We start from the raw sequence: 55760 nt of genomic DNA on the forward strand, positions 1-55760 counted from the left end.
TGGCCAAAGGCCGCGCGGGCGGCATAGACCATGCCGTTGAGGTTCACATCGACGATCGCCTGCCAGTCGGTCAGCGCCACCTCGTCGATCAGACCGGCCTTCGGGAAGATGCCCGCATTGTTGAACAACACGTCGATGCGGCCGAAGTGCCGGGCGGTCTCTTCAAAGGCCGCCTCGACCGCTGACGCGTCGGCGACGTCGCAGGCAAGGGCCAACGCGCTCGCCCGACCGGCCGCCACTTCGTCGAGCACGGCGCGGCGGCGCGCGAGAAGTGCCACGTTCCAGCCCGCGTCGAGAAAGCGTTCGGCGACTGCCCGGCCGATCCCGGCGGAGGCGCCGGTGACGACAAGCGTGCCGGGCGCGGCCATTCAGAAGGCCTTGAAGGTCATGGTGGTCAGCGTCCGGCTGATACCCTCGATGCCGAAGAGCCTTTCGTTCAGCCAATGGCCGACATCGGCATCATCGGGGATATAGACCTTGGCGATCAGGTCATATTCGCCGGAGGTCGAATAAAGTTCCGACACGACCTCGCGGTCGTAGATCGCATCGGCGACCTCATAGGTCTTGCCGGGATGGCAGCGGAACTGGACGAAAACGCAGCGCATGGGCGAACTCCCTCGTTTGGGGCGAGACTAGAAGGTTTGGCGGCGGACCGGAAGCCCGGGACGACAGGCCAGAAGGCGCCTCAGACCTCCGGCTCCGTTGCGTCCAGGCTGAGGGGCGCTGCGCTGCGCGGCAGGTCGTCGGTGGTCAAGGGCAGGGCCGGGCGGGCCAGACGGTTCCTGACCACCCAGTGCAGACGTTTTTCCGTCCGGGTGATCGCTACGTAGGCAAGGCGTTTCCACAAGGGAATGCCCGCCTCGCTCCGCCCGGTGCGGGCGGCGACGAAAAGATCAGGGGCGAAGACCTGAACTTCCTCCCATTGCGAGCCCTGCGCCTTGTGGATCGTCACCGCCGCGCCATGCAGGAAGGCCGCGCCCATGCGGGCGGCGTAGGGGATGAAGGGTTCCTCCTCATCCGGCAGTTCGATCTTGATGATCGAGGCGGCAGAGACGCGCGGGTCCTCGGCCCCCATCACGTGCAGTCGCGAAAAGCCGGGCTTGTTGCCGGGGCCGAGGTAGATGACCTGCGCCCCCTTGATGAGGCCGCGCGCCTCAAGGTCGATGCGTTTCTTGCGGTGTTTCAGCGGCAGTTCGATTCCGTCGCAGATCAGGGGCTCGCCCGGCAGAAGCGCATCCGCCGGCGCGCCATAGGCGGCGCGAAAGGCCTGGATCAGCCGCACCCGGGTCTGGTTGCGCCAGACGAGCGCGGGCGAGCGCGCCATCAGCCCGGCATCCACCCGTTCCGACCAGACCACCCGGTCGTCGCGCCGGGCGGCGTCGGCCACCATCCGCTCGAAGGTTTCGAACTCCAGCGCCTCGTCGCCCAAGGCATGCGCCAGATCGAGGATCGGATTGTCCTCGGCCTGCCGGTGCACGCGGTGCAGGTGCAGGCGGCGGCTGGCCGGCAGCTTGTCGAACACCATCTCGCCCGACTGGCCGACGGGGGCAAGCTGTGCGGGATCGCCGAAAAGGACGAGCGTCGGGAAGATTTCGCGCAAATCTTCAAACTGACGTTCATCAAGCATCGAGGCTTCGTCAACGAACCCCACATCCAGCGGATCCTCGCGCCGTTTCCAGCCGAGGATGAAATCCGACCCCCTGAGGCCCGCCGCCGCCAGGGCGCCGGGGATGGATTTTACCTGATCATAGAAGGCCTTGGCCCGGTCGAGCGCCTGATCGGTCAGCCCTTCGACTGTCGGGCGGTCGCCCGTGCCGGCCAGCCATTCGGCGATCTTTTCATATTCGGGGTCGTAGACCGGCGTGTAGAGGATGCGGTGGATCGTGGTCGCGGGCACGCCGCGCGAGCGAAGCACGGAAGCAGCCTTGTTGGTGGGCGCCAGAACCGCCAGCGTTCGGCGATCCTTGCGGCGCTTGCCTTCGTAATCGCCCGATACGATGTCGACGCCTGCCTCGGTCAGCGCCCGGGTAAGGCCCGCAAGCAGCATGGTCTTGCCCGACCCCGCCTTGCCAGTCAGCGCCAGGACCGATGCCTTGCCCGGCGCGTCGGGCGTCAGCCCGCCCTCATCGATATCGATCCCGGCACCGAGAAGCATCTCGGCCACGCGGTCCCAGGCCTCTGCCTGATCTTCGGAAAACTGATGGCTGGCAACGGCAGGGGACGACATGGCCGGACCCTATCCGCCCCGCCCGGCTTATGCCAGACCTCAGCCGCCGTTCCCCGACCGGCGCGCCACCGGCACCGCCCCGCAGGACGACGCGGGAAAGGCCACCGATGCCCCGCCTTTCGCGCGCGTCACCTCGGCGGCGGCAACCTCGATTGTCCTATCTACCTGAGCGGCCAGTTCCGGCAGGCCGTTCAGGGTAGAAAAGGTCTTCAGGTCTCCTAGTACGTCGAAAATCCACTGATAGGTCATGTCTGCCTCGCGACTGAGCCCCCCTTTCAACCTATACGGGAAGAACCCTTGCGCGATGGCAAATTTGCGAAAAGCCTGTTGCCCGATGCGGGCCGGTCGGCAGCGGACGGCCCGCGCCCTCCCCGAGCGCGGGCCTGACCGGGCGGACCCGGCGGAGCCTGCCCGGCCTTTGTTCAGCCGTTGCGGCCCGCTTCGAGCGCATCCTCGAAAGTGCGGAGCCCGGTGCGCGGTGCCTGCACGAGAACCGCCATGTTGCCGGGCTTGTGCTGGTTCTTGCGCATGAGCGTATGGGCGCGCGGGATCTCGGCCCAGGGAAAGACCTCGGACATGCAGGGATCAAGGCGGCGCTCGACCATCAGCTTGTTCGCCGCCGCTGCCTGCTTCAGATGGGCGAAATGGCTACCCTGCAGGCGCTTCTGGTGCATCCACATGTAACGGACGTCGAAGGTGCAGTTGAAGCCGGAGGTGCCGGCGCAGATCACCACCATGCCGCCCTTCTTGCAGACCAGCGACGAGACCGGGAAAGTTGCCTCGCCCGGATGTTCGAAGACCATATCGACATTCACGCCCTTGCCGGTGATGTCCCAGATCGCCTTGCCGAACTTGCGCGCCTCTTTCAGCCAGACGTTATATTCCTCGCTGTTGACCTTCGGCAGTTGCCCCCAGCATTTGAAATCGTTGCGGTTGATCACGCCCTTGGCGCCGAGGCCCATGACGAAGTCGCGCTTGGATTCATCCGAAATGACGCCGATCGCATTGGCGCCGGCCGTGTTGATGAGCTGGATCGCATAGGAGCCCAAGCCCCCCGAGGCGCCCCAGACCAGAACGTTCTGGCCGGGCTTCAGGTCGTGCGGATGATGGCCGAAGAGCATCCGGTAGGCGGTGGCGAGCGTCAGCGTGTAGCAGGCGCTTTCCTCCCATGTCAGGTGCTTGGGGCGCGGCATCAGCTGCTGCGACTGCACGCGGGTGAACTGGCTGAAGGACCCGTCCGGCGTCTCGTAACCCCAGATGCGCTGGGTGGGCGAGAACATCGGGTCGCCGCCGTTGCATTCCTCGTCATCGCCGTCGTCCTGGTTGCAGTGGATGACGACCTCGTCACCCACTTTCCAGCGCTTGACCTTGTCGCCGACCGCCCAGACGATGCCCGAGGCGTCGGAACCGGCGACATGATAGGGCTGCTTGTGGCCGTCGAACGGGCTGACCGGCACACCAAGCGCCGCCCAGACGCCGTTGTAGTTCACGCCTGCAGCCATCACGAGGACGAGCACCTCGTTTGAATCGAGCTTCCAGGTGTCGACGACCTCGATCTGCATGGCGCTTTCGGGTTCGCCGTGCCGATCCTGTCGGATCGCCCAAGCATACATCTTGGCGGGCACATGGCCGAGGGGCGGCATCTCGCCGATCTCATAAAGGTCTTTCGCGGGGGCCTCGTAGGGCGCGATCCCGGGTTTGGTATCGAGGGCCATGTCCATCTCCTGCCATGCCGCAGCGCAGAATCATTGCGGGTTTCAGACAGGAAATACAAATGGCCACGCAACAATGCAATAGCGCGGGTCGCTACTTTGTAATTTTATGTCCCTTACGTTTCGACTTTTCCGGCTTTTCCACCGGATCTGCGCCGATGGTTTCTGCAGCTGCATCGAAAAGCTGCAGGATCGAGGCGGCGTAGAAATCGAGAATCGGTCGGCTCGCCGGGTTCAGCACCAGTCGCTCGCCCTGCCGCTCCATCATATGGCGCATGAGGAAGATGCTGATCGTCCGGTCGACGGCAGCCGTCACACCGCCCGCGGGCAGCACCAGTTCGGCGCCCGCCGCCGCAAGCCGGTCGGCCAGTGCGGCGGACCGGGTGATCAGGCCGACGCGGTCGGTTTCCTCCGCCGCGCCCCAGGCGGCGGAGACCAGCGGCACCGCCAGCACCGGGATATTGCGGGTGATCTCGGCCATCAATGCCTGGGCCAGTGCCTCGGTCGGATCGCCCTTTTCCTGCCGCTCGAATGTCGAAAGCGATATCGGCGTGCCATAGCGCACCACAGCATCGCCAAACCCCCGGAAGCGGCCCAGAAGCGCGCGCCAGAGATGGCGGGCGATGAAGGCGAGGATGCCGGTGATCCGGGCGCGGAAGCGCCGCGTGCCCTCGGCATGGGCGGCGATCAGCACGCGGTCCTCGACGATCCGGTCATAGTTCAGCGCGACCGGCACGAAGATCACATCGCGGCCCGGGGCACGCGGTGCGCCGGTGATATAGCTGAGGATACCGAGTTTCGGCGCCATGGTCCGCCCGGTCAAGGACAGGCCGCCCTCGGGAAAGATCGCCTGGGTCACGCCTTCCGCCGTTGCCATCTGCACATAGCGCGACAGGACGCGACGGTAGAGTTGCCGGTCCGACCGGCGGCGGATGAAATAGGCGCCCATTGTCTTGATGAGCCAGGAAAGCGGCCAGATCCGCGCCCATTCGCCCACGGCGTATGACAGGGCAGAACGCTCTGCCGCGAGATAGGTCACCAGCACGTAATCCATGTTCGAGCGGTGGTTCATCACGAAGACCACGGTCGCGCCGGGGTCGATCTGGCCAAGTTTCCGGTCGTCGAGATGGACCGTGTAGATCAGCCGCGCGAACCAACGTGCCAGCCGGATGCCGTAGGTGAAATAGAAGCGCGCCGAGAAGGAGGGCACGATCTCGCGCGCGTAGCGCCGGGCGCGTTCCATCACCACGGTTTCGGGCTCGCCGGTCGCGCGTGCCTCTTCGCTGATCGCCTCGTAGACCTTCGGATCATGGGCGAGGCGGATGATCATGTCCTGCCGTTCCATCAGCTTGAAGGGCTGGATCGGCCGGTCGAGGCGAGCGTTCAGCCGCGCCACCAGCCCCTCCATCCGGCGGCGGAAGAACCAGCGGACCGAAGGGAAAAGGAAATGCGAGGAAAAGGCCACCGTCGCGAAGGCGATGATCAGAAGGAAGAGCCAGAGCGGCAGTTCGACGGTGCGGAACATCTGGGGTTAAAGGAAGGTCAGGACGGCGGAAAGCACGATCAGCAGGAAGAGCCCGATCCCCGCAAGGCCGAGGAGCGGCGCGCGCGCCGCTGCCGCAACATCGCCCGCCCGGGCCTTCGCGCCGTTCTTCACCGAAAAGATCACAAGGCCGGTGAAGAGGGCGACGAGTACCATCTTGACCCAGAACCAACCCCTCAGCCCGTCAAGCCCGTAATGCCCCCAGACCAGCAAAAGCCCCGTTGCGATCAGGATGCCCAGCGCCGTGCGGCCCATGAGGGAAAGCTTGATGCCAACGAGCGCCAGATGCGGCCGCGCCTCAGGGGGCGCCAGGCTCGCCACCGCGCCGACGACGGGAATGCCGAAGGTGGCCGAACCGCCGAGCCCGATCGCCGCCAGATGCAGCCAGAGCGCTATCGTCAGGAGATGATCCATGTGCCTGCCTCCGTTGCGGCACAGTTCCAGATTCCCCGACACTTGAAAAGCCACCCCCGATGCCGCAATGCAGCGAATTGACAGGGTCATGATCTGTCGTCTATCTCTGCACCTGCGAAATTTTGTTGCCCGAAGGACCAATTCCGATGCGCGCGGTTCAGAAAGACAAGCCCTGGCTCTTCCGCACCTACGCGGGCCATTCGACGGCGGAAAAGTCGAATGCGCTCTACCGCGCGAACCTTGCCAAGGGCCAGACCGGCCTTTCCGTCGCCTTCGACCTGCCCACCCAGACCGGCTATGACAGCGACCATGAACTGGCACGCGGCGAGGTTGGCAAGGTCGGCGTGCCCGTCTGCCATCTTGGTGACATGCGCGCCCTCTTCCACGATATTCCGCTGGAAGAGATGAACACGTCTATGACGATCAATGCGACCGCGCCCTGGCTGCTGGCGCTCTATATCGCCGTGGCCGAGGAACAGGGGGCCGATGTTCGAAATCTGCAAGGAACTGTGCAGAATGACATCATCAAAGAGTACTTAAGTCGCGGAACCTATATTTGTCCGCCGAAGCCAAGTCTCAGGATGATCACCGATGTGGCCGCCTTCACGGCGGATAACCTTCCGAAATGGAACCCGATGAATGTCTGTTCCTACCACCTGCAGGAGGCGGGCGCGACGCCGGAACAGGAACTGGCCTTCGCGCTCGCGACCGGCATCGCGGTTTTGGACGATCTGAAAGGGAAGGTGGCGGCCAAGGACTTTCCGGCGATGGTCGGACGAATTTCCTTCTTCGTGAACGCAGGCATCCGCTTCGTGACCGAGCTTTGCAAGATGCGGGCCTTCACCGAACTGTGGGACGATATCTGCCGTGACCGCTACGGGATCACGGAGGAAAAATACCGCCGCTTCCGCTACGGAGTGCAGGTGAACAGCCTTGGCCTGACCGAACAGCAGCCGGAAAACAACGTCTACCGAATCCTTCTGGAAATGCTGGCGGTGACCTTGTCGAAGACTGCCCGCGCCCGCGCGGTGCAGCTGCCCGCCTGGAACGAGGCGCTGGGCCTGCCGCGCCCCTGGGACCAGCAATGGTCGCTCCGCATGCAGCAGATCCTCGCCTATGAGACCGACCTCCTGGAATATGGCGATCTTTTCGACGGCAGCCCGGTGATCGCGGCAAAGGTGGAAGAGCTGAAAGACGGCGCGCGCGAGGAGTTGAAAACGCTGGACGCGATGGGCGGCGCGATTGCCGCCATCGAATACATGAAGGGCCGGCTGGTCGAAAGCAACGCCGCACGTATCGGCCGCATAGAAACGAACGAAACGACCGTGGTCGGCGTCAACCGCTGGCAACAGGGCGAGGCCTCGCCCTTGACGGCAGGCGACGGGTCGATCCTGACCGTCGATCCGGCGGTCGAGCAAGACCAGATCAAACGCCTGATCGACTGGCGCAGCGGGCGCGACGCCCAGGCTGTCGCCGCCGCGCTGGCTGCTTTGCGAGAGGCCGCGACATCGGGCGCGAATATCATGCCTGCCTCGGTCGCCGCCGCCAAAGCGGGCGTTACGACCGGCGAATGGGCGGGCGTCATGCGCCAGGTCCATGGTGAATATCGCGGCCCGACGGGCGTGTCGAAAAATCCCTCGAACCGGACCGAGGGCCTTGATGACTTGCGCGAGGCCGTCAATGTCGCCTCGGGCCGTCTGGGTCGGCGGCTGTCGTTCCTGGTCGGCAAACCCGGCCTCGACGGCCATTCGAACGGCGCCGAACAGATCGCGGCGCGGGCGCGGGATTGCGGCATGGCGATCCGCTATGAGGGCATCCGCCTGACGCCCGCCGAGATCGTCAGCGCGGCGGCGGAAGAACAGGCGCATGTCGTCGGCCTCTCGATTCTGTCAGGCAGCCATCTGCCGCTGATCGAAGAGGTGATGGCGCGGATGCGCGCGGCAGGGCTTACCCATGTACCGGTCGTGGTCGGCGGCATCATCCCCGACGAGGATGCCGAGCAGCTGCGCGCCATGGGCGTCGCCCGGGTCTATACGCCCAAGGATTTCGAGCTGAACCGGATCATGATGGACATCGTCACCCTCGCTGCGCCAGAAACTCTGGCCGCAGAATGAGGTCCCAGTGCGAGTCGAACCCCGCATCTTTCCCGACTATGCCGCCAGCCTGAAGGTCGCCTTCGAGGAGGAGATCAGCGGCGAAACCTTCTTTGCCGCGATGGCGGAGGCTTTCGACGGAATCCCCGCGGACGCGCTGAACCTCATGGCGCAGATGGAGGCCGAAACCGTCCGGCTGCTCGAACCGGTGGTCGAGCATGCCGGGATCAGCATAGCCGATCGCACCGCCCTGCGTGCCGAAGGCCGCTCCGAAGGGCTGGAAACCGCCGGGCAGGGCTGGCCCGAGATCGTCCGGGCCATGGACGAGGAGTATGGCGCCTATGTCGAAGAGTTCGAATGGATGTTCGGCCAGGCCCCAGAAAAGGGCCGTACGCGCCTGCAATTCCTTGTTGATCACGAGGTCGCCATCCTCGGCTTCGCCCGTGCCTGGCGGGCGGGCGATCCCGACTGCCTCGCGCCGCTCCACCGCTATCTCGCGCGCGCCGCGGCAGTCTGACCCCGCGCGTGGTCCGGAAATCCTGACCTTTCCCTGCGCCGCACTTGGGCTATTGCTCGAACCGGGAAGCCTCGGAAACCCCGGGGCGTGCCCCGTGCGCCGGAGGCCCTTCGGCGAAACCCAACCCGAAGGACATAGTCATGATCCGCATCCTTCCCGCCCTTGCCCTGACGTTCGCCGCCGGGGCTGCCGCCGCCATCGACATTCCCGCCGCGACTGCGGCGCTGATCGAGCACAACCGCACGCAATGCGCTTCGAATGGCGGCCAGCTCTCGGTCGGGCCGGACGCGGTACTGCAAGCGGACATGAACGGCGACGGTGTCGAGGATACGATCTTCGACGGCTCACAGGTCAGCTGCACGAAGGATCCACAACCCACCTGTTCGGAGCTCGGTTGCGATCTCAATGTGATCGTGGGAACAGATCAGCATAATTTCATCGTTCTCGGTTGGTCGGTCGAGCGCGCGGGCGACCGCGTCGTCCTGCGCACGAAACAGTCGGGCTTCCTTCTGAACAAGTCAGAAGACCCGATCTACGACCTTTATTTCGACAATCAGAGCCAGAGCTGGCAGGTCGTCAAATAACCGCCGCCCCTTGTATCCAACCGCCGCTTTCGGCAGTCTGTCCTGATCTTTTCAGACAGGTGAGACATGACCTTCCATATCGGTGCCAAGGCGGGTGAAATCGCCGAAACCGTCCTCATGCCGGGCGACCCCTACCGCGCGAAATGGGCGGCGGAGAAATTCCTCGACGGTGCGGTCTGCATCAATCAGGTGCGCGGCATGCTGGGGTTCACCGGCACCTGGAAGGGCAACCGGGTCACGATCCAGGGCTCGGGCATGGGCATGCCGTCGCTATCGATCTACGCAAACGAGCTGATCCGCGACTATGGCGCAAAGACCCTGATCCGGATCGGATCGGCGGGTGCAATGCAGCATCATGTCAAGGTGCGCGACGTGGTGATCGCGATGACTTGCTCAGCGATTTCAACACCTTCTCGTGGGTTCTTCAAAGAAATGCAGTTCGCGCCGTCAGCCGATTACGGCCTTCTGGAACAGGCCGTCGCGGTGGCCCGCGCGAAGGGCACGCCCACCCATGTCGGCGGCATCTATTCCTCGGACGTCTTCTATGACGAGCGCCCCGACCTGACCGAGATGCTGGGTCGCCACGGCACGCTCTGCGTCGAGATGGAGGCGGCAGAGCTTTACACCGTCGCCGCCCGCCATGGTGCGCGGGCGCTGGCGATTCTCACGATCTCCGACCACCTGCTGACGCACGAGGCGCTGCCAGCCGAGGATCGCGAAAGGTCGTTCGGCGATATGGTGGAAATCGCGCTCGGCGCGGCTTTCGCCTGACGGTCGGGTTTGAAGGATTTTCGCGAAAATCCTTCAAATACCGCGCGGCGCCTCCGGGGAAAAATCTTGCGAAGATTTTTCCCCGGCCCCACCCGTTTCGACGATCCAGCGGGCGACCCGCCCCGCCGCACTTCCTGGCAGCGGGCGCCTGAGCGACCAGAGCGTCAAAGGCCGGTCAAGCGGCGCGCGCCCTGCGAAGGGCGCGACCAGCGTCCCCCTTTCCAGATGGCGCGCGACGAGGGGCCCGTGCCCGATCAGCACGCCCGCCCCGTTCACCGCCTCTTCCACCGCAAGCGCATAAAGCGAAAAGACCGGTCCGCGCGGCGTCAGGCCGGGCAACCCGGCCGCTTCCAGCCAGAGCGGCCAGTCGCCCGCCCAGGCGCTGTCGGTCAGGCAAGGCACATCCGCCAGGTCCGACGGCGCGTGCAGGCGCGCCGCGAGCGCGGGCGCGCAGACCGGGAAAATCTCGTCTTCGGCCACCACCTGCCCCTCCCCACTCGGCCGGAAGAACAGCGCCAGATCGAAGGGCGCACGCTTCAGGTCGGGCGGTGCCTCAAGCGCGGTGATCGATACCGTGATCTCTGGCGCCGTAGCGCGCAGCGCGGGCAGGCGGGGAGAGAGCCAGAGCTGTGCGATGGCAGGCAGGGCGGCGATATGAACGGTTCGGGGCGCGGCTTCGGCCCTAAGCCGCTGCACCGCCAGCCCCAGCCGGTCGAAGGCTTCGATGAAGTCCGGTAGCAGCCGCTGACCGAGCGGCGTCAGACGCACGCCCTTGGCGTGGCGTTCGAAGAGCGCGGCACCCAGCGCTTCTTCCAGTTGCTTGACATGGGCGGCGACCGCGCCCGGGGTCACGCCAAGCTCCACACCCGCCGCAGCAAAGCCGCCCAGCCGCGCGGCGGCCTCGAAAGCCCGCAAGGCGTTCAGCGGCAGACCCTTCAGGGGTGGTGGGGAAACCGGCATCCGAGACTCAATTTTTCTACGCCTAAAATTCTACAAATCTGCTTTGCGGACGCAACCCCCAACGCTGCATGATCTGGGCAAGCCAAGGAGGATCACATGCTCGCTACCGCCCCCCATCTCGTCCGCCGCCCCTGGGTGCCCGAGGCCTGCGAGGCGCTGATCCAGCGCCAGGCCGCCGCGACAGCCGCCGCTTCGACCGAGGTTGCCGCGCGGCTCGACCGGCTCGCCGCACGGAACGTCGAGATCCATGACCGCGACTGTTTCAACCTCAACCCTGCGACCAATGTGATGAACCCCGCCGCCGAAGCCTTGCTCGCGCGCGGTCTCGGGTCGCGCCCCTCGCTCGGCTATCCCGGTGACAAGTATGAAATGGGGCTGGAAGCGATCGAGGAAATCGAGGTGATTGCCGCGGAACTGGCCGCCGAGGTCTTTGGCGCCACCTATGCCGAGGTGCGGGTCTTTTCCGGCGCGATGGCCAATCTTTACGGTTTCATGGCGCTGACCAGGCCCGGCGACGCGATCATCGCGCCGCCCGCGACCATCGGCGGTCATGTCACCCATCATGGCGCGGGCTGCGCGGGGCTCTACGGCCTCATTACCCATGCCGCACCTGTCAATGCTGATGCCTACACCGTCGACCTTGATGGGTTGCGTGATCTGGCACAGAGGGTCCGGCCGAAACTGATCACGCTCGGCGGCTCGTTGAACCTCTTCCCCCATCCGGTGCGTGAGGTGCGGGCGATTGCCGACGAGGTCGGCGCGAAGGTCTTGTTCGACGCCGCTCATCAATGCGGGATCATTGCGGGCGGCCAGTGGGCAAACCCTCTGTCCGAAGGCGCGCATCTGATGACCATGTCGACCTACAAGAGCCTCGGCGGCCCCGCGGGCGGGCTGATCGTGACGAACGAGGCCGAGATTGCCGAACGGCTCGACCACATCGCCTTCCCCGGCATGACCGCGAACTTCGACGCAGGGCGGGTGGCAGCGCTGGCCATGTCGTTGCTGGACTGGCGCGATCATGGGAACGCCTATGGGGCCGAAATGATTGCGCTTTCGCGTGCTTTGGCGCGGGCACTGGCTGACGAGGGCCTACCGGTCTTTGCCGCCGCGCAGGGCTATACCAATTCCCATCAGTTCGCGATCGAGGCGGCGGCCTTCGGCGGCGGGCAGACGGCGTCGAAGACGCTGCGCAAGGCGGGTTTTCTGGCCTGCGGCATCGGTCTGCCTATCGCCGATGTGGCGGGGGATATGAACGGGCTGCGCATCGGAACGCCGGAACTGGTGCGGCGCGGCGTGAAAGTCTCGGACGCTCCGCGCATGGCGGCGCTGATTGCCGAGGCACTGCGCAGCAACGATCCGGCAGCACTTGCGCCCCGGGTGGCGGACTGGCGCCGGAACTTTTCGGGCCTGCACTACATTCGGGCTTGAACGATCCGATTCGCGGGGGTTTGATGGCGTCCCCTCCGCAAAAGGTCCTGACATGCGCACCCTCTCCCTCGGCCGCACCGGCCCCGACATATCGGCCCTTGGTTTCGGCGCCATGTCCTTCGGCGGCATCTTCGGCCCGACGACCGAGGCCGAAAGCCTCGCCTGCCTCGATGCAATGTATGAGGCGGGCATCACCTTCATCGACACGGCCAATATCTACGGAATGGGCATCAGCGAAACTGTGGTCGGCACATGGCTTGCCAGCCGCAAGCCGAAGGTCGTTCTGGCCACGAAAGCCAGCTTCGTTGCCGGCCCGCCGCGCCGGGTCGACAATTCGGCGGAACATCTGCGGAGCGAACTGGAAGCATCGCTAAAGCGGCTGGGGCGCGAACAGGTTGACCTCTTCTACATTCACCGGCGCGAACATGCTCGCCCACTTGAGGAGGTCATCGGCACGCTTCACGATCTTGAACGCGAAGGCAAGATCGGCGGATATGGCATGTCCGAAATCGCGCCCGAGACCCTGCGCGAGGCACATGCGATCCATCCCTGCCGGGCGGTCCAGAACGAATATTCGCTCTGGTCCCGCCAGCCCGAACTGGGCCTCATTCAGGAATGCGGGCGGCTTGGGGTGACGTTCGTTGCCTTCTCGCCGCTTGCACGCGGGATGCTCGGCCAAAGGCCCCTGCCCTTTGCCAGTGTAAGCGACGGTTTCCGCAGCCAGAATCCGCGTTTCACTCAGCCCTATTTCGATCGGAATCAGGCGCGGATCGAACCGTTCCGCGCCTTTTGCGCGGCGCGAGGCTGGTCGGTTCCCGCCACCGCGCTTGCCTGGGTCATGGCGGCTGGTCCCCATGTCGTGCCGATCCCCGGCACGCGCTCGGCCGAGCGGTTGAAGGAGTGGTTGCCGCTGCCGGACCTGACAGAAGAGGATCGCGCCGAGATCGAGCGTATCCTGCCCGCCGGTTTCGCTGCGGGCGACCGCTATGGCGACGGCCAGCTTCTGTCGATCGAGCGCTACTGCTGAGGATCAGAGCCCATGGCTGCGGTCATAGCCGTTCAGCGGCGGCGGTTGCCAGCCCGCAAGCGCCGCCGGATCTGGCCGCAGTATTTCGACCAGCAACGGGTGGCAGGCGGCTGTGTCCGAGGAATGCTCGGCCGAACAGTCGCCGCCCGGGCAGGCAGACAGGCCGCCGAGGAGGTCGATCTCGGCAAAGAATTCCAGATAATCGCCGGGCCGGACGGGGGAGGCCTTCATGAAATACTGCCCGCTGTCGCGGGTGAAGCCGGTGCACATGAAGACGTTCAGCACGTCATGCACATGCTGTTCCGCCTCGTGCGGCGACAGGCCGGTCTCGGCGGCAAGGGCGCGTGTCAGGTTTGAATGGCAGCAATGGTGGTACTGGCCGCCATGGCTGAGGAGGTTGTGGGTATAGGGGTCGCAGCGCGTGCCGATCACGTCATGCACCGAGCCGCCGAACCCGTCGAACCCGTACCAGTCGAGCGTGTCATGGGTGATGGTCGCCATCGGGCGCAAGGCCGGGAAGGATGACCACATCCGGTCGCCGGTCGACAGATGCGTGCCATGCAGCGCCCGCGTCTTGCCCGAATAGAACCGCTCGCCCAGATCGGCTGCATTCCACAGGTTCAGATCGCCGACCTGCGGCCCTTCGACCGAGTGGATGCGGAAGAAATGGCCCGCGGGCACCCGGAAACAGCGCGCCTCGCGCGGTGGCACCAGAACCTCGCCAACCCGCTCAAGCGACCGGCGCGCAGCTTGATAAAGGGGCAGTGGCGCGGGCGGCAGCCCCTCGACCGGATAGCAGATCACGGGCGCCACCGACTTGCGCGCCGAATGGTCGGCGGGGGCCTTGGTCTCGGGCGTCTGAAGCTTCATGTCGGTCCTCCGCTCGCCGGGCCATCCTTGCCGGGGCGGGCCGATGCGGTCAACCGCGTAGCGCCGGATTGAGACAGTCGCTTGGCTCGCCCTGACAGGTCGCTCCGCACGCCGCGCAACGATAACGATCCGGTCCGACGGCAAGATCAAGGCGCCAGCGGCAGGCGCGCGTCAGGGTTTTGCCCCGGCGCGACAGCCAGAGATAGAGCAGGACCGAGACCAGAAGGAGCAACAGGAGGAGCGGCATGGCTGATCCCTACCGCTGCCGTCAGCAGCGTCAAGGTCCACGCCGCCAGCCGCGCCGCCGCCAGGCACGCACATCAAGCCAGACGACACCGACCCCGAGTGGGATCATCCAGAAGCCGAGGACGGGCAGGAAACCAAAGATTCCGCCAATGATGAGGAGAAGGCCGAGGATCGCCCGCGCGCCCGGCGGGACGCGGCGGTTGATCCGCACCAGCAACCGCCGGACGCGGCCACGGATTGCCTGAAGAGTTTCGGGGCTGACGAACGGCATGATCGCTGACAGATGGAGGCTCGGGCTGGTCGCTGCAAGTCCCTAACCCCTTTCCAGCACCTCGACCGCAAGGATCGTCGGCAGATGCCGCGCCACTTCCCGCCAGCTGTCGCCCTCGTCGAGGCTGGCGAAGACCGAGCCGGAGTTGGTGCCGAAATAGATGCCGGCCGGGTCGTGCGTATCGCCCGCCATCGCCTGCCTGAGGACGGTGAAGAAGCAATTCTGCTGCGGCAGCCCCCTGCGCATCGCCTGCCAGCTTTGGCCCGCGTCGCGCGACCGCCAGACGGCGGCCGAGGCGCCGGGCGGGAAGCGGCCCTGGCTGTCGCCGTTCAGGGGCAGTGTCCAGATCGTACCGGGATCGCGCGGATGGACGCGGATTGGGAAGCCGAAGGTCGAGGGCAGACCCTCGGTGATATCCTCCCAGCTGCGCCCGCCATCGGGGCTGCGCCAGACGCCATGGTGGTTCTGCTGATATATCACGTCGCCCCCGCCCGGTGCCTGCATCATGTTGTGGACGCAGTGCCCGACCTCGCCATCGCGCGGTGCGGCCGGGTGATGGTGGTGGCCGCAGGCCTCGGCATTCGACAGGCGGTTGCGGCGCTCCCATGTCTTGCCGCCATCTTCGCTCGCAAAGACCCCGGCGGCGGAAATGCCGACCCAGAGCTTCTTCGGATCAGAAGGATGGGAAAGGATCGTATGCAGCACCAACCCCGCCGCCCCGCCGTTCCAGTCCGCGCGCGATGGGTGATCGGTCAAGCCATCCACCTTTGTCCAATTCATACCGCCATCGCGGCTTTCCAGCAGGTTCGCGGGCTTCGTCCCGGCCAGAAGCGCGCCATGGGCAAGCCCGAGCGACCAGACCTGCGCGAAATCCTTGCCGAACGGCATGGCCTCTTCGGTCCAGCCGATCATTGCCGCAAAGTCGGGATCATTCGCCGCCCAGTCATCCATCTGGCCGCTGGTCAGCCTGCTGAGCTTCCAGCTTTCTCCGCCATCCTCCGACCGCCAGACACCGGCGCCATGCCAGTCGCCGCCACCGCCCGCCCAGATCGTGCCAGTGGCAGGATCGCCCACCGCATGATTGATCGGCCAGCCATCGCAATGGGGCCCTGAGACCGACCATCCATCCTTTCCGAGGTTTCTGATGAGAAACAGCCCCTTGGTCGTCCCGACCAGAAGCGTCACGGCGCGGTCCATCGGCCCCTCCCAGGCATGATGACATGGGCCGAGCCTATCATGCGGACGCGGGCGCACCTAGCGTCCGTGATTGTTCCCGTCACAAGATTGCATTGGCGCGCCCCGACAGCCTGCGGCTAGTCTTTTCCGACCAGAGGAGAGACCAACATGATCGTCGAACGGATCGCGGCCTTCACCGCCGAAGGCCGGGGCGGCAATCCGGCGGGGGTCGTCATCGCGGACGAGATGCCCGAGGCGGTGGCGATGCAGGCCACGGCCCGCGCCGTCGGCTATGCCGAGACCGCCTTCGTCGCGCCCCAACCCGGGGGTGGCTGGCGGGTGCGCTATTTCGCCCCCGAGGCCGAAGTGGACTTTTGCGGCCATGCCACGATCGCGCTCGGCGCGGCACTCGGGCGCCGGAACGGGCCCGGAAATTACGCTTTGAGGCTGAACGCTGCCGATATCTCCGTCGAGACGGATGGCCGGGGCACGGCCACCCTGACCTCTCCACCTTCGCGCTCGACCCCGCTCGACGTGGGGTTGCGTGCGCAGCTGTTGCGGCACTTCGGCCTCAGTGAGGCTGATCTCGATCCGCGGTTGCCGCCGCGCCTTGGCGACGCCGGAAACCTCCATCCGATCCTATTCCTGAAGCAGCGCGCGCGCCTCGCCGCCATGGCCTATCCGTTCGACGCGGTGAAAGCGTTGATGGAGGCAGAGCGGCTGACCACGATCTGCCTCGTCGTGGCCGAAAACCCTGCGCTTTTCCACGTCCGCAATGCCTTTGCCATCGGCGGCCTCGTCGAAGACCCGGCGACCGGCGCGGCGGCGGCGGCGCTTGCCGGGGCTCTTGTCGATCTTGGCTGGCCGGGCATGCCCGGCGGTCGCTTCACCATCCGTCAGGGCGAGGATATGGGCGTGCCGTGTGAAATCCTCGTGCAGGGCCCGCCCGAACCCGGCGGTCGCGTGCGCCTGACCGGGGCCACACGCATCCTGCCCGATCCGGCTTGAAGCCTGTCGCGCCGCCGCTAGTCTGACGGCCGGAGGCCTCATGTCCGCACGTTCCATCATCGACCTCAGCGTCGCACGTACCGAGGCCCTGTTCGAGAGCCTCGATCCTTCGCCCTTTCACGAACGCGACCTCGATCCAAAGGCGCTTGCCTATATCGTCGGCTGGGCACGAGAGGCTGCATCGGACGCGACCTTCCTGCTGCGCATCCACATGCCCGCACCGGAGGCCGCCCGCGCCGATGCCGGGGAAATCGGCCGGGCGATCCGCCAGAATTTCACCGACTGGACGACCTCGGCCGAACGCGACAGGCGCGAACAGTTCCGGCTGGGCCGCATTTATCTTGTGGTCGGGCTCACCATGCTCACGCTCTGCCTTCTGGCCCGCCGCGCCCTGCCCGGCATTCTCGGCGATAGCCCCCTCACCCAGCTGCTAGGCGAAGGGCTCGCCATTCTTGGCTGGGTGTCGAACTGGCGCCCGATCGAAACCTTCCTCTACGACTGGTGGCCGCTTTACCGGACCGCACGGCTCTATCGCCGTCTTGCATTGTCTGAAATTCAGATCATCAGCCACTGACCCCCGGCTCGCTGCGACGCTATCGTGCGTGGTCCCGATATGCTAACCTGCCGTCGGCGGCTCTAGCGACTTCGGTCTACCGATGGCGGGGCGGGGGGCATTTCATGGTGACCTTTGAACAGGCGAAGGCGCTGGCCGATCTCATCGGCAGCGATCACGTCATCTTTCCTGACAGCCCCGACTATCATGCGCGGCGCAAGGTCTGGAACGGCATGATCGACCGCCATCCGGCCCTGATCGTGCGACCGGCGACGGCCGCTCAGGTTTCTGCGGTTGTAACGGCGGCAGCCCGATCCGGCATCCCATTGGCGGTTCGCTGCGGCGGGCATAGCTTTCCCGGTTTTTCTACTTGCGACGACGGGATCGTTCTGGACCTGACCCGCATGAACCAGATCACGGTAGACCCCGAGGCACGCATCGCCGAGGTGGGCGGCGGCGCTCTGTTGGGTGACCTCGACAGGGCAGGCGCGCCTCATGGTCTTGTCACGCCTGCGGGCCTAGTCTCACATACCGGCGCCGGAGGGTTGACATTAGGCGGTGGCATGGGCTGGACCAGCCGACGGCTGGGGCTGACAATCGACAGCCTTTTAGCGGTCGAACTGGTGACGGCCGAGGGCCGGGTCATTGAGGTAAGCAATGACTCCGATCCCGATCTCTTCTGGGGCCTGCGCGGCGGTGGCGGCAATTTCGGCATCGTCACCAAATTCCGTTTCCGCATGCATCGCTTGGGCCCGATCACCGTGGGGGTCTGGTCCTACCCGCCGGATCGTGCGGTGCAGGCCCTGAACAGCCTCGCTGCAGCATCTGACGTCGCACCCCGCTCTCAGACCACCGTGGCTCTCACGACGCTCAGCGGAGTACATGTGACCGCCTTCCATAGCGGCGATGACGGGATGGGCGCATCCAGCACTGCACCATTCGGGCATCTGGCTGGACCCGGCGAGGGCGGACTTGTCGCCACCGACTATGTGACCTTGCAAAGTCGCGGTGACGACCGGATTTGCTGGGGCAGGCGCTATTATGGTCGCGGCGGGTTCCTGGCGAAGCCGGACGGGGCCATCGCTGAAACTATAGCCGAACTGGCGCGCTCGGCACCAACACCCGATTCCGAGATCTACATGATCCAGCTCGGCGGCGCGGTCAGCGATGTAGCCGAGGATGCCACGGCCTATTCTGGCCGGGGTGGCGGATTCTACTGGATCGTGCAGCCGATCTGGGACGACCCGGCCGATGACGCGCGATGCCTGGACTGGGGTCGGAAGGGCGGCGCGCGACTGGCTGCCCTTTCGCAGGCCGGGAACTACCTGAACGAACAGGGGGAAACTGGCCGTGACGTCGCGCTGCAAGCGTACGGCGCGGCGAAATTCGAACGTCTGACCCGTCTGAAGGCACGTATGGACCCGGGCAACCTCTTTCGCCTGAACCAGAACATCGCGCCCGCCCCGGGGCTTACACCCGCCTGATCCGCCGAACCAGACGAGGGCTCAGCCTCGCGCCACCAGACCCGGGCCGGACAGCGTGCCGCCGAGATTGACGATCTCGCCGCCGATCATGCCGCGCAGGATCACTTCAGCGCCTTCGCCCACGATCAGATTGCCCTGCACCATGCCGCCCAGCGTCACTCTACGGCCCGGCGTGATGGTCAGATCGCCGCCCACCACCCCGGCGAAGGTGCAATCTTCGTCAAGCACCGCATCGCCGGGATACATCTCGCGCCGGGGCGCCTGCGGCTCCATCTCAGACCACCCGCTCGACCATCATCTTCTTGATCTCGGCGATGGCCTTGGCCGGGTTCAGCCCCTTCGGGCAGGTCTTGGCGCAGTTCATGATCGTGTGGCAGCGGTACAGCTTGAACGGGTCTTCGAGGTCATCCAGCCGCTCGCCCGTTGCCTCGTCGCGGCTGTCGATGATCCAGCGGTAGGCATGCAGCAGCGCCGCCGGGCCGAGGTAGCGATCGGAGTTCCACCAGTAGCTCGGGCAGGAAGTCGAGCAGGAGGCGCACATCACGCATTCATAAAGCCCGTCGAGTTTCTTGCGGTCTTCGATCGACTGGCGCCATTCCTTGGCGGGGCGGTTGGTCTTGGTTTCCAGCCAGGGCATGATCGAGGCATGCTGCGCGTAGAAATGCGTAAGGTCGGGGATCAGGTCCTTCACCACCGGCATATGCGGCAAGGGATAGATCTTCACGTCACCGCGAATTTCATCCAGCCCGTAGATACAGGCGAGCGTATTGATCCCGTCGATGTTCATCGCGCACGACCCGCAGATCCCCTCGCGGCAGGAGCGGCGGAAGGTGAGCGTCGGATCGATCTCGTTCTTGATCTTGATCAGCGCGTCCAGAACCATCGGCCCGCACTTGTCCATGTCGAGGAAATAGGTATCGACCCGCGGGTTTTCGCCCGTGTCCGGGTCCCAGCGATAGATGCGGAACTTGCGCACATTCTTTCCATCCGGCCGCGGCCAGGTCTTGCCGACGCGGACCTTGGAATTCTTGGGAAGCGTGAACTGGACCATGTTCTTTACTGCCTTTTCGGTCGGATATTACAATAGGGACAGAGTCTGGGCCATCTCGACCATCGCGGCGGCCCGGGCGTCAAAGCTGTGCGCCAGGACCATCTCACGGGCGAACTCATGCCGTGCGGCGCGGCGGTCTGCGCCTTCGCCGCGGATCGTTTCGATAGCGGCGTCGAACGCGGCTTGATCACCCACCTGACAGACAAACCGATCAAACCCCGGCGGCAGGGCGGCGACACGGTCCATGATCACCGGTGTGGCGCAGGCCAGCGCGTCGAAGACACGGTTCGACAGAAATCCATTTCGCGCCATGATGTTGGTGTGATCGCACAGCACGGCAAGCGCCCGGCCATAGAGGTCACCCACCGCGTCATTCGCGAGGTACGACCCCTGCAGCCAGGTCCCCCAAGGCCCGGCGTCCCAGCCGTTTCCCCAAAGCTTCAGCGGATGGCCACCCTGCCGGGCCATCACCGCCATGGGCCGGTCCTGTCCGAAATGGTTGTTCGCCACAAAAACAAGATCGGACCGCGCGGCATGTGGAACCGGCGCCCTGACGGCCACATCGAAGCACTGATGGAGGACCGTGGGAGTGAGCCCCGGCAAGCGGCGCGCGAGCTTGCCAGCAAAGACCTCCGAGGCCACGAACACATGATCGTGCGCCCGCAAGCTTTCCATTTCAAAGCGCTTGCCGGGATAGATCATCCACAAGATCGAAGGCACATCATCGCGGCGCTGATACTGGTCGTGTCCTTGCAGGACAATGTCGAGGGCATCGGCGCCATCGCTGTGATACCAATCCGGCATGATATCGACACGCGCCTTGCGACCCATACGCTCAAACGCGCTGGCAAGGCTCTTGGCAAAATGATAGTCGCCCCAGCTTTCAGCCACCTCCGCGCTCGGGACACAGGTCTTGATCGCAATCGCCCCGGTCTTGTTCGCACCACTGCGGCGCGGCCCGGTCCGGCCTGTGCGTTGCGTCGCGGCCACTGACGCAAATCGCTGGACCCCGAAGTCATCCAGCGAAATCCCGGTGAACCGCGCGACAATCTCCTCGTAACGCTCTGTCAGCACACGGTTATGTGGATCCAGACCCGACACGACGACCAGACCGGTCGGCGCCAGGTCGAGCACGTCGACTTTCAAATCCGGACGGAACTCCCGCAGGATCGGGACGAGCTTCCAGACATCGCCTGTCCAGCTTTGCGTTAATGCGCGATCCCAGTCCCGCTCTGCCATCACACGGTTGTAAGGCACGCAGTCGTGCAGGAAGATCTCGCCGGCCGCATCCATCAGCCGCTCGGTATTGATGAAATCACGCAAGAGATACTCGAAAAGGTGCATGCCATCCAGGAACGCGAGGTCGATCTTCAGACCCAGGCGCTCGACCAGCTTGGATGCAAAGAAATCGTCGCTCGTCCCCTGAAACAGATGCAGCTCTGGCTTGTTGCGCGACACATCCGCTTCGAGCTGGAACTTCGGATCAACCGCAATCGAGACACACTCAGCGAAACTAAGGCTGGCGCCACTTTCCGTGCCGATCTCGAAGTAGACCTTCGGCCGCAGCCGCGCGTGCGCCGCCTGCAGATAGGTCAGATAGTGCACTGGCCCCATGACAGGAAAACCCGCGTCGGCCACGACTCCTGTCTCTTGTCTGATCTTGCGTCGGATCGTCTTCATGCCAGGCTATTTCCAATCGGTGCGCGCATAGAGCGGCTGGCGGGGCGGTTGACCCGCCTTCTGGTAGACGCAGGAATCATAGACCGCCGCCGGATCGCGGCCCTGGATGTAGTCGGAAGAAATCGACAGGCTGAGCTTCGCGGCCGCTTGCCCGTTCGAGGCCACGCCAACCCCGACCGAACCGCGCGGCGCGGCCGCCAGGCGGGCGCGCTGGAAACATTCCCGTTCGGCCTGTGCGATCGTCATCGGCCCGCAGGCGGCCAGAAGGGCGAGGCAAGACAGGGCAAGAAGCGGGCGGATCATCGGGCTACCTCACGGCGCGGTCGCGGCGGCAAGCCGCTGACCGACGCATTCGCTCATCAGGACCTGTCCGCGCAGGGTGGCGCCGGGACCGGCTGTGACCACCGGCAGGCCAAGCCCGTCGCGTTCCGTTCGCGAGACCTCGTAGTGGCCCGGCACTTTGAGATCGCGCTGGCAGTCGGCCACGGCGAGGTCGAAGGCATCCGGCTTGCCGCCGCCGCCAACGCAGCCGGCCGCAACCAGAACACAGCCGCAAGCCCAGATCGCCAGCCGGTTCGCCATCAATAGACCCTCGCCTTCGGTGCGATCTTCTTCGGATCGATCCCGCCCTCCTCGGGCTTGGTCAGCGGATCGAGATGCACGGGCCGGGTGGACAGGGTCACCTTCGCCCCATCGACCAGCGCGAGCGAATGGACGCGCCAGTTCTTGTCGTCGCGGCTGGGATAATCCTCGTGCGCATGGGCGCCGCGGCTTTCCTTGCGCGCTTCGGCCGCGACAATCGTGGCCAGCGCGTTCGGCATCAGGTTCGTCAGTTCCAGCGTCTCCATCAGATCGCTGTTCCAGACCATCGACCGGTCCGTGACCTTTAGGTCACCCATCTTGGCGGCGACCCGTGCCATCTTCTCGACGCCCTCGGCCAGCGTCTTGTCGGTGCGGAAGACGGCGGCATCGGCCTGCATGGTCTTCTGCATCTCCAGCCTGAGATCGGCGGTTGGCACTGCGCCCGCCGCATGGCGGAGCCCGTCGAAGCGCGTGAGCGCACGGTCGACCTCGGCCTTGTTCACCGGCACATTCGCGGCGCCCGGTTTCACGATCTGGCCGGCACGTATCGCCGCCGCGCGCCCGAAGACCACGAGGTCGATGAGGCTGTTCGATCCCAGACGGTTCGCACCATGGACGCTGGCGCAACCCGCTTCGCCCACCGCCATCAGGCCCGGAAAGACAGTATCGGGGCTGCCGGGCTGCGGGTTCAACACCTCGCCCCAATAATTCGTGGGAATGCCGCCCATGTTGTAGTGAACTGTCGGCAGAACCGGGATCGGTTCCTTCGTCACATCGACGCCCGCGAAGATCTTCGCCGATTCCGAAATGCCCGGCAGACGCTCATGCAGCGTCTCGGGTGGCAGGTGATTGAGGTGCAGGTGAATGTGATCCTTGCCCTCGCCTACGCCCCGGCCTTCGCGGATTTCGATCGTCATGCAGCGGCTGACGACGTCGCGGCTGGCCAGATCCTTGTAGGTCGGCGCATAGCGTTCCATGAACCGCTCGCCTTCGGAGTTCGTGAGATACCCGCCCTCGCCCCGCGCGCCTTCGGTGATCAGGCAGCCCGAGCCATAGATGCCGGTCGGATGGAACTGCACGAATTCCATATCCTGAAGCGGCAGCCCGGCGCGCGCCACCATGCCGCCGCCATCGCCGGTGCAAGTATGGGCGCTGGTCGCCGAGAAATACGCCCGACCATAGCCGCCCGTCGCCAGCACCACCATCTTCGCGTTGAAGACATGGATCGTGCCATCGTCGAGCTTCCAGCAGACGACCCCGGTGCAGGCGCCGTCAGTGATGATCAGGTCAAGCGCGAAATATTCGATGAAGAATTCCGCGTTGTTCTTCAGGCTCTGACCATAAAGCGTATGCAGGATCGCATGCCCCGTCCGGTCGGCGGCGGCGCAGGTGCGCTGCACCGGCGGGCCTTCGCCGTATTCGGTCGTATGGCCGCCGAAGGGGCGCTGGTAAATCTTGCCTTCCTCGGTGCGGCTGAAAGGCACGCCGTAATGCTCAAGCTCATAGACCGCCTTCGGCGCCTCGCGGGCCAGATATTCCATCGCATCGGTGTCGCCCAGCCAGTCCGAGCCCTTCACGGTATCGTACATGTGCCATTGCCAGCTGTCCGGCCCCATGTTGCCGAGCGAGGCGGCGATGCCACCCTGTGCCGCCACTGTGTGCGAGCGCGTCGGAAAGACCTTGGTCACGCAGGCGGTGCGCAGCCCCTGCTCGGCCATGCCGAGCGTGGCGCGCAGACCCGCGCCGCCCGCGCCCACGACCACAACGTCATATTCATGTGTCTCATAGGGATAAGCGGTCATGGTCAGCCTTTCAGAGCGCGATGCGGGCCAGCGCGAACAGCCCGGTCGCGGTAATCAGATAGGAAAGCGAGATGGCGGCGATGATCAGCGCCTTGCGGGTCGAACCGCGCGCGTAATCCTCGATCATCATCGTGGCGCCCTTGGCGAAATGGCGCATCGCGACGAAAAGGACGAGCCCGGTCAGGATCGCCACATGCGGCCGGGCGAAGAATTCCAGCACGCCGGCATGATCGCGGCCGAAGGCGCGGCCAAGGGCGATGACGAAGACGGGAACAAGAAAGGCAAGTGCCGCACCCGAGGCCTGCATATACCAGTGATGCTCGGTCCCGGTGTGCGAGGCGCCCTTGCCCTCGGCGCGCTTGCGGTCGGTCAGATAACGCATGGCCGCCCCTTTCAGATGAAGAAGAAGGTGAGGATCGTCAGGACAACCGACCCGATGACGCAGGCCCAGCCGAGCTTTTCGGCGGTCGCGATCTCAAGCCCGCGGCCCGCGTCGAACCACAGATGCCTCAGCCCCGCGAGGTAGTGATACCAGACCGCCCACAGCGAGCCGGTAAGGATGATCTTGCCGATCCAGCTGTGCAAAAGCCCGTCGACGAAGGCGAAATAGCCGGGGCTCGTTGCGGCGGCCAGAAGCCACCAGACCATCAGGATCGCACCGACGATCATGCCGTTGCCGGTGATCCGGGTCAGGATCGAGCTGATCGCCGTCATCTGCGGCCGGTAGATCTGCAGATGCGGCGACAGGGGCCTTACCACACGTTTGGTTTCCGCCATTCATACCTCCACCGCTTTTGGTCGGGCCGTCTGCCCCGCCTGGCTGCATCCTGATTACCCGATTTCGCGCGCAAGTCACGCTGCAATTGCAGCAAACGCCAATCGAAGGGTTTCCGTTAGGGCTAAATGTCCTATTTGTGATCACGCACTTTTTTCAAGTGATCACAAATAACTTCCCTAGACCGGCACCAGCGCCCAGTAATCGAGGTCGAGCAGAACAGACGGATCGTATTTACCGTCTTCGCCCTTCAGCGCAAAAGCCCCCGCCCCGTCCTTCACCGCCACCAACCTAAGCCGCAGCGCACCCACACCCGGCGCCCCGGTCTCGGCCTTGTCCAGCACTTCCGACCAGGCCCGCACCGTATCGCCCGCGAAACAGGGGTTGGCGTGGCTGCCGCCGTTCAGCGCCACGATCATCTGCGCATTCGCGAGCCCGTTGAAGCTGAGCGTGCGCGCAAGCGAGATCACATGCCCGCCGTAGATCAGCCGCTTGCCATCCTCGCGCTGGGTCCGGTCGAAATGCACTTTCGCGGTGTTCTGCCAGAGGCGGGTGGCGAGCATATGCTCGGCCTCCTCGACCGTCACCCCGTCCACATGGTCGATCTTCTCGCCGACCTGATAGTCGCCGAAACGGTGCGCCTCGCCCGCAAGCGTGGAATCGTAGCGGCGGAAATCGAGCCCCTCGGGCACGATCAGCGACGCAGGATCGACGACCTTTGCGAGGTCCGGCACATGCGGGAAGGGCGCGGCGGCGGCGCGGTCGCGTTTGCGGACCATCACCCAGCGGACATATTCCAGAACCACCGTGCCCGACTGGTTCAGCCCGCGCGTCCGGACCCAGACGACGCCCGAGGCGCCGTTCGAATTTTCCTTCAGCCCGATGACCTCGCTTTCGGACCTCAGCGTATCGCCCGGCCAGACCGGGGCAAGCCAGCGGCCCTCGGCATAACCAAGGTTTGCAATCGCATTCAGCGATATGTCGGGCACCGTCTTGCCGAAGACCGTGTGGAAGGCAATCAGATCGTCCATCGGCGCGGCGGGCAGGCCGCAGCTTCGGGCGAATTCGTCGGAGGAGTAGAGCGCGTGACGGGCGGGGTAGAGCGCGTGGTAGAGCGCCCTCTCGCCGCCCGACAGGGTCCGGGGCACCGCATGGGCGATCACCTCGCCCAGACGGTAATCCTCGAAGAAACGCCCCGGATTGGTCTTCATAGGTCCTCCGAAAGTCAGCCGAACGGCGGATAGCCGAGCCAGGTGTGGATATAGCCGATCAGGCCGAACAGGGCCGCTGCGACAGCGAGATAGATCAGGTCGTTGCGCACCGGCCCGGCTTTCGGCGGCGTCCAGTCGGGCACCTGCCGGTTGATCAGGATCAGGTCGATCACCGCCCAGGCCAGGAGCCCGCCGAAGAGCACAACCGAGGCAAGATCGCCATTCACCAGCAGGTGGGCGATGGCCCAGATCTTCACCGCCGTCAGCATCGGATGCCGGATCTTGGTGCGCAGCGTGCCGGGCACGTAGCCCAGTTCCATCAGGAACACGGCAAAGACCATCATCAGGTTGTTCACATGGCGCAGGAAGGCGGGCGGCGACCAGAGATCGACCACGGGTGCGGCGCGAAAGCCCTTCACCATCAGGACGATGGCGAGGATTGACAGCAATGTGATGACGAGCTTGCCGGGCATCTCGCCCATCGCGGCGCGGGCGCCCGGCGCCACGCGTTTCATCAGATGCGAGACATACCAGAGCGCGAGGCCGAGAATCAGCAGGGACATTGGTTCCTCCGAATGTGAATCCTCTTCACACTACCCATCGGCTAGAGTCCCGCAAGAGCCTCTGCCTTGGCGAGCGTCCGCCCCGCCGCGACCACATGCAGCTTCTCGACGATCTTGCCGTCGACGACCGCCACGCCCTTCCGCGCCTTCTCGGCCTCGGCATAGGCGGCGATCTGGCGGCGCGCGAGGTCGATCTCGGCCTCGGACGGCGCGAAAATCTCGTTGGCGATGGCGATCTGGGCGGGATGAATCAGCGTCTTGCCGTCAAAGCCCATGTCGCGGCCCTGATCGCATTCGCGTCTCAGGCCATCGTCGTCCTTGAAGGCATTATAGACCCCGTCGATCACGATGCGGCCATAGGCCTTGCCCGCCAGCAGACACATGGAAATCGCGGTCAGCAGCGGCTCACGATCCGGCCGGTAGCGCGCGCCGATATCCTTGGCGAGGTCGTTGGTGCCGACCACAAAGCCCTGGATGCGCGGATGGGCGGCGATATCAGCGGCGTGCCAGGCGACGACCGCGGTTTCCATCATCGCCCAGAGCGGCCGGTCGGGCACCAGCACCGCGACCGCCTCGACATGTTCGGGGCGAGAGACCTTGGGGATCAGGATCGCGTCGCAGTTCACCTCCGCCATGGCAAGGCAATCGTCGCGACCCCAGGCCGTGTCGAGCGCATTGACCCGGACGATCCGTGCCCGCCGCCCGTAATCCACCGAACGCAGTTTTTCCGCGACCATCGCCCGCGCGGCGGGCTTTTCCTCGGGCGCCACCGCATCTTCCAGATCGAAGATGATTGCGTCGCACGCGAGTGTCGCTGCCTTGTCGAGCGCGCGTTCGTTGGCGCCCGGAATATAGAGGACCGAACGATAGGGGCGCGGCGCATCGGCGGCGGGGCTCTCGGCGGGCTGGGGCGGAATCATCAAGGCTCCTCGCAATATTCTTTCGCCAAGGACCATAATCTTGGACGATTTGGCAAGTCTGGATTTGCCGCAGCGCAGAATTTTCTGCACTCGCACTATGGCTGTCCGCCCGAGAAGGCCCAAGCGCACCGCGCGTTAACCGTTTTTTCCTGCCTCGGGCGCAGGCTTTGTCCATCACCGGAGCCTGACCGCTCCCCCGACCCGGACAGATGCCATGCAAGCCAAGCTTTTCGCCCTTTCCCTCGGCTTCGGCGGGCTGATCCTCGCCGCCGACCGCGCCCACGGCCAGCAGGCGCCGCAGTGTGGCTCCCGCGAAACGGTAATTGCCCAGTTGGCGGACCGCTTCGGCGAAAGCCTGCAAAGCTTCGGGCTGGCCGCCAATTCCGCCGTGATCGAAACCTACGCCTCGGTCGAGACCGGCACCTGGACGATCCTAGTCACGCTCGCGGACGGCAGAACCTGCCTTCTCGCCTCGGGCCAAAATTTCGAACGGATCGACGCGCCCGCCACCCCGGCGGGCAGCCCGGCCTAGCCGAGCGCTCCGCCGAACCCGTCGAAGATCAGCTTGACCGAGATCAGCGCCAGCGCCGCCGTCACCAGCCGGAAGAAGATCACGTCCGGCACGATCCTGACCAGCCGCACACCTGCAAAGACCGCAAGCGCGGCCGGGATCGCCAGAACCGCCGCCACCTTCAGATTGCCGGGATTGAACTGTCCAAGCGCCCAGTAGGGGATGAGCTTGATCAGGTTGAGATAGGTGAAGAAAACCGTATTGGTGCCCGCGAACAGGGCCTTCGGCAGCCGCAATGGCAGGACATAGACCTGAAAGGGCGGCGCGCCCGCGTGGGCGACGAAACTGGTAAACCCCGTCACGGCGCCCCAGAAAACCCCGCGCCCTGCATCCGCCCGGCGCGGCTCTGCCGCCTTGCGCGTGAGGATCAGCCTCAGCGCGAACGAAAGGCCGATCACCCCCACCGCGCCGGTCACCGCCCAGTCCGGCACCCGTGCCGCGGTCAGCCAGCCAAGCGCCACGCCAAGGGTCGCGCCGACCGCCATGATCAGCACCACCCGCCGGTCGAACTGATGGCGGTAGGAATAGAGCCCGAACATGTCGGAGATCACGAAGACCGGCGCCAGCAGCGCCGTCGCCGTCACCGGTGATATGGCCAGCGCCATGACCGGCACGGCCAGCATGCCGACGATCGGCAGGCCGCCCTTGCCCATGCCGACAAGAATCGCGGCAAGCGTCGCGAGCGCCCAGAACAGCGGATCGGTGGCCATGATCCCTCCTCATTCCCGCCGCTAGCGCTATCGCACCCGGCCACCGCAGGAAAGGCCCCTGTTATGCCCTTGCCGCACTGCAGCGGGCTTGCGCGCCGAAAGCGAACCCTTTAGTCCTGCGCGCGACATTTCCCTCAATTCCCACAGGCGGAGGACATCATGGCCAGAGCGAAGATCGCGCTTATCGGCGCGGGTCAGATCGGCGGCACGCTCGCCCATCTCGCAGCGATCAAGGAGCTGGGGGACATTGTCCTCTTCGACATCGCGGAAGGCACGCCGCAGGGCAAGGCGCTGGATATCGCGCAATCGGGCCCAGTCGAGAAGTTCGACGCGAACCTCAAGGGCGCCAACGATTATGCGGGCATCGCCGGTGCAGACGTCTGCATCGTGACCGCCGGTGTGCCGCGCAAGCCCGGCATGAGCCGCGATGACCTTCTGGGCATCAACCTCAAAGTGATGAAATCCGTTGGCGAAGGCATCAAGGCCCATGCGCCGAATGCTTTCGTCATCTGCATCACCAATCCGCTTGACGCGATGGTCTGGGCGCTCCGCGAATTCTCCGGCCTGCCGCATCACAAGGTGGTGGGCATGGCGGGCGTGCTCGACTCGGGCCGCTTCCGGCACTTCCTGTCGGAAGAATTCGGCGTCTCGATGCGCGATGTCACCGCCTTTGTCCTCGGCGGCCACGGCGACACGATGGTGCCGCTGACCCGCTATTCGACAGTTGCGGGCATCCCGCTGCCGGACCTCGTGAAGATGGGCTGGACCACGCAGGAAAAACTCGACGCGATCGTCCAGCGCACCCGCGACGGCGGGGCCGAGATCGTGGGCCTTCTGAAGACCGGCTCGGCCTTCTACGCCCCGGCCGCTTCAGCGATCGAGATGGCGGAGGCCTATCTCAAGGATCAAAAGCGGCTCCTGCCCTGCGCGGCCTATGTGAAAGGCGCCTTCGGCCTTGACGGGCTTTACGTCGGCGTCCCGGTTGTGCTCGGCGCGGGCGGGGTCGAGCGGGTGGTGAACATCACCATGACCGCCGACGAACAGGCGATGTTCGACAAGTCGGTCGATGCGGTCAAAGGCCTTGTCACCGCCTGCAAGGGCATCGATCCCTCGCTCGCCTGAGCGAAGATCTGCGGGATGGGCCGCCCGGCCCCTCCCGCCAGCCATGACCCGTCCCCCCTCCCCCTACCATGCCCCCGGCTTCTACGACGACGCGCTGGCGCGCGGACGTCACCGCGACATCGTCGGCGGGCGCTGGGATGAGACGGGGCGGCTGCAGCTGGCGATCCTCAGGCGCGAGGGCCTCGCACCTCACCATCGCCTCCTGGACATTGGCTGTGGTAGCCTGAGGCTTGGGGTACGTGCAGTGCCCTACCTCGACCCGGGAAACTATTGGGGCACCGACCTTTCAGGCGCTTTGATGCGGCGGGGCTACGAGCTCGAGCTCAATCAGAAGGACCGCCTGTCGCCCCAGCAACTGATCGAGGATGGCGACTTTGCCTTCCCGGGCGTGCCGGCGACCATCGACTATGCCATCGCCTTCGCCGTCTTCACCCATCTGCCCGACACGATGCTCGCCCTCGGCCTGTCCCGGGTCCGCCGCGCTTTCCCGGCGCTGAAACGGCTTCTCTTCACCACGTTCCTCGCACCCGAGACCGGCCCCGACCGCCCGCACCGGCAGCCCGATGGTGTCGTCACCCATCCGGACCGCGCGCCCTGGCATCTGCCTTTGGCAACTGTAATGGCCCACGCCCAGGCGGCTGGTTTCACCCTGACCCGCCTGCCCGACCGGCTGCCGCGCGGCCAGGTCCTGTTCCGCGCCCTGCCGCGCTGATCGGCCGCGCGGACTTGACTCTGACCGCGCCGCCACGCCTGATCCGCGCGATCAACGGAGCCCGCTATGACCCCCGAATTCGACGCCGAACTCGAAGACCGCCTGACCCGCTATTGCGCGATAGACAGCCAGAGCGATGATGAAAGCCCCTCTTCGCCCTCGACCGCGATCCAGCTCGACATGGCGCGCACCCTCGAACGCGAACTGACCGAGATCGGTGCTAAGGATGTGCGCATCACCGACTATGGCGCGGTGCTCGCCACCATTCCCGGAACGGCGCCAGGGCCGATCATCGGATTACTCGCCCATGTCGATACCGCACCGCAGTACAATGCGACCGGCGTGAAGCCCCGCGTGATCCGCCGCTATAACGGTGGCGCCATAACCTTTCCCGACGCGCCCGATCTGGTTCTGTCGCCCGGAACCTCGCCCCACCTTGCCGACAAGGTCGGCGAGGATATCATCACCGCTTCCGGCACCACGCTTCTTGGCGCCGACGACAAGGCGGGCGTCGCAGTGATCATGACCGCCGCGCGCCACCTTCTGTCGAACCCGGACGCGCCTCGCCCCACCCTGCGCATCGCCTTCACCCCCGACGAAGAGATCGGACGGGGCGTAGATGCCCGCCTGCCCGCCGACCTCGGCGCCGACTTCGCCTATACGTTCGATGGCGGAAAGGCAGGCGAGATCGAATATGAAAGCTTCTCGGCCGACGGTGCGACGGTCAGGATAACCGGTGTCTCGATCCACCCGGGCCTTGCGAAGGGCAAGATGGTGAACGCGATCCACCTTGCCGCGAAAATCGTCCAGACCCTGCCTCAGGCCACGATGACGCCCGAGGTGACGGACGGGACCGAAGGATTCATCCATGCCACGGGCATGACCGGCGGCTCGTCGGAGATGGTTCTGAAGTTCATCCTGCGCGATTTCGAACGCGAGGGGCTGGCCGCCAAGGGCGACCTTCTGCGGCAGGTCTGCGCCGCCGTGCAGGCGGGCGAGCCGCGCGCGAAGATCGAGGTCGAGATCAAGCCGCAATACCGCAACATGCGCTACTGGCTGGAAAAGGATATGACGCCCGTGGATCTCGCCCGTGACGCCTGCCGCGATCTGGGGATCGAACCGGTATCCGTGCCGATCCGCGGCGGCACAGACGGCTCCCGCCTGACCGAGATGGGCGTGCCCTGCCCCAATCTCTTCACCGGCATGCAGGAAATCCACGGCCCGCTTGAATGGATTTCGGTGCAGGACATGGCTCTGGCGACCCGCCTCTGCCTCGGGCTTGTCGCCCGGGCCGCACGCAGGACGGGTTGAAAGCGGGCCTCGTCGGGCACGCCGACGAGACACGAAGTGTCCGAGGAGGCAAGCGGCAAAGGTCCGGAATACCGGACCCGCCCTCTGGTTGATCCCGAGGGCGCGCTCGCGCAACTACCGCCCTGAAAAGGAGATCACCATGCGCCCCTTCCCCCAGGCAACCCTCTGGGTCGCTCTCGTCGCTGCCCTCAACGCCGCAGGCCCCGCGCGCGCCGATCTGTCGCTGTCGCAGGAAATCGGCGCGAACGGCCTCGCCGCAACCGAGGTGCGGCTCGCGGCCCTTGCTGCGCCAACACCCGAAGAAACATTCGCGCTCGCCGGGGTCCGGTTCCTGCATGTCGTGGAGGTCGCGCTGCAGACCCAAGCGCGCGAGGGGATCTACGATGCTTCCGGCGTCATCCCCTTTGCCCGCCTCGCGCTTCAGGCGCCACACCGCGAAGGGCCGATGCGCCCCGAGGCGATGGCCGATCTGCTGAAAGCCGCCAATGCCGGGCTCGATGCCGCCCGCGCGCCGCTCGACAGCCTGCCGCCCGACGCGGACTTCGGGCTGGAAATCGCGCTCGGCGATCTCTGGTTCGATATCGACGGCGACGACGCCCGCGCGCCCGAGGAAAGCCTCTATGACATCCTCGGCCCGGAACTGCTCGGCTGGCGCTGGTCGGAACGGGACCCGGCGGCACCGATCCCCACCGTGCGGTTCGACGCGGCCGACGCGCACTGGCTCCGCGCCTACACCCACCTTCTTGGCGGCGTCACCGACGTGATCCTCGCTTATGACCCGACCGACGGCTACCGGCGCGTGCTGGAAAGCCACGCCGCCTTCGAAAACCTGAGCCCGCTGCCGCCGCCCGACCCGGAGAATTACAATTTCCTGACGGGCTTCGGCGCGACGGTCGACAGTGTGGCACCGCTCTTCTGGGCGCTGCGGCAGGAACCGGATCGCGACCGGCTGCTGTCGGCGCACGGCCATTTCCTCGCGATGATTGCCGACAACCGCCTCTTCTGGCAGGCGGTCGCGCTGGAAACCGACGATGACGGGGAATGGCTGCCCAACGACCGGCAGAAGGCCGCGCTCGGGATCGACCTGCCGCAAGGCACCGGCGAACGCTGGCTTGCCGTGCTGGCCGACGCCGAGGCGCTTCTCAAAGGTGAAAAGCTCGTGCCCTACTGGCGCCTCGGACCCGAGGCCGGGGTGAATATCGGCAAGCTCTTCACCGACCCGCGCCCGGTTGATTTCGTCGGCTGGATCCAGGGCGCCGATGCGCTGCCCTATCTGGAAAAGGGGCCGCTGGTCAGCGGCGAGAGCTGGGCCGGGTTCGAGCGGATGCTCAGCGGAAACAGCCTGATGATGGCTCTATATCTGAACTGATTTCCAGCCCATTGAGTCGCCGCCAGCCTTATGTGATCACACTTTTTTATCGTGTGATCACATATTGCGTTTTTTCGCACTGATCCGGCCCGCAAACGCATTTATCATTTGGTGAGCCCCTCCCGCTATGTCATGACGCGCGAAAGCATGACCAGCACGGGACCAATTTCATGAACATCCATGAGTATCAGGCCAAGGCGCTTCTGCGCAGCTACGGAGCCCCCGTTTCCGACGGCCGCGTGGTTCTGAAGGCGGAAGACGCCAAGACCGCCGCAGGCGAACTTGACGGCCCGATCTGGGTGGTAAAATCGCAGATCCACGCGGGCGGCCGCGGCAAGGGCAAGTTCAAGGAGGCCGAGGCCGGCGACAAGGGCGGCGTCCGCATCGCGCGTTCGGTCGAGGAGGCCGCGAACGAGGCCCGCAAGATGCTCGGCCGCACGCTCGTGACGCACCAGACCGGACCCTCGGGCAAGCAGGTCAACCGCATCTATATCGAAGACGGCAGCGACATCGCGCGCGAACTCTACCTCGCGCTGCTGGTGGACCGGCAAACCAGCCGCATCTCCTTCGTCTGCTCGACCGAAGGCGGCATGGATATCGAGGAAGTCGCCCATTCGACCCCCGAAAAGATCCTTTCCTTCTCGGTCGATCCGGCCACGGGCCTCTCCGACTTCCACGGCCGCCGCGTGGCCTATGCGCTGAAACTCGAAGGCGCGCAGGTCAAGCAATGCGTCGCGCTGATCCGCACCCTCTACAAGCTCTTCGTCGAGAAAGACATGGAGATGCTGGAGATCAACCCGCTTGTCGTCACCAAGGACGGCACGGTCAAATGCCTCGACGCCAAGATGGGCTTCGACGGCAACGCGCTTTACCGCCACGCCGACATCCTCGCCCTGAAGGACGAGACCGAGGAAGACCCGAAGGAACTCGCGGCCTCCAAGTTCGACCTGAACTACATCGCGCTCGATGGCGAGATCGGCTGCATGGTGAACGGCGCGGGCCTCGCTATGGCCACGATGGACATCATCAAGCTTTACGGCGCCGAACCGGCGAACTTCCTCGACGTCGGCGGCGGCGCGACGAAAGAGAAGGTCACCGAAGCCTTCAAGATCATCACATCGGACCCCAACGTCAAAGGCATCCTCGTCAACATCTTCGGCGGCATCATGCGCTGCGACGTCATCGCCGAAGGCATCATCGCCGCGGTGAAGGAAGTGGGCCTGAAGGTGCCGCTGGTCGTGCGGCTCGAAGGAACCAACGTCGAGAAGGGCAAGGAGATCATCGCCGGTTCCGGCCTGAACGTGATCGCGGGGGACAACCTGAGCGATGCGGCACAAAAGATCGTGAAGGCGGTGCGGGGGTGAAGATGCGCCGCGTTCTCGCTGGAACTGTGATCGCTGTGTGCTTGGCAAGTACGGCAAACGCTTCATCATGGCTCGAAACTGGCCGTGAGGGGCTAGAGCTGTGTGCTGAAAACCTAAAGGACAAGCGCGCGGTACAAACCGCAATGGATCAAGCGGGTTGGCGCTACGAAGGGAGCGAAGGGACCGTCAAGGGTTATTCGAAAGACGGGCGCCGCATCATCGTGATCCACGGCGAATGGCATCCTCGGAAGCTGGCCTGCGGTATCATGGTCAGAAAAATGACGCCTGATCAGGCGATAGAAATGGCAAAGGCATTTCTTCCGAATATCGCCGACGCGAAGTCATCGAAGCGAAGTAAGCCGGATTCAATTGCCGAATGGACCGGCCGATTTCAGGGCGTTGCAGTTCGTCTTGCAGCGACCCGCGAAGGCAACATTGGAATCAATCACGGCGCCGCCGTTGTTTTGACCGAAGAATAGGAGCCAACGGTATGTCCGTCCTCGTCAACAAATCCACCCGCGTCATCTGTCAGGGGCTTACTGGCAGCCAAGGCACGTTCCATACCGAGCAGGCCATCGCCTATGGCACCCAGATGGTCGGCGGCGTGACGCCCGGCAAGGGTGGCAGCGATCACCTCGGCCTGCCGGTCTTCGATAGTGTCCACGAGGCCCGCGCCGCGACCAGCGCCAATGCCTCCGTCATCTATGTCCCCCCGCCCTTCGCGGCCGACTCTATCCTCGAGGCGATCGACGCCGAAATGGAGCTTATCGTCTGCATCACCGAAGGCATCCCGGTCCTAGACATGATGAAAGTGAAGCGCGCGCTCCTCAATTCGAAGTCGCGCCTGATCGGGCCGAACTGCCCCGGTGTCATCACCCCGAGCGAATGCAAGATCGGCATCATGCCCGGCCATATCCACCAGAAGGGCTCAGTGGGCGTCGTCTCGCGCTCCGGCACGCTCACCTATGAGGCGGTGAAACAGACGACCGATTTGGGCCTCGGCCAGTCCTCGGCCGTGGGCATCGGCGGCGACCCGATCAAGGGCACCGAACATATCGACGTATTGGAGATGTTCCTCGCCGACCCCGAGACCCAGTCGATCATCATGATCGGCGAGATCGGCGGCTCGGCCGAGGAGGAAGCGGCCCAGTTCCTCGCCGATGAAAAGAAGCGCGGCCGCTGGAAGCCGACCGCAGGCTTCATCGCCGGCCGTACGGCGCCCAAAGGCCGCCGCATGGGCCACGCCGGCGCCATCGTCGCGGGCGGCAAGGGCGACGCGGAATCGAAGATCGAGGCGATGAAATCGGCCGGGATCGTCGTCGCCGACAGCCCCGCCCATCTGGGCGAGGCGGTGCAGAAGGCGATCGGCTGATTATCCCGCCCCGGCCCTCGGCCGGGGCCTTCCCTCTTAGAGGTGACCCCATGACCGACCATCCCCAGAACGACCAGTTCCACGCCTCCTCCTTCCTGCAAGGCGCGAATGCGGAATATGTCGAACAGATGTATGCCCGTTTCGCCAGCGATCCGCAGGCGGTGGATTCGACCTGGGCCGCCTTCTTCCGCTCGCTCGGCGACCGGGAAGTGGACGTGAAGAAAGAGGCGCAGGGCGCCTCCTGGGACCGGACCGACTGGCCGCCCAGCCCGACCGACGACCTCACCGCCGCCATGACTGGCGAATGGCCCGCCGATGCGAAGGCCGTGGGCGAGAAGATCCGCGCCAAGGCGGCGGAAACGGGCGCCAAGGTCACCGGCGATGACCTGAAGCGCGCGGTGCTTGATAGCTTGCGCGCGCTCATGCTGATCCGCGCCTACCGGATCCGCGGCCATCTCGCCGCCGACCTCGACCCGCTCGGAATGGCCGAAAAGCCCTATATGCCGGAGCTTGACCCGGCCTCCTACGGCTTCACCGAGGCCGACATGGACCGGCCGATCTTCATCGACATGGTTCTTGGCCTCGAACATGCCTCGATGCGCGAGATCATCGACATCGTCCGCCGCACCTATTGCGGCACGTTCGCGCTGCAATACATGCATATCTCCGACCCCGAACAGGCCGGTTGGCTGAAGGAACGGATCGAGGGCTACGGCAAGGAGATCACCTTCACCCGCGAGGGCCGCCGCGCGATCCTGAACAAGCTGGTCGAGGCCGAAGGGTTCGAGAAGTTCCTCCATGTGAAATACACCGGCACCAAACGCTTCGGCCTTGATGGCGGCGAGGCGCTCATTCCGGCGATGGAAGCCATGATCAAGGTGGGCGGTGCCCATGGCGTGAAGGAGATCGTCATCGGCATGCCGCACCGCGGGCGGCTCAACATCCTCGCCAACGTGATGCAGAAGCCATACCGGGCGATCTTCAACGAATTCCAGGGCGGCAGTTTCAAACCCGACTCCGTCGATGGCTCGGGCGATGTGAAATACCACCTCGGCGCCTCTTCGGACCGGACGTTCGACGACAACACCGTCCACCTCAGCCTGACCGCGAACCCCAGCCACCTCGAGGCGGTGAACCCGGTCGTCCTCGGCAAGGTCCGCGCCAAGCAGGACCAATATGGCGACACCGCCGACCGGACGGCGGTGCTGCCCGTGCTGCTGCATGGCGATGCCGCCTTTGCGGGCCAGGGCGTGGTGGCCGAATGCCTGCAGCTGTCTGGCATCAAGGGCCACCGGACAGGGGGCTGCCTTCATATCATCGTCAACAACCAGATCGGCTTTACCACCGCGCCGGCTTTTAGCCGCACCTCGCCCTATCCGACCGACATCGCGCTGATGGTCGAGGCGCCGATCTTCCACGTCAACGGCGACGACCCCGAGGCTGTGGTCCATGCCGCCAAGGTCGCCACCGAATTCCGCCAGAAGTTCCACAAGGACGTGGTGATCGACATCTTCTGCTACCGCCGCTTCGGTCACAATGAAGGCGACGAGCCGATGTTCACCAACCCGGCGATGTATGCCCGTATCCGCAAGCAGAAGACGACGCTGCAGCTTTATACCGAACGTCTTGTCGCCGATGGGCTGATCCCGGAAGGCGAGATCGAGGATATGAAGGCCGCCTTCCAGGCCAAGCTGAACGAGGAATTCGAGACCGGCCGCGACTACAAGCCCAACAAGGCCGACTGGCTTGACGGCCGCTGGGGCCGGATGAAGACCAAGGACCTCGACAATTACCAGCGCGGCGAGACCTGGATCAAGGCCGAGACCTTCAAGGAAATCGGCGCGGCGCTGACGCGCGTGCCCGAAGGGTTCGACCTGCACAAGACCGTCGCCCGCCAGTTGGACGCCAAGGCCAAGATGTTCGAAACCGGTAAGGGCTTCGACTGGGCCACGGCCGAGGCACTGGCCTTCGGCTCGCTCCTGACCGAAAGCTTCCCGGTCCGCCTCTCGGGGCAGGATTGCACGCGCGGCACCTTCTCGCAGCGCCATTCCGGCTGGGTCGACCAGACGACCGAGGAACGCCACTATCCGCTGAACCACATCCGCGCCGGCCAGGCGCGGTATGAGGTCATCGATTCGATGCTCTCGGAATATGCGGTCCTCGGCTTCGAATATGGCTATTCGCTGTCGGAACCCAACGCGCTCACGCTCTGGGAAGCCCAGTTCGGCGATTTCGCCAACGGCGCGCAGATCATGTTCGACCAGTTCATCAATTCGGGCGAAAGCAAATGGCTCCGCATGTCGGGCCTTGTCTGCCTTCTGCCGCACGGGTTCGAAGGCCAGGGGCCGGAACATTCTTCGGCGCGGCTCGAACGCTTCCTGCAGCTTTCGGCGCATGACAACTGGATCGTCGCCAACTGCACCACGCCGTCGAACTATTTCCACATCCTGCGCCGCCAGATGCACCGCGACTATCGCAAGCCGCTCATCCTGATGACGCCGAAATCGCTTCTGCGCCATCCGATGGCGATCTCGGATGCCGAGGATTTCACCGACGGCTCCTACTTCCACCGCTGCCTCTGGGACGATGCCCAGAAGGGTCATTCGGAACTGAAGCTGAAACCCGACGCCAAGATCAAGCGCGTCGTCCTCTGCTCGGGCAAGGTCTATTACGACCTTCTGGCCGAACGCGACGCGCGCGGCCAGGACGACACCTACCTTCTGCGGGTCGAGCAGCTTTATCCCGTGCCCGGCAAGTCGCTTCGCACCGAACTCTCGCGCTTCCTCGGCGCCGAGATCGTCTGGTGCCAGGAGGAACCCAAGAACCAGGGCGCCTGGTTCCACATGGACCCGGCGCTCGAGGAAATTCTCATCGACATCGGCGCCAAGCACAAACGCGCCCGCTATGCGGGCCGCGTGGCCTCGGCCTCGCCGGCGACCGGCCTCGCCTCGCGCCACAAATACGAACAGGAAACCCTCGTCAAAGAGGCTCTGGGCTGACCGCCCTCTGCCCCGAACCTCTCAGGAGCTAAGTGAAATGACTGACGTAATGGTCCCCTCCCTCGGCGAAAGCGTCACCGAAGCCACCGTCTCGACCTGGTTCAAGAAGGTCGGCGACGCCGTGAAGGTCGACGAGATGCTCTGCGAACTCGAAACCGACAAGGTCTCGGTCGAGGTCCCCTCGCCGGTCGCGGGCGTGCTGGCCGAAATCATCGCGCCCGAAGGAACGACGGTCGACCCCAAGGCCCGCCTCGCGATCATCAGCGAAGGCGCCACCGCAAGCGCGCCCGCGAAGGCCGAAGCGCCCAAGGCCGAAGCCGCCGCGCCTGCACCTGCTGCCGCGCCCGCCGCCAAGGATGTCGAGGATGCCCCCGCCGCCAAGAAGGCGATGGCCGAGGCTGGCCTTTCCCGTGACCAGGTCCAGCCTTCGGGCCGCGATGGCCGGGTGATGAAGGAAGACGTGGCCCGCGCGGTCGCGGGCCAGGCCGCGGCCCAGCCCGCCGTCGCCTCCGCGGTCCCCGCGCCCGCCGCCGCGCCCCGCGCCCCGGTCCCTGCCGAAGATGCGGCGCGCGAGGAACGGGTGAAGATGACCCGCCTCCGCGCCACCATCGCCCGCCGCCTGAAGGACGCCCAGAACACCGCCGCCATGCTGACGACCTACAACGAGGTCGACATGTCGGGCGTGATGGACACCCGCAACACCTACAAGGACGCGTTCGAGAAGAAGCACGGCGTGAAGATGGGCTTCATGTCCTTCTTCGTGAAGGCCTGCTGCCACGCGCTGAAAGAGGTGCCCGAGGTCAATGCCGAAATCGACGGCGGCGACATCGTCTACAAGAACTACGTCCACATGGGCGTGGCCGTCGGCACCCCGTCCGGGCTCGTCGTCCCCGTCGTCCGCGATGCCGATCAGATGTCTTTCGCTGCAATCGAGAAAAAGATCGCCGAACTGGGCCTCCGCGCCCGCGACGGCAAACTCTCGATGGCCGAGATGCAGGGCGGCTCGTTCACCATCTCGAACGGCGGCGTCTACGGCAGCCTCATGTCGTCGCCCATCCTCAACCCTCCGCAATCCGGCATCCTCGGCATGCACAAGATCCAGGACCGCCCCGTCGTGGTGAACGGCCAGATCGTCATCCGCCCGATGATGTATCTCGCCTTGAGCTACGACCACCGGATCGTCGATGGCAAAGGGGCGGTGACGTTCCTCGTCCGCGTCAAGGAGGCGCTGGAAGACCCGCGCCGGCTGCTGATGGATTTGTGATACGGGGGATGGGAGGGAGTGCCCAGGCGCGGACCAAGCAGGTTGCAATCTCGATGAGCGGTAACAGACGTTCCTCGCACCAGGTGCTCGCTGAGTTCCATTGGCTGTACGACTGCCTTGAGGCGTTCGTTGCCGCGCAATTGCCACTCCTGCCAGAAGAGGTTCGCGCGCTGTACCGCAAGAAATTCGTAACGCGGGAGAGAATGCTAGCCTTGGTTGCGGAGGGTAAAGCGACGCCTTCTATGCTTGTCACTGGGGCAAAAAGCGGCTTGTCCGATTGTCGTGAGCAAATACGACACATGCGGCAAGACAATCCGCGCGCCGCTGAGGCGCTTCAGGAGAGCTATGTTGCCGCGCGGGGACGTCCGTTCGAAAAGGATGTCGCTTTGGCGCGAGAGGCCGCAGCATGAGCATCCCTCACCTAACCTCTCTCGAACACACCCTCTGGCGCGCCGACACCCGCTTCGACCGCGCGCTGATGGAGGCCACCTTCGTCCGTGGAACACCCCCTCGGCGTCGCGAACCGATAGGGGCCTGTGAACCACCCGCCCCGGCCTCGAGCCGGGGCCTCGCCCGACAATGTCGCTACTGCCAGAGGTCCCGGGTCAAGCCCGGGACGGGGCTGATCTCCCGTCATGGCAGCACACCTTGCGAGGCCCCGGCATGACCCCAGAACTCACCGTCCTCGCCCTCGCCGCCCTCCTCCAGATGGCCCAGCTCGCCCTCTTCGCCGCCGTCGCCAACCGCGACCTTGGGGCTGGCTACACGACCTCGCCCCGCGACCGCCCGCCCTCGCGCCAGCTCTCGATCCTCGCGGGCCGCCTCCAGCGCGCCGTGACCAACCATTTCGAAGGGCTCATCCTCTTCACCATCGCCACCCTCGTCGTGACCCTCGGCCACCAGTCCACCCCCGTCACCCAATATGCCGCCTGGACCTACCTCGGTGCCCGCCTCCTCTATATCCCCGCCTATGCCCTTGGCCTGCGCCCCTGGCGCTCGGCCATCTGGGGCATCGGCTTCTTCGCAACCCTCACCATGATCGGGGCGGCCCTCTTCCCCTGATCTTCCGTTTCAAAATATCCTCGGGGGGTTCCCGGGGGGCAGACAGCCCCCCGGGCCTCCGCAAGACAAAGGACCCGACCCATGGCAGAATATGACGTCATCATCATCGGCGCCGGCCCCGGCGGCTATGTCAGCGCCATCCGCTGCGCCCAGCTTGGCCTCAAGACCGCCGTGGTCGAGGGGCGCGAAACGCTCGGCGGCACCTGCCTGAACGTCGGCTGCATCCCCTCGAAGGCGCTCCTCCACGCCACACACTCGCTCCACGAGGCCGAAGCGAACTTCGCCAAGATGGGCCTCGTCGGCGCGCCGCCCACCGTCGACTGGGGCCAGATGCAGGCCTACAAGGCCGATGTCGTCGGAACCAACACCAAGGGCATCGAGTTCCTCTTCAAGAAGAACAAGATCACCTGGCTGAAGGGCTGGGGCACGATCCCCGCGCCCGGCCAGGTCAAGGTCGGGGACGAGGTGCACGAGGCCAAGCATATCGTCATCGCCACCGGGTCTGAACCGGCCAGCCTCCCCGGCGTCGAGGTCGACGAGAAGGTCATCGTCACCTCCACCGGCGCGCTCGCGCTGGGGTCGATCCCGAAGAAACTCGCCGTCATCGGCGCAGGCGTCATCGGCCTTGAAATGGGCTCGGTCTATGCCCGCCTCGGTGCCGAAGTGACGGTCATCGAATATCTCGACGCGATCACCCCCGGCATGGACGCCGAAGTGGCAAAGACCTTCGAACGGATCCTGAAGAAACAGGGCCTGAAGTTCGTCCTTGGCGCCGCCGTCCAGGGCGCCGAGGTCAAGAAGGGCACGGCAACCGTCCGCTACAAGCTCCGCAAGAACGACAAGGAAGAGGCGGTCGAGGCCGATTGCGTCCTCGTCGCCACCGGCCGCAAGCCCTATCTCAAGGGCCTCGGGCTGGAAGCCCTCGGTGTCGCCCTGACCCCGCGCGGCCAGATCGTCACCGACAGCCATTTCGCCACCAATGTCGCGGGCCTTTACGCGATCGGCGACGCGATCCAGGGCCCGATGCTCGCCCACAAGGCCGAGGATGAGGGGATGGCGGTTGCCGAAGTGCTCGCGGGCAAGGCCGGCCATGTGAACTACGCCGTCATCCCCGGCGTCATCTACACCGCGCCCGAGGTGGCCTCCGTCGGCCAGACCGAGGAACAGCTGAAAGAAGCCGGCCGCGCCTACAAGGTGGGCAAGTTCCCCTATATGGGCAACGCCCGCGCCAAGGCCGTCTTCCAGGGCGAAGGCTTCGTGAAACTTCTGGCCGACGCAGAAACCGACCGCGTCCTCGGCGCCCATATCATCGGGCCCGCGGCAGGGGAACTCATCCACGAGATCTGCGTCGCAATGGAATTCGGTGCCTCCGCGCAAGACGTGGCGCTCACTTGCCACGCCCATCCCACCTTCTCGGAAGCCGTCCGCGAGGCAGCACTCGCCTGCGGCGACGGCGCGATCCACGCTTGATGTGAGACCATCGGGCCGTGCCCCGCGGCGCGGCCCGGTGCCTTCTCAGTGGCCGGGACGGATAAACGTGCCGTTCCGCAAATCGGCCATCGCCTGCCGCAGTTCGGCCTCGGTGTTCATCACGATCGGCCCGTGCCAGGCGACCGGCTCTTCCAGCGGCGCGCCCGAGATCAACAGGAATCGCACCCCCTGATCGCCCGCCTGCACCGTCACCTCGTCGCCCGTGCCAAAGCGGATCAAGGTACGGTTGCCCGAGAGGTCCCGGATATTGACCTCTTCCCCCATCACTTCCTTTTCCAGAAGCACGCCTTGGGGGCGCGAGGCATCGGCAAACCGGCCTGCCCCCTGAAAGACATAGGCGAAAGCGCGGCGATATGTGTCGACCTTGAAGGTCTTCCTGACCCCCGGCGGCACGAAGATATCGAGATATTGCGGATCGGCGGCAATGCCGTCGACCGGGCCGGTCCGGCCCCAGAACGACCCGACGATGACCCTCACCCTTGTGCCATCGTCATCGGTGATTTCGGGAATGTCGGCCGACTTCACATCCTGATAGCGCGGCGCGGTCATCTTCATTTGCGCCGGCAGGTTCGCCCAGAGCTGGAAGCCATGCATCTGACCGGCGATATTGCCCTTGGGCATCTCCTGATGCAGGATCCCTGACCCCGCCGTCATCCATTGCACGTCGCCCGCACCCAGCGTGCCACGATTGCCAAGGCTGTCGCCATGCTCGACCGTTCCGGCCAGAACATAGGTGATCGTCTCGATCCCCCGGTGCGGATGCCAGGGAAACCCGGCGAGATAGTCGCGCGGATTGTCATTACGGAAATCGTCGAACAGCAGGAACGGGTCCAATTCCGTCGGATCGCGAAAGCCAAAGGCGCGGTGCAGGTTCACGCCTGCCCCTTCGCGGGCGGGCTGGGCGCGGCGGGTTTCAAGAACGGGCCGGATCGACATGGGTGCCTCCGTCATTTGGGTTTCCCGGAATATGCGCCCTCGGCACCGCGAAACAAGTGCGCACCGCTGACCGCGCAATGTTCACTGGCGCACATAAAGTGAGGTTCGCTCGTGCGGACGCACACCTTCCACGAAAACTATGTGCAAATGCATATTCTTTTCCTATCCTGCGACCAACCCGACTCGGGCCTTCAGCCGCGCAGCCGGGAAACCAGGGAGGATGGAATGACGTCAGCCGACATGCTGGGCCAGTTTGGCCAGATGCTGCTTTCGGGCCGGATCGAGGTCGTGGATTGTTCGGGCACGCTCGGCCCCGACACGCCGCTTCTGAAACTGCCGCCGGATTTCGCCAAGGACACGCCGAAGATCGAGATCCACAGGATCAGCGAATATGATCAGGACGGGCCGTTCTGGGCCTGGAACTGGCTGAAGCTTGGCGAACATTCCGGCACGCATTTCGACGCGCCGCATCATTGGATCACCGGCAAGGATTACCCTGACGGTTTCACCGACACGCTCTCGCTGCAGCGGATCGCGGCGCCGGTGAACGTCCTGGACTTCTCGAAGGAATGCGCGGCAGACCCCGATTTCCTGCTGACGATCGACCATGTGAAGGCATGGGAAGCCAGGCATGGCGCCATCGGCAAGGGCGAATGGGTGGTCTTGCGCTCCGACTGGGACAAGCGCGCCCATGACGAGAACCTTTTCCTCAACGCCAATGAGGCCGGCCCGCATACGCCGGGGCCGACGGCAGAGGTCATCGATTACCTGATCGGCAAGGGCATCGTCGGCTGGGGCAGCCAGTGCATTGGCACCGATGCGGGTCAGGCGGGCGGCATGACCCCGCCCTTCCCGGCGCATAATCTCTTGCACAAGCACAACCGCTTCGGGCTTGCTTCGCTCGCCAATCTCGACCGGTTGCCCGCGAAGGGCGCGATCCTGATCGCCGCGCCCCTGAAGATCAAGAACGGTACCGGCTCACCCGTCCGTGCGCTGGCGCTTGTCGCGCGCTGATCCGGGATGGATCGGCCAGCCCCAGCCAAACCCGGCGGCGCCGAGGCGCCGCCGACCCTGGGCGACATAGGGCTTGCCACCTATGCGCCCTACCTCATGAACCGCATCATGGGGCGCTACAACGCCGACCTCCGGCAAGACATGGCAGCCCTCGGCCTGACCACGCCGAAGATGCGGGCGCTTGCGGTCCTTTCCGTCAATGAGGGTCTGCTGATCCGCGACCTCGCGGTCTATACCGTCACCGAACAATCGACGCTCAGCCGCGCGCTCGACCAGCTCGTGGTCGACGGCTTCATCCGGCGTGAGCCCGACCCCGACGACAGCCGCGCGACGCGGCTTTACCTCACGCCTGCGGGCCGCACGGCGTTTGAAACGCTTTGGCCCACGATGCTCGCCGCCCACGACCACATGTTCCGCAACATCGACGCGGGCGAACGCCGCGCCTTCGTCTCCACCCTGCAAAAGATGCTGAAAAACGTGCGACGGCACGAGATCTGAGGACGAGATGGCCGAGAGATCCTTTGCCGAGGAAGTCAAGAAGCTGAAGCTCGGCGCGGGCGAAAGCTTTACCGGCGAGGGTATCCTCGCCATCACCAAGGCGCTTCTGGAAAATGGTGTGGGCTATGTCGGCGGCTATCAGGGCGCGCCGATCAGCCATCTGATGGATGTGCTGGCCGATGCCGAGGACATCCTTACGGGCCTCGGCGTCCGGTTCGAGGCCAATGCCTCCGAGGCCGCCGCCACGGCGATGCTGGCGGCCTCGGTCCACTACCCGATCCGCGGCGCCGTCACCTACAAGGGGCCGGTGGGCGTGAATGTCGCCTCCGACGCGCTCGCCAACCTCGCCTCCTCGGGCGTCACCGGCGGGGCACTGATCATCGTGGGCGAGGATTACGGCGAAGGCTCCTCGATCATGCAGGAAAGAAGCCACGCCTTCGCGATGAAGTCGCAGGTCTGGCTTCTCGACCCGCGCCCCAACCTGCCTTCGATCGTCAAGGCCGTGGGTCAGGGCTTCGCGCTCTCCGAAGCGACCAACACGCCGGTGATGCTCATGGTCCGCATCCGCTCCTGCCACGTTACCGGCACGTTCACCGCCGCCGACAACCGCCCCCCGCCCTTGACGGTGAAAGACGCGCTCTCGAACCCCAGAAGCGATTATTCCCGGGTCGTCCTGCCGCCGATGTCCTATGTGCAGGAGCAAGACAAGATCAGGAATCGCTGGCCGAAGGCTCAGGCCCATATCGCGGCCGAAGGGCTGAACGAACGGTTCGGCCCAGCCTATGGCCGGATCGGCATCGTCCTTCAGGGCGGCATGTACAATGGCGTGACGCGCGCGCTCCAGCGCCTTGGCCTTGCCGATATCTACGGCGACACGCAGGTGCCGCTTTACGTGATGAACGTCACCTATCCGATTGTGAATACAGAATTTCTTGACTTCGCGCGCGGCAAGGATGCGCTTCTCGTGGTCGAAGAGGGCCAGCCCGATTTCATCGAACAGGCGCTCGGCGCGATCCTCTACAAGGAAGGCGCCGGGCCGGTCCTTCACGGCAAGGACATGCTGCCGATGGCAGGCGAATATACCGGCCAGGTGATGCTCGATGGCGTCGAGGCCTTCATCCGCAAGGCCGCGCCCGAAATGCTGCCCGCCCAGGTCCGCGCCCCGAACAGCGCCGCCCCCGCGCTCCCTGACCTTGCGAAAACCGTACCGATCCGCCCACCCGGTTTCTGCACCGGCTGCCCGGAACGGCCGATCTTCGCGGCCCTGAAACTCGTCGAACAGCAAAGCGGCAAGCACCAGATCGCGGCCGATATCGGCTGCCACCTCTTCGCCTCGCTGCCGCCGTTCGAGATCGGGGGCGCCACCATGGGCTACGGCCTCGGCCCCGCCTCGAACGGCGCCTTCGACGGCGGCGGCGAACGGCGCCCGATCGCCATCATCGGCGACGGCGGCTTCTGGCACAACGGGCTCTCCACTTCGTTCGGCAATGCGGTCTACAACAAGTCCGACGGGGTGATCGTGGTCGTCGATAACCATTACAGCGCCGCGACCGGTGGGCAGGATGTGATGTCCTCCCGCGCCACGAACCGCTCGAAGTCGACCGGCCATCCGATTGCCGAGGCGGTGAAGGGCATCGGCGTCAGCTGGGTGCGTGAGGTCGACCGCACCTACGATGTGCCGAAACTGCGCGCTGTCCTCAACGAAGCTTTGACGACAGACCACGAAGGCCCGAAGGTCATCGTCGCCTCGTCGGAATGCATGCTGAACCGCCAGCGCCGCGAACGCCCGCTGGCTGCCCGCGCCATCGCCGAGGGGCGGCGGGTGGAAAAACCGCGCTTCGGGGTAGATGAAGACATCTGCACCGGCGATCACGCCTGCATCCGTCTCTCTGGCTGCCCCTCGCTCTCGCTGAAGCGCACGGATGACCCCCTGCGCGACGATCCCGTCGCCCATATCGACCAAAGCTGCGTCGGCTGCGGCAATTGTGGCGAGGTCGCCGATGCCGCGATCCTTTGCCCCTCTTTCTACCGTGCCGATGTGGTCCACAATCCCGGACGCTGGGAACGAACCATGTCGCGCGTCCGTGCCGCGATCATCGCAGGGCTTCAGGCCCGCCGCGAGAGGCGCCGCGCCGCGCAAGGGGGGCTCACCTGATGGCCCGCGACGAGGTCACCTTGCAACACGGCACCCCTGATCCCGCGCTGTCGAGCGTCATCAAGCTCGCGGTGATGGCGGTCGGCGGACAGGGCGGCGGCGTCCTGACCGGATGGATCGAGGATTGCGCGCGGACAGCGGGCTATGCGGTCCAGGCCACCTCGGTCGCGGGCGTCGCCCAAAGGACCGGCGCCACCATCTATTATGTCGAGATGGCCCCCGCAGGGGCGCGCGCGCCGGTCTTCTCGCTGATGCCCGCCGCGGGCGATGTGGATATCCTGATCGCCGCCGAACTGATGGAAGCGGGCCGCGCCATCCTGCGCGGCTTCGTGACACCTGACCGCACCACGCTCATCGCCTCGACCCACCGCGCGCTTTCGGTCTCGGAAAAGACCGTGCCCGGCGACGGGATCGCCAAGGCCGAAGAGGTGCTGGCGGCGGCCGAAATCGCCGCCCGCCGCTTCATCGCCTTCGACATGGATCGGATCGCGGTCGAGGAGGGCACGGTGATCTCGGCCAGCCTCCTCGGCGCCCTCGCCGCTTCCGGAACGCTCCCCTTCTCGCGCGCAGCCTTCGAGACGGCGATCGGCGCTGCAGGTCGCGGCGCCGAGGCAAGCCTCAAGGCCTTCGCCCGGGCATACGAGGCCGCGACCGCCACACCTGCCCCCACCTCCGAGCCCACGGTGCAGCACCCGTCTGCCGCACCACACACACCGCCTGCACTCGCCGACCGTCTCGCAAGCCTCCCGGAACCCGCACGCGATATCGCCACAGCGGGCCTTGGCGCGGTCGTGGATTTTCAAGACCTCGCCTATGGCCGCGACTATCTCGACCGGCTCGCGTCCATCGCCGCCCGTGACAGCGCCGAGAACGGCTTCGCCTTCACGCGAGAGGCCGCAAAATATCTCGCCAAAGCAATGGCCTACGACGATGTGATCCGCGTGGCCGATCTCAAGACCCGCGCCGCCCGCTTCACCCGCATCCGGGCGGAAATGGCACCGCCCGAAGGCGCCGCGCTGCACCTGACCGACTTCCTCCACCCGCGCGCCGAGGAACTCGTGAGCCTCCTGCCCGCCCGCCTTGGCGCCCGTCTCGAAGGGTCGCCCCGGGCGATGCGTCTAGTCGACCGGCTCTTCAACCGTGGCCGCAGGCTCCGCACCGACCGGCTCTGGCCCTTCCTGCAACTCTACCTGCTCGCGGGCCTGCGCCCTTGGCGACGCGGCATGCTGCGCCACCGCCGCGAAATGGCCCATCTCGAAGACTGGCTGGGCGAGGCGCTCGCCGAGATCGACCGCGATTATCTTCTCGCCGTCGAACTTGTGAAGAACCGCCGCCTGATCAAGGGCTACTCAGACACACACGCGCGCGGCCTTTCAAAGTTCGACAGGGTGCGGGACGGTGCTCGCCTCGTTTCGGGCCGCCCGGATGCCGCCGACTGGGTCCGCCGCCTGCGCGAGGCCGCACTGCAGGACGAGACGGGCAAGGCGCTTGACGGCGCGCTCGCCACCATCCGCAGCTTTGCAAAGCCAGGAAGCTAAGACCACCAAACCCATACGTTCTGTCCCGAAATACTCCGGGGGGTTCCGGGGGGCAGCGCCCCCCGGGCGGGTCGACGCGCCAAGGGCGCGGCGAAACCGCTCCTTGCAGCCGGGCAACAGGCCCAAGCTCATGCGGATAGAGAGCTTGCGGGCAGAGGCCGCTTTGCCGATGATCGCGTCCATACTTGTCGGAGACGTCGATGAAACCGATCCTGGTCCTGAACGGCCCGAACCTCAATCTCCTCGGCCAGCGCCAGCCCGAGGTCTACGGATCCGACACGCTCGCCGATGTCGAGGCGCTTTGCGCCCGCACCGCCGAGGCACTCGGCCGCAAGGTCACCTGCCGCCAGTCAAACCGCGAATATGAACTCATCGACTGGATCCAGGACGCACGCCAGACGGCGGCCGCCATCGTCATCAACCCCGGCGCCTTCAGCCATACGTCGATCGCCATCCTCGATGCGCTCAATGCCTTCGACGGCCCGGTGATCGAGGTGCATATTTCCAACATCCACCGCCGCGAAAGCTTCCGCCATCATTCCTATGTCTCGGCCCGCGCCGAGGCGGTGATCGCCGGGGCGGGCATCCAGGGCTATGAATTCGCGGTCGCGCGCGCGGCGCGCCTTCTCGCGGGCTGACCCGCCGGATTTCGCCCCGAAATCCGGCCCGAAATCTTTGTAAGATTTCGGCACCCGCGCGCCAAGGATCTTGCGCTCAAAGCCAGTTCTTCCACCGGAAGAAGAGATAGGTCGCAAGCGCCGACAAAGCCATCAGGATCAGCGAAAGCGCAAAGGACCAGGGCGCGGCGGCAATCCCGGGCAGTGTCGCGAAATTCATGCCATAGGCCGAGGCAATCAGCGTCGGCGGCAGGAACAGAGCCGCCACGACCGACAGGATCCGCACCGTCATGTTCTGGGCGAGGTTGACCATGCCGAGCGTCGCATCCATCGCCTGCGACAGCCGCCCCGACAGGAAATCTGCATGGACCTGCAGCGCCTGCAGGTCGCGCAGCCGCGCCTTGGCATGGGCGCGCAGCGCCTTCGCTTCGGGCCGCTCCTCCAGCGCCTGGCCGAAATAGGCCACCGCGCGTTCCAGCGTCATCAGGCCAAGCGTCACGCGGCTGAGGATCTCGCCCTGCGCGGCGATGGTCAGAAGCGCCGATTGCAGCACCGCGGGCTTCTGGGTCGCATCGCCGCTGAAGACCGCGCGCGAGGTCTCGTCAAGTGTCCGGCTTACCCCTTCCAGATGGTCAGCCTGGCGCCCGAGAATCTCCTCGATAAGGCCAAGGAAGAGATGTTCGCCACTCGCGCAACCGGCCGAACTGCGCCCGGCGCGGCTGGGGAAGGTCTCGAACGGGCGCGGCGCGTGATGGCGCACGGTAATCAGCCGCCCATGGCCAGAGATGAAGGTAACCGGCATGCTCGCCTGCCCCATCGCCTCGGTCTGGCCGGGCAGGAGCGCCGTCATGAATTCATAACCCTGATCGCGGTAAAGGCGGTTCGATATCTCGATCTCTTCCATATCCTGCAGCGAAGGCACGGAAATGCCCAGGCGCTCGACCAGAGCCACCTCTTCAGCGCTCGGCCGAAGAAGGTCGATCCACAGCGCCTGCCCGGACGGCTCGTCCCCGGTCATCGGTATCAGGCCGGTGCCGGAAGCGGTGAAAAGCTGGATCATGGTGCAGGTCCGATCTGTTCTCGACTTCTCTAGCCTATGGGGACCATGATAACCAAGTTGCGAGTGCCGAGGCGCGGCTTGACCGGATATTGGAAGCGGATATATTGTACGTATGTACGAAACCCGAATGAACGAACTGACCCCCGGCCCCGAGGAGGCACGCGCCTTCCGGACGGCGCTCGGCCGCTATGCGACCGGGGTCACGGTGGTGACGGCCATGGGCGCCGACGGCCCGGTCGGCATGACGGCGAACAGCTTCACAGCGCTCTCGCTCGATCCGCCGCTCGTGCTCTGGTGCCCCGCCCGCCGCTCGGCACGCTTCGCGGCACTCACGGCTGCACCGCATTTCGCCATCCATGTGCTCGCCCATGACCAGCTCGATCTCGGCCTCGCCTTCGCCCGCGCAGGCGATGCATTCGTCGGCCCGCAGGACGGCACGACCCCCGAAGGCGCCCCGGCGCTCGCCGGCGTTCTGGCGCGGTTCGACTGCGCCGCGCACGCGCTGCATGACGGCGGCGACCACGCGATCCTCGTGGGCCGCGTCCTGCGCGCGCGCTTCCGCGACGGGGCGCCGCTGCTCTTCTGGGGCGGGCTTTACGGCGATTTCCTCAAGCATGATTGAGGCCAAGCCGGCGGCGGGCGACCTGGCGGCGCAATCGCCGCACTGGAATTCTTGTGGAATTAAGACTATGTAGGCGGCGTTAGATCAGGTGCGCAGATGGACCAGATGACGATGACCGCTGAGGCAACCGCAGGCTGCCAACCCGGCGCGGGCGACATGAGCGAAGAAATGGCGGCACGGGCTGACGAGGCCGCGGCTTTCCTTAAGGCGCTGTCGCATGGCGGGCGCCTGATGATCCTCTGCCACCTTGTCGGCGGCGAAAAGTCGGTGACCGAGTTGGAAACACTGCTCGGCAGCCGTCAGGCTGCCGTCAGCCAGCAGCTTGCGCGGCTTCGCCTGGAAGGGCTGGTCCATACCCGCCGCGAGGGCAAGGCGATCTTCTATTCGCTCGCCGACCCGCGCTCGGCCCGTCTCGTCACGCTCGTTCACGAGATGTTTTGCAGCGGTGCATGAACCGCCGCCAAATCTGCCCCGCAGACCACAAACTGTCCTAAAATGCGACATGATTGGCCGCTAGGCTGATCGTGACCGCCATCGTAAGGAGTGATTTTTGTCCGATCTGTCCAAGACCCCCGCCCCGGAGCCGAAGATCGTAAACCGCAGCCGTGCGGGCACCGGTGTCTTGAACTTTCAGACGACGTCGCGCCATGGCGCGGAGTTCCGCACCTGGTTCCGGGGCGAGCATACCAATTACAATCCCGATGTGGCGCGCATGTTCGACATCGGTGCCGCCGCGAAATACGTGCTGCACGGCTGGGCGCCCAAGGAACCGATGATCCGGCCCGAAACCCAGATCACCGCCTTTGGCAGCTGCTTTGCCGCCAATATCTCCAACTGGCTGTCCAAGCGCCGCTTCCGCGTCCTGACCCGCGACGAGGAGGCGAAGAAAGCCTATGTCGTGGCCTGCGGCGAGGGGATGGTGAACAGCTTCGTCATCCGCCAGCAGTTCGAATGGGCCTGGGAAGGCAAGACCTTCGATGGCGCGCTCTGGCACGGCTACAAGGCCGAGGAATATGGCTACGACCCCGAGGTCCAGGCCGAGACGAAGCGCATCTTCGACGAGACGGATTTCTTCATCCTGACCTTCGGCCTTTCCGAGGTCTGGTATGACGAGCCGACAGGCAATGTCTTCTGGCGGACGATCCCCAAGGAAGCCTACGATCCCACGCGCCACAAGTTCCGCGTCTCGACGGTCGAGGAAAACCGAGACAACCTGCGCGCCATCTACCATCTGATCCGCAAACACCGGCCGGATGCGAAAATCCTCTTCACCCTCTCGCCGATCCCCTTGATCGCCACCTTCCGCGACGTATCCTGCCTGACCGCGAATTCGGTGTCGAAATCGGTCCTGCGCGTTGCCATCGACGAGGTTGTGCGAGAGTTCCGCGAGGAAGGCGTCCTGCACTACTGGCCGTCGTTCGAGCTGGTGACGGATGTCTTCGCCAGCCCCTTCAAGCCCGATCGCCGCCATCCGCAGGGTGAGGTGCTCGACTATATCATGACGCTCTTCGAACATACCTGGTGCGAGGAAGGAACGCTGCGCAAACCCTCGCTGCCGCTCGCCTGGGCCAAAGCGCTTGCTTCGTCGGAGTTGCTGCCCCCGGCAATTGCCGACGCCATTGTCAACGGGCGCCGCCGTCGTCTGCGCCAGATCGCCGCCGCGCCAGAGCCGCTCTCACCCGAAGCAGCGATCGACAAGGCGCTGCGCAAATTGTGCATGGATTCCCACGATGCGATCGCCGCGGAGCCGGCCGAGGAAGGCACAGAGGCGCAGCCGGGCGAGGAAGGCTAGGCACTGAAAACGCCTCAGACGCCGGATTTCGCCACGAAATCCGGGCCGGAACCTTTCAAAGGTTCCGGCTCGATATCTTTGAAGGATATCGGGCTGTGCCCCGGACAGGCGCTCATCGGTGTGCCAGATCGTCCGCAAGCCCCCGCAAAAGCCTCTCGCACCCTTCAAGCTGATCGGCCTCGATGAACTCGTCCGGCCTGTGGCCCTGCGCCATGTCGCCCGGCCCGCAGACGAGCGTCGGGATGCCCAGCGCGTCGAAGAAACCCGCTTCCGTTCCGTAGGCGACCTTCATCAGCCGAGCGTCCGGCAGATGAGCCCGCAGCGCCGATACCGCCACGCCGCCCGGATCTGCCTCAAGGCCGGGATAGGCGTTCACTACCTCCACCTCGATCCGCGCGGCAGGGTCTCGCGTGTCGGTAGCCAACGCCTCGCCCGCCGCCCTTAGCCGCGCGAGAATGTCGCCAGGATCGTCAGCGGCAAGATGGCGGATCTCGAAGTCGATCTCCGCGAGATCGGGCACGATGTTCAAGGCCCGCCCGCCCCGCATGAGGCCCGCATGGACGGTCGAATAGGCAATATCATGGCCCGCGTCCCGTACGCCTTCGTCTTCCAGCCGCGCCTGCTCGGCCCGCATCGCGCCGATCATGTCGGCCGCCAGATGCAGCGCATTCACATGCAGTGGCGCCAGTGCCGAATGGCCCGCCGTACCGTGGCAGCGGACAAGGCCGCTCACCTTGCCCTTGTGGCCGGTCGCGATGTCAAGCCGCGTGGGCTCTCCCACAAGGCACAGCGCCGGGCGCCCGCAGAAGGCCGGAACATGCGGGATCATCGCCGGAATGCCCCGGCAACCCACTTCCTCGTCATAGGACAGCGACAGGAGGAGGGGCCGCGCCAGCGGCCCGGCCGCCGCGTCAGCGGCCACGGCCAGAGTTGCGGCCAGAAAGCCCTTCATGTCCGCCGTGCCGCGCCCGTAATAGCGCCCGCCCCGCGCGCTCAGCCGGAACGGATCGCTTGTCCAGTCCTGCCCCTCGACCGGCACCACATCCATATGCGCCGACAGAAGAAGCCCGCCGTCCACGCGCGGACCCAACCGCGCCAGAAGCCCGCATTTCTCGCCCGTCGCATCCGGCAGCCTCAGAACCTCGAACCCCGCCGCCCCAAGATAATCCGCGATCCAACCGGCAATATCGAGGTTCGAGCGTGACGAAACGCTCGGGAAGGCCACCAGCCGATCGAGGATCTCAACCGTCTGCACCGGTGCCTCCCTGTGGTCTGAGCGCCGGCGCCGTCTCCGGCGTGATCGCGGCGCGGGCATGATCGACGAAGGCCCGGACCGTCAGCGACAGGCCCGCCCCCTCGGCCAGCGCGAGGCCGAGCCAGAGCGGCCGGACCGGACCGGCAAGTGGCACATGAACAAGCCGCCGCCCGTCCGGGGCAAGATCGCCTTCGGGCCGGATATTGGCGATCGAATAGCCAAAGCCATTGGCCACCATCGACCGCATCACCCCCATGTCGCGCGTCCGCTCGGCGATCTGGGGCCTCAGCCCCTGCGCCGCGAAGAGCGACAGGAAATAATCGCCCGACAGGGGCAGATCGAGCAGCACCATCGGGTGCGGCGCGAGTTCGGTGAGTGAAACCTCGGTACGCATCGCAAGCGGATGATTCGCTGACAGAAGCGCATAAGGTTCAAGGCTCGCAAGCCGCAGGAAGCGGATATCACCTGGAATATCAAGGTCATAGGTCAGTGCCACATCCAGTTCCGCACTGCGCAGGCCATCGAAAATTTCGGCCTGATTGCGTTCATATTGGCGGAACTCGACCGCCCGGTGGGCATCAGAGAAGCTGCGACGGATCTGCGGCAGCACCACCTGCGCGAATGTCAGGAGGCAACCGACCGACAGGGGCCCGCCCACCCTTTGCGCGATGTCGCCCGCAAGCGTCACCAGCCCGCCCGCCTCGGCCAGAACCTTCCGCGCCTGATCGACAAGCTGCCGCCCGCCCGGGGTCAGCGACAGGCCCTGAGCATGGCGGCGGGTAAAAAGTGCCAGCCCAAACTCCGCCTCGATCTGTGAGATCGCGACCGAGATCGAGGGCGAGGAGACATGGAGCCGCTCGGCGGCGGCGGCGATCGAGCCGGTTTCCCCCACGGTCACGAGATATTCAAGCTGGCGCAGGGTGAACCGAAGCGATGTCGCCTCCCATTTGGCTTAGGCCAAAGCTAACAAGCAATGCCCCATCGCGCCAGCGCCGCTATTCGTCGCCCGGAACGCCGTAAGACGGCGCCACGGTCGGATCAAGCGCGCGCTGGATGTATGCCTCCATCTGCGGCTGGTACACCTCCCACGCCAGATCAAGCGCCGCGATCGGATCGTCATGCCAGTCGATCCTGAGATCGGCGATCGCCCAGTCCGGCGCGCCCACGATCTTCAAGCCCGCCGACCGCACCGGCCCCGCCTCGCCCCCGGCGGCAAGACCCGCCTTCAGCGCGGCCATCAGCCGGTCGCCAAAACTTCCCCGCGCCGCCACGAAGGCTGCAACCATCTGGTCGGGAATGTCCGCGCGCGCCAAGAGGTTGCCCGCCGCCGCGCAATCTTCCCCCACGGCCTCGCCCCAAAGCCCCAGCACCTGATCGCCGGACCAGATCGCCGGGCCACCTGTCCGCCCGATGGCCATCAGCTGACGATAGCTGATATGGGCGCGCCCGGTCACCACG

59 protein-coding genes (2 of these 59 only partly in view) are annotated in these 55760 nt (G+C 65.2%); 30 read left to right on the top strand and 29 right to left on the bottom strand.

All coding sequences use genetic code 11. From position 1 onward, the window contains the following. The 7 genes from OU426_RS04955 to OU426_RS04985 all read right to left on the bottom strand — a co-directional run. Nucleotides 1–368: the start of an SDR family oxidoreductase gene (locus OU426_RS04955; protein WP_267632744.1), read on the bottom strand. 376 nt of this gene lie to the left of the window's left edge; 368 of the gene's 744 nt are visible here — the first part of the coding sequence; it begins with the start codon at nt 366–368; its stop codon lies off the left edge, out of view. Then, nucleotides 369–605, bottom strand: a complete 237-nt coding sequence (locus OU426_RS04960) for an Lrp/AsnC family transcriptional regulator (protein ID WP_267632745.1) — start codon at nt 603–605, stop codon at nt 369–371. It lies immediately after the preceding gene. A gap of 80 nt (nt 606–685) precedes the next feature. Next, nucleotides 686–2227, bottom strand: coding sequence for an ATP-dependent DNA helicase (locus OU426_RS04965; protein ID WP_267632746.1), 1542 nt, complete (start codon nt 2225–2227; stop codon nt 686–688). A 39-nt stretch (nt 2228–2266) separates the two neighbouring features. Next, nucleotides 2267–2476, bottom strand: coding sequence for a hypothetical protein (locus OU426_RS04970; RefSeq protein WP_267632747.1), 210 nt, complete (start codon nt 2474–2476; stop codon nt 2267–2269). A 173-nt stretch (nt 2477–2649) separates the two neighbouring features. Beyond that, nucleotides 2650–3942 (bottom strand): crotonyl-CoA carboxylase/reductase, encoded by a 1293-nt coding sequence (ccrA, locus tag OU426_RS04975; protein WP_267632748.1) that lies wholly within the window; start codon nt 3940–3942, stop codon nt 2650–2652. A 91-nt stretch (nt 3943–4033) separates the two neighbouring features. Further along, nucleotides 4034–5464, bottom strand: a complete 1431-nt coding sequence (locus OU426_RS04980; RefSeq protein WP_267632749.1) for a 1-acyl-sn-glycerol-3-phosphate acyltransferase — start codon at nt 5462–5464, stop codon at nt 4034–4036. 6 nt (nt 5465–5470) lie between these two features. Further along, nucleotides 5471–5896 carry a hypothetical protein gene (locus OU426_RS04985; RefSeq protein WP_267632750.1) on the bottom strand — a complete coding sequence of 142 codons (426 nt, stop codon included), beginning with the start codon at nt 5894–5896 and terminating at the stop codon, nt 5471–5473. Between the two features lie 146 nt (nt 5897–6042). Here OU426_RS04985 and OU426_RS04990 point away from each other — a divergent pair, with 146 nt between their 5' ends. From OU426_RS04990 to deoD, 4 genes are all read left to right on the top strand, one after another. Then, nucleotides 6043–8010 (top strand): ethylmalonyl-CoA mutase, encoded by a 1968-nt coding sequence (locus OU426_RS04990; protein ID WP_267632751.1) that lies wholly within the window; start codon nt 6043–6045, stop codon nt 8008–8010. A gap of 7 nt (nt 8011–8017) precedes the next feature. Then, nucleotides 8018–8506, top strand: a complete 489-nt coding sequence (locus tag OU426_RS04995; protein ID WP_267632752.1) for a hypothetical protein — start codon at nt 8018–8020, stop codon at nt 8504–8506. Between the two features lie 140 nt (nt 8507–8646). Continuing rightward, nucleotides 8647–9090, top strand: coding sequence for a hypothetical protein (locus tag OU426_RS05000; protein WP_267632753.1), 444 nt, complete (start codon nt 8647–8649; stop codon nt 9088–9090). Nucleotides 9091–9156: 66 nt separating this feature from the next. Beyond that, nucleotides 9157–9861 carry a purine-nucleoside phosphorylase gene (deoD, locus tag OU426_RS05005; protein WP_267632754.1) on the top strand — a complete coding sequence of 235 codons (705 nt, stop codon included), beginning with the start codon at nt 9157–9159 and terminating at the stop codon, nt 9859–9861. 33 nt (nt 9862–9894) lie between these two features. On the opposite strand, the gene OU426_RS05010 is transcribed toward deoD, so the two are convergent. Next, complete coding sequence (locus OU426_RS05010; protein ID WP_267632755.1) at nt 9895–10821, bottom strand: LysR substrate-binding domain-containing protein; 927 nt, start codon at nt 10819–10821, stop codon at nt 9895–9897. A gap of 96 nt (nt 10822–10917) precedes the next feature. Between OU426_RS05010 and glyA the strand changes: the two genes are divergently transcribed. Further along, complete coding sequence (gene glyA, locus OU426_RS05015; protein ID WP_267632756.1) at nt 10918–12249, top strand: serine hydroxymethyltransferase; 1332 nt, start codon at nt 10918–10920, stop codon at nt 12247–12249. 52 nt (nt 12250–12301) lie between these two features. Beyond that, complete coding sequence (locus OU426_RS05020) at nt 12302–13276, top strand: aldo/keto reductase (RefSeq protein ID WP_267632757.1); 975 nt, start codon at nt 12302–12304, stop codon at nt 13274–13276. A 3-nt stretch (nt 13277–13279) separates the two neighbouring features. Here OU426_RS05020 and OU426_RS05025 read toward each other — a convergent pair whose 3' ends face one another. The 4 genes from OU426_RS05025 to OU426_RS05040 are packed head-to-tail and all read right to left on the bottom strand — an operon-like array spanning nt 13280 to nt 15860. Continuing rightward, complete coding sequence (locus OU426_RS05025; protein ID WP_267632758.1) at nt 13280–14146, bottom strand: urea carboxylase-associated family protein; 867 nt, start codon at nt 14144–14146, stop codon at nt 13280–13282. A gap of 49 nt (nt 14147–14195) precedes the next feature. After that, nucleotides 14196–14393 carry a hypothetical protein gene (locus OU426_RS05030; RefSeq protein ID WP_267632759.1) on the bottom strand — a complete coding sequence of 66 codons (198 nt, stop codon included), beginning with the start codon at nt 14391–14393 and terminating at the stop codon, nt 14196–14198. A gap of 30 nt (nt 14394–14423) precedes the next feature. Further along, nucleotides 14424–14663 (bottom strand): hypothetical protein, encoded by a 240-nt coding sequence (locus OU426_RS05035; protein ID WP_267632760.1) that lies wholly within the window; start codon nt 14661–14663, stop codon nt 14424–14426. A gap of 42 nt (nt 14664–14705) precedes the next feature. Continuing rightward, a complete protein-coding gene (locus OU426_RS05040; RefSeq protein WP_267632761.1) occupies nt 14706–15860 on the bottom strand; it encodes a WD40/YVTN/BNR-like repeat-containing protein in 1155 nt (384 codons plus the stop codon). Between the two features lie 147 nt (nt 15861–16007). Between OU426_RS05040 and OU426_RS05045 the strand changes: the two genes are divergently transcribed. From OU426_RS05045 to OU426_RS05055, 3 genes are all read left to right on the top strand, one after another. Then, nucleotides 16008–16847: a PhzF family phenazine biosynthesis protein gene (locus OU426_RS05045; RefSeq protein WP_267632762.1), complete on the top strand. Its 840-nt coding sequence runs from the start codon at nt 16008–16010 to the stop codon at nt 16845–16847. A gap of 40 nt (nt 16848–16887) precedes the next feature. Continuing rightward, nucleotides 16888–17421: a hypothetical protein gene (locus OU426_RS05050; protein WP_267632763.1), complete on the top strand. Its 534-nt coding sequence runs from the start codon at nt 16888–16890 to the stop codon at nt 17419–17421. Nucleotides 17422–17525: 104 nt separating this feature from the next. Next, complete coding sequence (locus OU426_RS05055) at nt 17526–18884, top strand: FAD-binding oxidoreductase (RefSeq protein ID WP_267632764.1); 1359 nt, start codon at nt 17526–17528, stop codon at nt 18882–18884. A 21-nt stretch (nt 18885–18905) separates the two neighbouring features. Here the strand turns inward: OU426_RS05055 and OU426_RS05060 are convergent, their stop codons facing one another. The 11 genes from OU426_RS05060 to OU426_RS05110 form a co-directional block, all read right to left on the bottom strand. Continuing rightward, entirely contained in the window at nt 18906–19157 is a 252-nt protein-coding gene (locus tag OU426_RS05060) for a hypothetical protein (protein WP_267632765.1), read from the bottom strand. A gap of 1 nt (nt 19158) precedes the next feature. Beyond that, complete coding sequence (locus OU426_RS05065) at nt 19159–19935, bottom strand: succinate dehydrogenase iron-sulfur subunit (protein ID WP_267632766.1); 777 nt, start codon at nt 19933–19935, stop codon at nt 19159–19161. Nucleotides 19936–19962: 27 nt separating this feature from the next. Beyond that, nucleotides 19963–21615 (bottom strand): glycosyltransferase family protein, encoded by a 1653-nt coding sequence (locus OU426_RS05070; RefSeq protein WP_267632767.1) that lies wholly within the window; start codon nt 21613–21615, stop codon nt 19963–19965. 6 nt (nt 21616–21621) lie between these two features. After that, a complete protein-coding gene (locus OU426_RS05075; protein ID WP_267632768.1) occupies nt 21622–21918 on the bottom strand; it encodes a hypothetical protein in 297 nt (98 codons plus the stop codon). Nucleotides 21919–21927: 9 nt separating this feature from the next. Then, the gene (locus tag OU426_RS05080; protein WP_267632769.1) at nt 21928–22197 is read right to left on the bottom strand and encodes a hypothetical protein; all 270 of its coding nucleotides are present in this window, start codon (nt 22195–22197) and stop codon (nt 21928–21930) included. Next, complete coding sequence (gene sdhA, locus OU426_RS05085) at nt 22197–23999, bottom strand: succinate dehydrogenase flavoprotein subunit (protein ID WP_267632770.1); 1803 nt, start codon at nt 23997–23999, stop codon at nt 22197–22199. Before sdhA ends, OU426_RS05080 begins: the two co-directional genes overlap by 1 nt. Before the next feature lie 10 nt (nt 24000–24009). Then, nucleotides 24010–24381: a succinate dehydrogenase, hydrophobic membrane anchor protein gene (gene sdhD, locus OU426_RS05090; protein ID WP_267632771.1), complete on the bottom strand. Its 372-nt coding sequence runs from the start codon at nt 24379–24381 to the stop codon at nt 24010–24012. An 11-nt stretch (nt 24382–24392) separates the two neighbouring features. Beyond that, complete coding sequence (sdhC, locus tag OU426_RS05095) at nt 24393–24776, bottom strand: succinate dehydrogenase, cytochrome b556 subunit (protein ID WP_267632772.1); 384 nt, start codon at nt 24774–24776, stop codon at nt 24393–24395. Between the two features lie 177 nt (nt 24777–24953). Beyond that, nucleotides 24954–25985 (bottom strand): MaoC family dehydratase, encoded by a 1032-nt coding sequence (locus OU426_RS05100; protein ID WP_267632773.1) that lies wholly within the window; start codon nt 25983–25985, stop codon nt 24954–24956. Nucleotides 25986–25999: 14 nt separating this feature from the next. Next, complete coding sequence (locus tag OU426_RS05105; protein ID WP_267632774.1) at nt 26000–26548, bottom strand: NnrU family protein; 549 nt, start codon at nt 26546–26548, stop codon at nt 26000–26002. 41 nt (nt 26549–26589) lie between these two features. Continuing rightward, nucleotides 26590–27468 carry an HpcH/HpaI aldolase/citrate lyase family protein gene (locus OU426_RS05110; protein ID WP_267632775.1) on the bottom strand — a complete coding sequence of 293 codons (879 nt, stop codon included), beginning with the start codon at nt 27466–27468 and terminating at the stop codon, nt 26590–26592. Between the two features lie 214 nt (nt 27469–27682). On the opposite strand from OU426_RS05110, the gene OU426_RS05115 reads away from it, so the two are divergent. Next, nucleotides 27683–28000, top strand: a complete 318-nt coding sequence (locus OU426_RS05115) for a hypothetical protein (RefSeq protein ID WP_267632776.1) — start codon at nt 27683–27685, stop codon at nt 27998–28000. Here OU426_RS05115 and OU426_RS05120 read toward each other — a convergent pair. Further along, nucleotides 27997–28749 (bottom strand): sulfite exporter TauE/SafE family protein, encoded by a 753-nt coding sequence (locus OU426_RS05120; RefSeq protein WP_267632777.1) that lies wholly within the window; start codon nt 28747–28749, stop codon nt 27997–27999. The two genes, OU426_RS05115 and OU426_RS05120, sit on opposite strands and share 4 nt — an antisense overlap. 159 nt (nt 28750–28908) lie before the next feature. Here OU426_RS05120 and mdh point away from each other — a divergent pair, with 159 nt between their 5' ends. The 12 genes from mdh (at nt 28909) to lpdA (ending at nt 42794) form a co-directional block, all read left to right on the top strand. Further along, nucleotides 28909–29871, top strand: coding sequence for a malate dehydrogenase (mdh, locus tag OU426_RS05125; protein WP_267632778.1), 963 nt, complete (start codon nt 28909–28911; stop codon nt 29869–29871). 43 nt (nt 29872–29914) lie between these two features. After that, the gene (locus tag OU426_RS05130) at nt 29915–30583 is read left to right on the top strand and encodes a class I SAM-dependent methyltransferase (RefSeq protein WP_267632779.1); all 669 of its coding nucleotides are present in this window, start codon (nt 29915–29917) and stop codon (nt 30581–30583) included. A gap of 66 nt (nt 30584–30649) precedes the next feature. Beyond that, nucleotides 30650–31894 carry a peptidase T gene (pepT, locus tag OU426_RS05135; protein ID WP_267632780.1) on the top strand — a complete coding sequence of 415 codons (1245 nt, stop codon included), beginning with the start codon at nt 30650–30652 and terminating at the stop codon, nt 31892–31894. Between the two features lie 139 nt (nt 31895–32033). Beyond that, complete coding sequence (locus tag OU426_RS05140) at nt 32034–33263, top strand: hypothetical protein (RefSeq protein ID WP_267632781.1); 1230 nt, start codon at nt 32034–32036, stop codon at nt 33261–33263. Nucleotides 33264–33433: 170 nt separating this feature from the next. Further along, the gene (gene sucC / locus OU426_RS05145; RefSeq protein ID WP_267632782.1) at nt 33434–34627 is read left to right on the top strand and encodes an ADP-forming succinate--CoA ligase subunit beta; all 1194 of its coding nucleotides are present in this window, start codon (nt 33434–33436) and stop codon (nt 34625–34627) included. 2 nt (nt 34628–34629) lie between these two features. Next, complete coding sequence (locus tag OU426_RS05150; protein WP_267632783.1) at nt 34630–35106, top strand: type 1 periplasmic-binding domain-containing protein; 477 nt, start codon at nt 34630–34632, stop codon at nt 35104–35106. A gap of 11 nt (nt 35107–35117) precedes the next feature. Beyond that, complete coding sequence (gene sucD / locus OU426_RS05155; RefSeq protein ID WP_267632784.1) at nt 35118–35999, top strand: succinate--CoA ligase subunit alpha; 882 nt, start codon at nt 35118–35120, stop codon at nt 35997–35999. A gap of 50 nt (nt 36000–36049) precedes the next feature. Beyond that, the gene (locus OU426_RS05160; RefSeq protein WP_267632785.1) at nt 36050–38998 is read left to right on the top strand and encodes a 2-oxoglutarate dehydrogenase E1 component; all 2949 of its coding nucleotides are present in this window, start codon (nt 36050–36052) and stop codon (nt 38996–38998) included. A gap of 37 nt (nt 38999–39035) precedes the next feature. After that, entirely contained in the window at nt 39036–40262 is a 1227-nt protein-coding gene (gene odhB, locus OU426_RS05165; RefSeq protein ID WP_267632786.1) for a 2-oxoglutarate dehydrogenase complex dihydrolipoyllysine-residue succinyltransferase, read from the top strand. Nucleotides 40263–40315: 53 nt separating this feature from the next. After that, the gene (locus tag OU426_RS05170; protein WP_267632787.1) at nt 40316–40672 is read left to right on the top strand and encodes a hypothetical protein; all 357 of its coding nucleotides are present in this window, start codon (nt 40316–40318) and stop codon (nt 40670–40672) included. 253 nt (nt 40673–40925) lie between these two features. Beyond that, nucleotides 40926–41324, top strand: a complete 399-nt coding sequence (locus tag OU426_RS05175) for an MAPEG family protein (RefSeq protein WP_267632788.1) — start codon at nt 40926–40928, stop codon at nt 41322–41324. 81 nt (nt 41325–41405) lie between these two features. Then, on the top strand, nt 41406–42794 hold the full coding sequence (gene lpdA / locus OU426_RS05180; RefSeq protein ID WP_267632789.1) for a dihydrolipoyl dehydrogenase: 1389 nt from the start codon (nt 41406–41408) through the stop codon (nt 42792–42794). Nucleotides 42795–42839: 45 nt separating this feature from the next. Here lpdA and OU426_RS05185 read toward each other — a convergent pair whose 3' ends face one another. Next, nucleotides 42840–43751 carry a pirin family protein gene (locus OU426_RS05185; protein WP_267632915.1) on the bottom strand — a complete coding sequence of 304 codons (912 nt, stop codon included), beginning with the start codon at nt 43749–43751 and terminating at the stop codon, nt 42840–42842. A 225-nt stretch (nt 43752–43976) separates the two neighbouring features. Here OU426_RS05185 and OU426_RS05190 point away from each other — a divergent pair, with 225 nt between their 5' ends. The 5 genes from OU426_RS05190 (at nt 43977) to aroQ (ending at nt 49594) form a co-directional block, all read left to right on the top strand. Then, nucleotides 43977–44765, top strand: a complete 789-nt coding sequence (locus OU426_RS05190; RefSeq protein ID WP_267632790.1) for a cyclase family protein — start codon at nt 43977–43979, stop codon at nt 44763–44765. Between the two features lie 6 nt (nt 44766–44771). After that, nucleotides 44772–45263, top strand: coding sequence for a MarR family winged helix-turn-helix transcriptional regulator (locus OU426_RS05195; protein WP_267632791.1), 492 nt, complete (start codon nt 44772–44774; stop codon nt 45261–45263). Between the two features lie 7 nt (nt 45264–45270). Further along, nucleotides 45271–47418, top strand: coding sequence for a thiamine pyrophosphate-dependent enzyme (locus OU426_RS05200; RefSeq protein ID WP_267632792.1), 2148 nt, complete (start codon nt 45271–45273; stop codon nt 47416–47418). Continuing rightward, a complete protein-coding gene (locus OU426_RS05205) occupies nt 47418–48956 on the top strand; it encodes an indolepyruvate oxidoreductase subunit beta family protein (RefSeq protein WP_267632793.1) in 1539 nt (512 codons plus the stop codon). The genes OU426_RS05200 and OU426_RS05205 overlap by 1 nt, the downstream gene beginning before the upstream one ends. A 200-nt stretch (nt 48957–49156) precedes the next feature. Then, a complete protein-coding gene (gene aroQ / locus OU426_RS05210) occupies nt 49157–49594 on the top strand; it encodes a type II 3-dehydroquinate dehydratase (RefSeq protein WP_267632794.1) in 438 nt (145 codons plus the stop codon). Nucleotides 49595–49670: 76 nt separating this feature from the next. Here the strand turns inward: aroQ and OU426_RS05215 are convergent, their stop codons facing one another. Beyond that, nucleotides 49671–50633: a magnesium transporter CorA family protein gene (locus OU426_RS05215; protein ID WP_267632795.1), complete on the bottom strand. Its 963-nt coding sequence runs from the start codon at nt 50631–50633 to the stop codon at nt 49671–49673. Nucleotides 50634–50760: 127 nt separating this feature from the next. Between OU426_RS05215 and OU426_RS05220 the strand changes: the two genes are divergently transcribed. The 3 genes from OU426_RS05220 to OU426_RS05230 all read left to right on the top strand — a co-directional run bounded on the left by OU426_RS05220 (nt 50761) and on the right by OU426_RS05230 (nt 53047). Then, nucleotides 50761–51255 carry a flavin reductase family protein gene (locus OU426_RS05220; RefSeq protein WP_267632796.1) on the top strand — a complete coding sequence of 165 codons (495 nt, stop codon included), beginning with the start codon at nt 50761–50763 and terminating at the stop codon, nt 51253–51255. 105 nt (nt 51256–51360) lie between these two features. Next, nucleotides 51361–51708, top strand: coding sequence for an ArsR/SmtB family transcription factor (locus tag OU426_RS05225; RefSeq protein WP_267632916.1), 348 nt, complete (start codon nt 51361–51363; stop codon nt 51706–51708). Between the two features lie 97 nt (nt 51709–51805). Further along, nucleotides 51806–53047 carry a GSCFA domain-containing protein gene (locus OU426_RS05230; protein ID WP_267632797.1) on the top strand — a complete coding sequence of 414 codons (1242 nt, stop codon included), beginning with the start codon at nt 51806–51808 and terminating at the stop codon, nt 53045–53047. Nucleotides 53048–53159: 112 nt separating this feature from the next. Here OU426_RS05230 and argE read toward each other — a convergent pair whose 3' ends face one another. From argE to OU426_RS05245, 3 genes are all read right to left on the bottom strand, one after another. Further along, complete coding sequence (gene argE, locus OU426_RS05235) at nt 53160–54302, bottom strand: acetylornithine deacetylase (RefSeq protein ID WP_267632798.1); 1143 nt, start codon at nt 54300–54302, stop codon at nt 53160–53162. Beyond that, complete coding sequence (locus OU426_RS05240; RefSeq protein ID WP_267632917.1) at nt 54289–55221, bottom strand: LysR family transcriptional regulator; 933 nt, start codon at nt 55219–55221, stop codon at nt 54289–54291. Before OU426_RS05240 ends, argE begins: the two co-directional genes overlap by 14 nt. Before the next feature lie 76 nt (nt 55222–55297). Continuing rightward, nucleotides 55298–55760, bottom strand: the 3' portion of a protein-coding gene (locus OU426_RS05245) for a DUF1028 domain-containing protein (RefSeq protein ID WP_267632799.1). It continues 209 nt past the right edge of the window; 463 of the gene's 672 nt are visible here — the last part of the coding sequence; its start codon lies off the right edge, out of view; it ends in the stop codon at nt 55298–55300.

It is taken from the genome of Frigidibacter sp. RF13 (assembly GCF_026626305.1).
GTDB lineage: Bacteria > Pseudomonadota > Alphaproteobacteria > Rhodobacterales > Rhodobacteraceae > TMP-24.

Coding starts and splice junctions, on each gene's coding strand:
- OU426_RS05000 (WP_267632753.1), top strand. CDS start 8,647: ATGATCCGCATCCTTCCCGCCCTTGCCCTGACGTTCGCCGCCGGGGCT.
- OU426_RS05120 (WP_267632777.1), bottom strand. CDS start 28,749: ATGGCCACCGATCCGCTGTTCTGGGCGCTCGCGACGCTTGCCGCGATT.
- OU426_RS04965 (WP_267632746.1), bottom strand. CDS start 2,227: ATGTCGTCCCCTGCCGTTGCCAGCCATCAGTTTTCCGAAGATCAGGCA.
- OU426_RS05020 (WP_267632757.1), top strand. CDS start 12,302: ATGCGCACCCTCTCCCTCGGCCGCACCGGCCCCGACATATCGGCCCTT.
- OU426_RS04990 (WP_267632751.1), top strand. CDS start 6,043: ATGCGCGCGGTTCAGAAAGACAAGCCCTGGCTCTTCCGCACCTACGCG.
- OU426_RS05055 (WP_267632764.1), top strand. CDS start 17,526: ATGGTGACCTTTGAACAGGCGAAGGCGCTGGCCGATCTCATCGGCAGC.
- OU426_RS05215 (WP_267632795.1), bottom strand. CDS start 50,633: ATGATCCAGCTTTTCACCGCTTCCGGCACCGGCCTGATACCGATGACC.
- OU426_RS05170 (WP_267632787.1), top strand. CDS start 40,316: ATGAGCGGTAACAGACGTTCCTCGCACCAGGTGCTCGCTGAGTTCCAT.
- sdhD (WP_267632771.1), bottom strand. CDS start 24,381: ATGCGTTATCTGACCGACCGCAAGCGCGCCGAGGGCAAGGGCGCCTCG.
- mdh (WP_267632778.1), top strand. CDS start 28,909: ATGGCCAGAGCGAAGATCGCGCTTATCGGCGCGGGTCAGATCGGCGGC.
- OU426_RS05060 (WP_267632765.1), bottom strand. CDS start 19,157: ATGGAGCCGCAGGCGCCCCGGCGCGAGATGTATCCCGGCGATGCGGTG.
- sdhC (WP_267632772.1), bottom strand. CDS start 24,776: ATGGCGGAAACCAAACGTGTGGTAAGGCCCCTGTCGCCGCATCTGCAG.
- OU426_RS05115 (WP_267632776.1), top strand. CDS start 27,683: ATGCAAGCCAAGCTTTTCGCCCTTTCCCTCGGCTTCGGCGGGCTGATC.
- OU426_RS05200 (WP_267632792.1), top strand. CDS start 45,271: ATGGCCGAGAGATCCTTTGCCGAGGAAGTCAAGAAGCTGAAGCTCGGC.
- ccrA (WP_267632748.1), bottom strand. CDS start 3,942: ATGGCCCTCGATACCAAACCCGGGATCGCGCCCTACGAGGCCCCCGCG.
- OU426_RS05075 (WP_267632768.1), bottom strand. CDS start 21,918: ATGATCCGCCCGCTTCTTGCCCTGTCTTGCCTCGCCCTTCTGGCCGCC.
- OU426_RS05185 (WP_267632915.1), bottom strand. CDS start 43,751: ATGTCGATCCGGCCCGTTCTTGAAACCCGCCGCGCCCAGCCCGCCCGC.
- OU426_RS05070 (WP_267632767.1), bottom strand. CDS start 21,615: ATGAAGACGATCCGACGCAAGATCAGACAAGAGACAGGAGTCGTGGCC.
- OU426_RS05065 (WP_267632766.1), bottom strand. CDS start 19,935: ATGGTCCAGTTCACGCTTCCCAAGAATTCCAAGGTCCGCGTCGGCAAG.
- OU426_RS05140 (WP_267632781.1), top strand. CDS start 32,034: ATGCGCCCCTTCCCCCAGGCAACCCTCTGGGTCGCTCTCGTCGCTGCC.
- OU426_RS05045 (WP_267632762.1), top strand. CDS start 16,008: ATGATCGTCGAACGGATCGCGGCCTTCACCGCCGAAGGCCGGGGCGGC.
- lpdA (WP_267632789.1), top strand. CDS start 41,406: ATGGCAGAATATGACGTCATCATCATCGGCGCCGGCCCCGGCGGCTAT.
- OU426_RS05030 (WP_267632759.1), bottom strand. CDS start 14,393: ATGCCGCTCCTCCTGTTGCTCCTTCTGGTCTCGGTCCTGCTCTATCTC.
- sucC (WP_267632782.1), top strand. CDS start 33,434: ATGAACATCCATGAGTATCAGGCCAAGGCGCTTCTGCGCAGCTACGGA.
- OU426_RS05160 (WP_267632785.1), top strand. CDS start 36,050: ATGACCGACCATCCCCAGAACGACCAGTTCCACGCCTCCTCCTTCCTG.
- OU426_RS05195 (WP_267632791.1), top strand. CDS start 44,772: ATGGATCGGCCAGCCCCAGCCAAACCCGGCGGCGCCGAGGCGCCGCCG.
- glyA (WP_267632756.1), top strand. CDS start 10,918: ATGCTCGCTACCGCCCCCCATCTCGTCCGCCGCCCCTGGGTGCCCGAG.
- OU426_RS05050 (WP_267632763.1), top strand. CDS start 16,888: ATGTCCGCACGTTCCATCATCGACCTCAGCGTCGCACGTACCGAGGCC.
- OU426_RS05100 (WP_267632773.1), bottom strand. CDS start 25,985: ATGAAGACCAATCCGGGGCGTTTCTTCGAGGATTACCGTCTGGGCGAG.
- OU426_RS05010 (WP_267632755.1), bottom strand. CDS start 10,821: ATGCCGGTTTCCCCACCACCCCTGAAGGGTCTGCCGCTGAACGCCTTG.
- OU426_RS05175 (WP_267632788.1), top strand. CDS start 40,926: ATGACCCCAGAACTCACCGTCCTCGCCCTCGCCGCCCTCCTCCAGATG.
- odhB (WP_267632786.1), top strand. CDS start 39,036: ATGACTGACGTAATGGTCCCCTCCCTCGGCGAAAGCGTCACCGAAGCC.
- deoD (WP_267632754.1), top strand. CDS start 9,157: ATGACCTTCCATATCGGTGCCAAGGCGGGTGAAATCGCCGAAACCGTC.
- OU426_RS05225 (WP_267632916.1), top strand. CDS start 51,361: ATGACGATGACCGCTGAGGCAACCGCAGGCTGCCAACCCGGCGCGGGC.
- OU426_RS05080 (WP_267632769.1), bottom strand. CDS start 22,197: ATGGCGAACCGGCTGGCGATCTGGGCTTGCGGCTGTGTTCTGGTTGCG.
- OU426_RS05035 (WP_267632760.1), bottom strand. CDS start 14,663: ATGCCGTTCGTCAGCCCCGAAACTCTTCAGGCAATCCGTGGCCGCGTC.
- OU426_RS05110 (WP_267632775.1), bottom strand. CDS start 27,468: ATGATTCCGCCCCAGCCCGCCGAGAGCCCCGCCGCCGATGCGCCGCGC.
- OU426_RS05190 (WP_267632790.1), top strand. CDS start 43,977: ATGACGTCAGCCGACATGCTGGGCCAGTTTGGCCAGATGCTGCTTTCG.
- sdhA (WP_267632770.1), bottom strand. CDS start 23,999: ATGACCGCTTATCCCTATGAGACACATGAATATGACGTTGTGGTCGTG.
- OU426_RS05025 (WP_267632758.1), bottom strand. CDS start 14,146: ATGAAGCTTCAGACGCCCGAGACCAAGGCCCCCGCCGACCATTCGGCG.
- OU426_RS05220 (WP_267632796.1), top strand. CDS start 50,761: ATGAACGAACTGACCCCCGGCCCCGAGGAGGCACGCGCCTTCCGGACG.
- OU426_RS05150 (WP_267632783.1), top strand. CDS start 34,630: ATGCGCCGCGTTCTCGCTGGAACTGTGATCGCTGTGTGCTTGGCAAGT.
- OU426_RS05130 (WP_267632779.1), top strand. CDS start 29,915: ATGACCCGTCCCCCCTCCCCCTACCATGCCCCCGGCTTCTACGACGAC.
- pepT (WP_267632780.1), top strand. CDS start 30,650: ATGACCCCCGAATTCGACGCCGAACTCGAAGACCGCCTGACCCGCTAT.
- OU426_RS04980 (WP_267632749.1), bottom strand. CDS start 5,464: ATGTTCCGCACCGTCGAACTGCCGCTCTGGCTCTTCCTTCTGATCATC.
- OU426_RS04960 (WP_267632745.1), bottom strand. CDS start 605: ATGCGCTGCGTTTTCGTCCAGTTCCGCTGCCATCCCGGCAAGACCTAT.
- OU426_RS05040 (WP_267632761.1), bottom strand. CDS start 15,860: ATGGACCGCGCCGTGACGCTTCTGGTCGGGACGACCAAGGGGCTGTTT.
- OU426_RS04985 (WP_267632750.1), bottom strand. CDS start 5,896: ATGGATCATCTCCTGACGATAGCGCTCTGGCTGCATCTGGCGGCGATC.
- OU426_RS05205 (WP_267632793.1), top strand. CDS start 47,418: ATGGCCCGCGACGAGGTCACCTTGCAACACGGCACCCCTGATCCCGCG.
- sucD (WP_267632784.1), top strand. CDS start 35,118: ATGTCCGTCCTCGTCAACAAATCCACCCGCGTCATCTGTCAGGGGCTT.
- aroQ (WP_267632794.1), top strand. CDS start 49,157: ATGAAACCGATCCTGGTCCTGAACGGCCCGAACCTCAATCTCCTCGGC.
- OU426_RS04970 (WP_267632747.1), bottom strand. CDS start 2,476: ATGACCTATCAGTGGATTTTCGACGTACTAGGAGACCTGAAGACCTTT.
- OU426_RS05105 (WP_267632774.1), bottom strand. CDS start 26,548: ATGTCCCTGCTGATTCTCGGCCTCGCGCTCTGGTATGTCTCGCATCTG.